A 56409-nucleotide genomic window follows, 5' to 3' on the forward strand; every position below is an offset into this window, starting at 1 on the left:
GTTCCATATCTGATTTCAAGAAGCTTTGCTTCGACAAATCGCGTTTGGTGGCGATGGCGGAGGGGTTCCACACGTACCCATCCCGAACACGACCGTTAAGCCCTCTAGCGCCGATGGTACTTGGACCGCAGGGTCCTGGGAGAGTAGGACGCCGCCAAGCGAAGAACCACTGCCGATGTTATTCGGTGGTGGTTTTTATTTATTTATTTTAGGGGATGCGAAAGCATCTCTTATTTGACTTTGTAAGAATCCTCTGACACACTCTAAGGGGTACTTATATCACATATCAGGCCATGATTTGGATTGATAATAACTCTAATGAATGGGGTGTAGGACAACATGGAAATTCAAAAATTGACGGTAGATGATTTTGAACCGGCGATGGCACTCTCCGAATATGCTTTTCAAGCAGTAATGAGTGAAGAACAAAAAGAAAAACGGCGGAGTCAATTTTCGTCACAGGATATATGGGGTGTATATGAGGATGGGCAGCTAGGAGCCAAACTTCACATTATTCCTTTTCAAACCTATATTCATGGTAGATCGTTCGAGATGGGCGGTATTGCGGGTGTAGCCACCTGGCCAGAGTATAGACGCAAAGGCTGGGTAGCGGGTCTACTAAAGCATGCGTTGGAAGAAATGAATCGCAACAAACAAAGTATATCGTTCTTGCATCCATTCTCTTTTGGTTTCTATCGAAAGTATGGATGGGAGACGTATGTTGAATTTAAACGGTATAAAGTACCTACAGCTCATTTGCCTCTGAAAAAAGCGACACCTGGAACAATTCGGCGTGGGGATCCGGGCCTCAGCATATTAAAGGAAGTATACAGTGCTTATGCTGAACGCTATAACGGAACTCTGGTTCGGGATGATGCAAGGTGGGAGAATTCAGTTCTGGTTAATGGAAGCAGCCAGAAGGCTGTATATTACGATGAAGCTAATGCAGCACAAGGTTATCTTTTATATGAGGTTAAGGAAAATAAGTTTACCATTAAAGAGATCATCTATCTGAACGAAGAGGCTAGGCAAGGACTGTGGACCTTCATTGCTAACCATGATTCCATGATCCAGGAAGTTACGTTGCAGGCACCTGCCAGTGATACGCTTGCTTTCCAATTGGATAACCCGCGGATTCAGCAGGAGATCGTACCTTATTTTATGGCGCGTATCGTTAGTGTGGAGCAGTTTATATCCCAGTATCCATTTGCAAGCCAGGACTCACCGGTGCAGATTGTTCTACAGGTAGAGGATTCCCACGCTCCGTGGAATGAAGGAGTATGGCAATTAAACGTAGCAATGAATGGAACAGCGTCCATATGGAAAACTTCGGAGCCAGTTACTGATGATCAGACTATTAAGGTAGATATTCAAGCCCTTACTGCGGTGCTGATGGGATATCGCAGACCAACGGAAATGGCACGAATGGGAAGAATTCACGGACCGAACACAGCAATCAAGGCTTTGGAACAAGCGATTCCTGAACGGGAAACCTATTTACTCGATTTCTTTTGATGACTACTCCCACTGCTCGATTTATCTGGATTAGCTTATATAGAAATACGGCGTGATTGAAAGACAAATGGACTTCTCCAGCAATTTTGGAGAGGTTTTTTTGTGTCTGGGGAATATTTCGTGTAAAATCGTAAAAAATGAATAGTGACCCCACTTGGCAAACCCACAAAATATGCTATAATGTATATAAAGTCAAAGAAAGTCAAAGTCAACTAAAGGTTTAATACTTAAGTAGCTTTCTTTCTACAATCTGATGCATGATCGCCAATATACGGGATTCATTACATCGGAGGATCAAGGGAATATTAAAGGACCTTCGTGCTTCCTTCGCTCTCCTGTTGATACCTGTGGAAGCAAGATTCGCTGTTTTCCTTATTGGTTAAATGGGTAGAGAAGGTGTACTCTGTGGGGGCGTGTGGGTCCTTATTGACTTAACGTTTCAGACAGTGGAGGATGATTGGATGCGTAATATCTCTGATATTATCGAACGATATCTGAAGAGTATTTTGCATGAAAGTCCCGAAGGAATGGTTGAAATTCAGCGTAATGATCTGGCAGATCAATTCTCATGTGTACCTTCCCAGATCAATTATGTCATCAGCACACGTTTTACACTCGAGAAGGGATACCTGGTAGAGAGTAAACGCGGTGGTGGTGGTTATGTTCGCATACAGCGCATTGAATTACCAGCCCATTCAGCTCTGCATAATCATTTGCACCATAGTATTGGTGATGAGATCGGGCAGACAGCTGCCGAAGGTCTGATTTATCAATTGGAAGAAGCACGTTTCTTGAGCAAGCGTGAAGCTGGGTTGATGCGAGCTGCTGTATCTAGAGAGGTTATATTGGTCAAACTTCCTTACCGGGATCAAATTCGTGCCAGAATGTTAAAGGCGATGTTAATATCTTTGCTCGGTAAATGAAAACTATCGGGGTCAAAGGAGGTACATCATTATGCTGTGCCAAGAATGCAATAAACGTCCGGCGACACTACATTTTACGAAGATCGTAAATGGAGAGAAGACGGAATTCCATATTTGTGAGTCATGTGCCCGTGAAAAAGGGGAAATGATTCCTGGAACAGCAGGTGGGTTTTCCATTCACAACTTGTTGTCCGGGTTGCTTGATTTTGATCCAGCCGGCAAAAGTGGATCGGCAGGAACACCACCTGCAAAAGCACTTCAGTGTGAAGAGTGTGGTATGACGTACGCACAATTCAGCAAGATAGGCCGATTTGGCTGCAGTTCATGTTATAAATATTTTGACAGTCGTTTGGACCCTTTGTTCAAGCGGGTTCATGGTAGTACGTCCCATGTAGGTAAAGTACCTGCACGAGCTGGTGGTCGCATTAAGGTGAAACGGCAAATCGCTGATCTGAAGCGTGAGCTCCAGGAGAGCATCGCCCAAGAGGAATTTGAAGAGGCAGCTCAGATCCGTGACCAGATCAGAGGACTTGAAAAAGGAATAGCTCAGGAGTAAAGTTTGTCATGAGTAGGAGGGATGCGTAATGCCTAATCTGCGCTTTACAGAGAAGGCGCTCAGCGACTGGATGCGCAGTGATGCGGCTGATTCCGAAATCGTCATTAGCAGCCGTGTCCGGATTGCGCGCAACCTTCAGCATGTTCCGTTTCCGATGCTGGCTTCTAATGAGCAATCGGAAGAGGTGCTGAATAAGCTGAGCGAAGTACTTCAATACGATGACGTTCATGCCTTTGGGGATTTTCATACTTTGGATCTGATCGATATTGACGAACTCGACAAACGGGTGCTGGTGGAGAAACATCTCATCAGTCCAAGTCTTGCGAATGAATCCAGGAATGGTGCGGTTATTCTCAGTGAGGATGAGTCTGTCAGTATTATGATTAATGAAGAGGATCATCTTCGTATCCAGTGCCTCTATCCGGGGTTCCAGGTGAAAGAAGCCTGGGAGAAAGCTTCCGCAATAGATGATGCTTTTGAAGCGCACGTGGATTATGCTTTTGATGATCGCAGAGGATACTTAACCAGCTGTCCTACTAATGTAGGTACAGGTGTCAGAGCATCTGTCATGATGCACCTGCCTGCCCTGGTGATGACGCAGCAGATTGGCCGTATTTTAACCGCAGTTTCCCAAGTGGGATTGACTGTAAGAGGGATATACGGTGAAGGCAGCGAAGCTATGGGTAACCTGTTCCAGATCTCGAATCAGATTACACTGGGACAGACTGAACAGGAAGTCATTGAGAACCTACATGGTGTGGTGTTACAGATGATTGGTCATGAACGTACAGCCAGAGAACGGTTAATTACCGACTCCAGACTTCGAATTACGGATCGTGTCATGCGTTCTTACGGCATATTGTCTCATGCAGCTATTGTAGATTCCAAGGAAGCTGCACAGCGCTTATCGGATGTACGCCTTGGCGTGGATCTCGGCTTGTTGGATGGACTGTCTATCACGGTAATGAATGAGTTGAATGTGATGACACAGCCGGGATTTTTGCAGAAAACATATGGGGAAGATATGCGCACAGATGAGCGTGACATCTATCGTGCTCAGTTGATTCGTGATACGATCAACGCAGCTAAGCAGTCCTAGCTTGCCTGATATTGTATTGAATTATGGTTTCATGCCGCATTGCGGCTTTTATATAATAAGGCATGTACGAATGCCGAATGACTTTATTCGCAGCACGGCTGCAAACAAAAATGATATGAAGAATACGACGGGGATGGTTTGAAACCCTCGTTTTATCCAAAACCATGGAGGTGCAGGAGATATGATGTTTGGAAGATTTACGGAACGGGCCCAAAAGGTGCTCGCACTCGCGCAGGAAGAAGCTGTCCGTCTCGGTCATAATAACATCGGTACTGAGCATATTTTGCTCGGCCTCATTCGTGAAGGCGAAGGCATCGCAGCCAAAGCACTGATCGGCCTGGGACTCGGATTGGAAAAAATTCAGGATGAAGTAGAAACGCTGATTGGCCGCGGCCAAGAGCAACCTACCAACATTGCATATACGCCACGTGCGAAAAAAGTAATTGAACTGTCTATGGATGAAGCTCGTAAATTGGGCCATACCTATGTAGGTACAGAGCATATCCTGCTCGGATTGATTCGTGAAGGCGAGGGTGTTGCAGCACGTGTGCTCAATAACCTGGGGATCAGCCTGAACAAAGCACGTCAACAAGTGTTACAGTTGCTTGGCAGCAGTGAAGCTGTATCCAGCCATAATGGAACACCTGCCAATGTCAGCACACCAACACTGGACAGTCTGGCACGTGACCTCACGGCATACGCCAGAGAGAATAACCTTGACCCGGTCATTGGGCGTAGCAAAGAAATTGAGCGTGTCATTCAGGTGCTCAGCCGTCGTACCAAGAACAACCCGGTATTGATCGGGGAACCAGGTGTAGGTAAAACAGCGATTGCTGAAGGACTTGCACAAAAAATCATTGCGAATGAGATTCCGGAAACATTGCGCGACAAACGTGTAATGACCCTGGATATGGGTTCAGTAGTCGCTGGAACCAAATATCGTGGTGAGTTTGAAGATCGTCTGAAAAAAATCATGGATGAGATTCGCCAAGCAGGTAACATCGTCCTGTTTATCGACGAATTGCATACCTTGATTGGAGCAGGCGGAGCTGAAGGTGCCATCGATGCTTCTAATATTTTGAAACCGGCTCTGGCCCGTGGAGAATTGCAATGTATCGGTGCGACAACACTAGATGAATATCGCAAATACATCGAGAAGGATGCAGCGCTTGAGCGTCGTTTCCAACCGATTACTGTAGATCAACCTTCTCCGGAAGAAGCAATTCAAATCTTGCACGGCTTGCGTGACCGTTATGAGGCGCATCACCGCGTGAAAATTACGGATGAAGCGATTGTGCAGGCGGTTAAGCTGTCTGACCGTTACATCACAGACCGTTTCCTGCCAGACAAAGCGATTGACCTGATTGACGAGGCGGGTTCCAAAGTAAGATTGAATTCTTACACGATCCCACCAAACCTGAAACAACTGGAAAGCCGTCTGGAAGATATCCGCAAGGAAAAAGACGCTGCAGTTCAAAGCCAGGAATTCGAAAAAGCAGCCGCTCTACGTGATACGGAACAAAAAATCCGTGAAGAGCTGGATGTAACGAAGAATCAATGGAAAGAAAAACAAGGTCGCACGGATTCCGAAGTAACACCAGAGGATATCGCACAAGTGGTAGCCAACTGGACAGGAATTCCGGTAAACAAGCTGAAAGAAGAAGAGACACAGCGCCTGATGAATCTGGAATCGATTCTGCATGAACGTGTCATCGGCCAGGATGAGGCTGTGAAGTCGGTCAGTCGTGCGGTTCGTCGTGCACGTGCTGGATTGAAAGATCCAAAACGTCCGATGGGGTCATTTATCTTCCTCGGTCCTACAGGGGTAGGTAAAACAGAACTTGCTCGTGCTCTGGCTGAAGCGATGTTTGGCGATGAAAATGCAGTAATCCGTATTGATATGTCCGAGTATGGTGAGAAGCATTCGACTTCCCGACTCGTCGGAGCGCCTCCAGGATATGTTGGATATGAAGAAGGTGGCCAGCTGACAGAGAAAGTTCGTCGCAAACCATATTCCGTTGTCCTGCTCGATGAAATCGAGAAAGCACATCCGGAAGTATTCAATATCTTGCTGCAAGTACTTGAGGATGGTCGTCTGACGGATTCCAAAGGTCGCGTCGTTGACTTCCGGAATACGCTGATTATCCTGACATCCAACGTGGGTGCTGAAGCGATCAAACGTAACTCTACACTTGGCTTCACAGCAGTTGTGGATGCAGGTGCGGATTATGATAACATGAAGGGTAAAGTCATGGATGAACTGAAGAAAAGCTTCCGTCCAGAGTTCCTTAACCGGATTGATGAAATTATCGTATTCCACTCTCTGGAACAGAAACACATTGCAGAGATTGTTACCCTCATGAGTGAAGAGCTTCGCAAACGACTGCGTGAATACGAGGTTGACTTCGAACTCACCGACAATGCCAAGGATTTCCTTGCCAAAGCCGGCTTCGATCCAGCTTACGGTGCGCGTCCGCTTCGTCGGGCAATCCAGAAGCATATCGAGGACAAATTGTCTGAAGAGTTGCTTACAGGTAACGTAACCAAGGGCGATTCATTACTCATTGACGAAGAGAACGGAGCACTGTCTGTAACGAAAAAAGAAGTGATTGTTCCTTCTAACGAGGAAATCGAAACCAAATAATATGTAGCAAGCTATGGAGTTGAACTCCAGCTTGTCTTGATTCTTAATCCTTCTCGGCTTCGGCCGGGGAGGATTTTTTGCATTTTGGACAGAAGACGGACATGATTGTGTCAGGAACATGTGTAAAGTTTGCGATAATCCTTTACGAAAAATCTCAAACAATGGTAAACTTTTAGTAACCCTGCACGTCAGGGAGTTTGGGCAAAATTCGTCGAATAATGCAAAATGCTGTTATAAAACTAAATTATAGGAGTGCTGAAGTGGCCAAAGTTAAAACCAAGTTTCAATGTACGGAATGCGGCTATGAAGCCCCCAAGTGGTACGGCAAGTGTCCGGGATGTCAGTCATGGAATTCAATGGTGGAAGAAACAGAGACGGTGGTCAAAACACAAGGGAGAAATTCTCCTCTGTTTGACAGTAAAGATAAACCGCTTCCTATCATAGATATAGATAGCGGTCAGGAACCGCGTGTACAGACTGGAATCGGAGAGTTGAACCGGGTATTGGGTGGCGGAATCGTTCCAGGTTCACTCGTTCTGGTGGGTGGAGATCCAGGTATCGGTAAATCAACGTTGATGTTGCAGACGTCCCATGCTTTGACGCACTCGGGTTTACGTGTGTTATATGTTTCCGGTGAGGAATCAGTCAAGCAAACCAAATTGCGGGCAGATCGTCTCGGGGCACTCTCTGCCGAGTTGTATGTGCTGTGTGAAACCAATATGGAACGTGTAGAGGAAGCGGTGGATCAGATCCAGCCGCATTTTCTTGTCATCGACTCCATTCAGACGGTGTATCTTCCCGAAGTTACCAGTGCGCCGGGTAGTGTAGCACAGGTAAGGGAATGTACGTCAAGGTTCATGCGGATTGCCAAAGGTAGAGGCATTGCAACGGTTCTTGTGGGGCATGTTACCAAAGAAGGTGCCATTGCCGGTCCACGTATGTTAGAACATATGGTGGATTGCGTGCTTTATTTTGAAGGAGAACGCCATCATACGTATCGCCTGCTGCGTGCGGTGAAGAACCGTTTTGGTTCCACCAATGAGATTGGTATTTTTGAAATGGGCGAGGATGGACTTCGTGAGGTGGGCAACCCGTCTGAACTGTTTTTGTCGGAACGCCCACTGGGTGTAGCGGGTTCTACGGTAGTTGCCAGTATGGAGGGCACACGTCCTCTGCTCGTGGAATTGCAGGCGTTGATCTCGACCACTCATTTCCCTTCCCCCCGCCGTATGGCAACAGGGGTAGATCTGCATCGATTAAATCTGATCATTGCAGTGCTGGAGAAGCGGATGGGCATGTTTTTACAAACCCAGGATGCATATCTTAACGTGGCTGGTGGAGTAAGGCTGGATGAACCCGCGGTAGATTTGGCGGTTGCGGTCAGCATTGCATCCAGCTTGAGAGATGTACCGACCAAGCCGGATGACGTCATCTTTGGCGAGATTGGTCTCACAGGTGAAGTTCGGGCCGTATCACGAGCCGAACAACGAGTGAAGGAAGCCGCGAAGCTGGGCTTCAAGCGTGTCATTTTACCAGAAAAAAGCTTAAAGGGCTGGAAACATCCTCGCGGGATACAACTGATCGGTGTGAATACCGTGGCAGATGCACTAGCGGTTGCTTTAGATTAGGGGGCATAACAAGATGAAAGATTCGAGCCAACTGGATAATATGAATGAATTATTAAGGCTGATCGCACCAGGTACACCTTTCCGCGAAGGTCTGGAAAATGTGCTGCGCGCCAAGACGGGCGCACTGCTTGTTGTAGGATACAGCCCTGAAGTCATGGAAGTGGTGGATGGGGGATTCTCGATTAACTGTGATTTCTCCCCCAACTATCTGTACGAACTCGCCAAGATGGATGGAGCCATCATTCTTAGCGAAGATCTGAAGCGTATTCTTTACGCCAATACCCAGTTAATTCCCGATTCCTCGATCTCTTCTTCAGAGACGGGGATTCGTCACCGGACGGCGGAGCGTGTAGCGAAGCAAACGGGTAAATTGGTCGTATCCATATCACAGCGCCGGAATATCATTACCTTGTATCAGGGAACACTTCGTTATTCCCTCAAGGAAATCGGGGTTATTTTGACCAAAGCGAATCAAGCGATTCAAACCCTGGAGAAATACAAAGCTGTATTAACACAGTCCCTTACGAATCTGAGTGCTTCTGAATTTGAGGAACTGGTGACGATTCCTGAAGTGGTTAATGTGATTCAGCGTACCGAAATGGTGATGCGGATCAAAACGGAAATCAAACGATACATTCATGAACTCGGGAATGAGGGACGACTCATTTCCATGCAAATGGAAGAGCTTGTGGGTACAACGGAAGAAGAAGCCTGGTTGTTGTACAAAGACTATGCTCGTGACGACAGTGATGACAAAATCCGTGAAATTATCGTGGGACTGAAAAGATTGTCGGACGATGAATTGCTGGATGCACACCACATTGTCCGTCTGCTCGGTTATCCTTCATCAGCGGCCACGTCAGAGGATTCGGTTGCACCTCGCGGATTCCGGGTATTAAATAAGATCCCCCGCCTGCCCAATGTCATTATCCATAACCTGGTGGATCAATTCGAACAATTGCCTCATGTTATTATGGCTACAATTGAAGAACTGGACGAAGTGGACGGTATTGGTGAAGTTCGTGCCCGGACCATTAAGGAAGGCCTCAAACGTTTGCAGGAGCAGATGTTTATCGACAGACAGATGTAAGGGTTTGCCTATATAAGGCTTGAAATGGATGAGGTGAAACAACGATGCTAACCAGATTCATTCCGAATCTCTTTACCCTGGGTAATCTGTTTCTTGGAATGATGGCAATTTTGCTTGCGATTGATGGAAATTACAGTTTGGCTGCCATTATGGTCATTGTAGCGATGCTGCTGGATGGTCTGGATGGCAGAGTGGCACGTGCACTCAATGCCCAAAGCGAATTCGGCAAAGAACTTGATTCCTTGTCTGATATGGTTTCCTTTGGTGCAGCACCAGCCCTGATCATATTTATGGTGTCGTTTCAAGATTCGATGCCGATTCTCGCCTGGATTGCAACAGCGGCTTTTCCGATCTGTGGAGCCATTCGTCTTGCCCGATTTAATGTCCGTCCGGGAATCCCCGGGTACTTCACAGGTTTGCCGATTCCGGCAGCCGGCGGAGTGCTGGCCACATTGTCTTTGTTTAACAAGGATATCGGTCCGGTCAGCATGATGATTGCTACGTTGCTTTTATCGTATCTGATGGTCAGTTCGCTTAAATATCCCAATTTCAAAAAGGTCGGGTTGCCACGCAAGGCAATCTGGATTGCCCCATGGGTTGTGTTATTTGCCATAGCCGTAGCCGTGATTTTCCCGGAGCAGTTATCCAAATTGATCTTTATTCCGTTGGTGTTATACGCCTTGTATGGAATGAAGCATAACGTGCGAACAGCGGCCTCGCGTAGTCGGGCGAAAAAGCGCAAGGATGAGAAATCTTCCCGTCCTTCCGATCGTTAAGTAGCCTTGGTGACAGACAATATACAAAGAAAGCACGTACTCTCCTGAACTGGAGAATGCGTGCTTTTTGTTTGTTCAGATCTATTTACGGTAAAAGAAACCCTTGCGAACGACATACATATCTTCTTACGACAGATTAAACATCCCTAACGTTGAACACTTCTGTGATTCGTGATTTACGACCTCTTCCATGTTAATGTCCAGCAGATTGCAGAGAGCCGACATGTAGAACAGGTTCCGCCCTAGCTCAGAGCTAATGACCTCTCGGCAGTTCTCACACAACTCACCCTCCACATGCGTTTCCAGCAAACCCTTGGTTTGAGCGATGTCGCTCTCCGGGGCATATTTCTGCTTGGTGGCGTGCAGCTCGATGCAGCCGCATTCGGTAATGGCTTTGGACACGGCACGGTTAACAGACGCTCCGGCTTGTCCCGTTTTGGACAGTACATCAATCAGGCTGCGATGACGCAGCAACAGTTCAGAAACTTGATCCTGGAAAGCCTGTAAACTTAGCGTACTCATTTTGCCACTCACCTCGGGATATGAATTGAATTCATTATATGCCAATAATTTACCTACTTTCAACTGACGATTGCAACATTTCCAAAAAGTTCTTCCGGAAGGGATTAGCAATTCAGGAATTGGATCATACTGGATATCAAGATCAAGATACATTGAAGGAGGTGCAGGGACTAATGTGGAAAAAAGGCATTTTAACTTTTACAGGATTGTGCGGTGCATGGTTCGGCTACACGGCATATCATCTGGCAGGAAAATCGGTCCCATGGATGGCGGAGTGGATTCAGTCCGCAGGATTACTGGGAGCTGGTATATCGACGCTGCTGGGAGCTGTAATGTTTATGGCTGTATGTAATATTGGTGGAACATTGATGGCAGACAGGCTGCATAGTGGAATCGATTCATTGGCAAAAGTACCTATGAACGAACTGGCTGCAGGTGCCGCAGGTACCGTTGCTGGGTTGCTGGTGGCCTTGTTGCTCTACCCTGTTGTGGGATGGATGGGAACGGCAGGAGAAGTGCTGCAAGTGGCGCTGACGGTGATTAGTGCTTATTCCGGCTACACCCTTGCCATGGCGAAGAAAGACGATCTGGGGGCCTTCTGGATGTCTGGGCGATGGGGTCATCCCGAGGTGGACGAAGATAGACGGATGGAAGAACATAAAATTCTGGATACCAGTGTTATTATCGATGGGCGTATCGCTGATATATGCAAAACCGGATTTATTGAAGGTACGATTGTAATCCCGGAATTCGTTCTGGAGGAGCTGCAGCATATTGCCGATTCATCGGATCTGCTCAAGCGGAACAGAGGACGGCGTGGACTGGACATTTTGAACAAAATCCAGAAGGAACTCGATGTAAAAGTCCTCATCTACGAAGGGGATTTTGAGGAAATTTCCGAGGTGGACAGCAAACTGGTTAAACTGGCTAAAGTGCTTCAGGGCAAAGTGGTCACCAATGACTTCAACCTGAACAAAGTGTGCGAACTCCAAGGTGTATCTGTGTTGAACATTAATGATCTCGCCAATGCGGTGAAGCCGGTTGTTCTGCCAGGTGAGGAGATCATGGTGCAGATCATCAAGGATGGCAAGGAGCATGGTCAAGGTGTAGCCTATCTGGATGATGGCACGATGATCGTTGTGGAGGGCGGACGCGAGTATATCGGCATGATGATGGAAGTGCTCGTGACCAGTGTGTTGCAGACTTCAGCGGGACGAATGATTTTTGCCAAGCCTAAACTGTTGGAAAAAGCCCAATAAAGCGGTATGATGGGTAGTGTATCGTTGAATGATATTGTATATCTTTGGACGATAAACTGACAGACAAGGCAGGGATTGCGGCATGGATAAAGGGTGGGGCGTTGTCATTGTGGCAGCAGGTCGCGGAACCCGGATGGGGACGACCGAGAGCAAACAGTTTCTGTTGCTGCAGGACAAGCCCGTTTTCATACATACGCTTGAGGTATTTGCTGCGCTGGACGAGATCCGCGAGATGGTGCTGGTCACAGGAGCTGCAGATGTTGAACGCTGCCAGGATTGGGTAAAAGAATACCAACTGGATTCACGTGTCCGTGTTATCCCCGGAGGGAAAGAGAGACAACATTCTGTCCATAAAGGCCTTGAGGCACTTGGGACGGATTGGGTTCTCGTTCACGACGGGGTACGTCCTTTTGTGAACCATGAGCAGATCAAGGGATGCATGGCGGCTGCCACATCCGGTGGTGGAGCAGCTGTACTGGCGGTTCCCGTGAAGGATACGATCAAACAAGTGAATGCGGAGGGAGTCGTTACGGCGACACCAGATCGCAGCAGTCTGTGGAGCATTCAAACCCCGCAGGCTTTTCGTCTTTCTTCCCTGCTCTCCGCCTACGATTCAGCCGAGCAGGACGGATTTCTGGGAACAGATGACGCTATGCTGGCTGAACGTCAGGGTATGTCGGTCAAGGTTGTGGAAGGCAATTATACCAATATCAAATTAACAACGCCGGAAGATTTGCAATACGCTGCGTTTTTGTTGGGGGGAGAGAAGAAGCGATGATACGTGTAGGACAGGGATTTGATGTACATCAGCTGGTAGAGGGACGCCCGTGTATTATTGGCGGAGTAACGATTCCTTATGAAAAAGGACTGCTGGGTCACTCGGACGCAGACGTGCTGTTGCACGCGATTAGTGATGCCATTTTGGGTGCGCTGGCACTTGGGGATATCGGCAAGCACTTCCCGGATACCGATCCGGAATTCAAGGATGCCGACAGCCTGAAATTGCTGGAGCATGTCTGGCAGCTTGTGAAGGATCGCGGATATAAGCTGGGAAATATCGATTCAACGATTATTGCCCAGAAGCCGAAAATGGCTCCTTACATCCCACAGATGGCTGAGGTTATTGCCAAGGCACTGGAAGCGGATGTAACACAGGTGAACGTGAAAGCAACTACGACAGAGCAACTGGGATTCCCGGGACGGGGAGAGGGCATTGCCGCTCAATCCGTTGTTTGCCTGGTTCGTGTGTGATATCATCAATTAATTCGTGACGGAGGGGATCATATGAGCACGGAAATTCGTGTGCGTTACGCGCCGAGCCCAACAGGACACCTGCATATCGGGAATGCCCGTACGGCGCTGTTTAACTATCTATATGCCAAACATAATAACGGTAAATTCATTATTCGTATTGAAGATACGGACGTAAAACGGAATATTGCCGGTGGTGAAGAAAGCCAGCTGAAATACCTGAAATGGCTCGGAATCGAGTGGGATGAAAGCATTGATGTGGGCGGAGAATACGGACCATACCGTCAAACGGAACGTCTGGACCTCTATCGTAAATATACGCAGGAATTGCTGGATAAAGGTCTGGCGTACCCTTGCTTCTGCACGGAAGAAGAATTGGAGCAAGAGCGCGAGGAGCAGTCAGCACGTGGAGAAACGCCGCGTTATTCGGGCAAACACCGTGACCTGACTCCAGAGCAGATTAGTGCGTTTGAAGCGGAAGGTCGCGTAGCGAGTATTCGTTTCCGTGTGCCGGAAGAACGCATATATACGTTTGACGACATGGTTAAAGGTACAATCTCGTTCAACAGCAAGGAATCCGGTGACTTCGTCATTGTGAAAAAAGACGGCATTCCCACTTACAACTATGCTGTTGCTGTGGATGATCACTTGATGAAGATCTCCCACGTCCTGCGTGGGGAAGATCACATCTCGAACACGCCGCGTCAACTGATGATCTATGAAGCGCTTGGCTGGGAGCCACCGCAATTCGGTCATATGACGCTGATCGTGAATGAAAATCACAAAAAGCTGAGTAAACGGGATGAATCCGTAATTCAGTTTATTGAGCAGTATGATCAGCTCGGCTATTTGCCTGAAGCGATGTTTAACTTCATTTCCCTGCTCGGCTGGTCGCCGGAAGGGGAGGAAGAGATCTTCTCGCAAGAGCAACTGATCTCCATTTTTGATACGAAACGTCTGTCCAAGAGCCCGGCGGTATTTGACACGCACAAGCTGGCTCACTTGAACAACCACTATATCAAAAATGCTGACCCGGAACGGATTGCCGAAATGGCCATTCCGCATCTGCAAAAGGCTGGACTTATTTCTTCCGAGCTGTCTGCTGAACAAAAAGAATGGGCTTATACGCTGATACACCTGTACCAGGAGCAGATGAATTCTGCCTCCGATATTGTCGAATTGTCCGAAGTGTTCTTCCGTTCGGAGATTGAGCTGGAAAGTGAAGGTGCCGCGGTTCTCGCTGAAGAGCAAGTGCCGACCGTACTGAAGGCATTTGCGGATAAAGTGCAGGCAAGTGATGAGTTCACGCCAAGCAAAATGGCTGCATTGATCAAAGAAGTACAGAAAGAAACGGGCTTTAAGGGCAAACAGCTCTTTATGCCAATTCGTGTAGCCTTGACTGGACAGACGCATGGACGGGATCTGAATCAAACGATCGTGCTTCTGGGTCGTGATACGGTGATCGAACGATTGCTCGCGCAAGTAAAATAAGATTATTCGAGGGCATTCCGTTTAATCGGAATCTGAACACAGTCCTATGATGTATGGATTACGTAGGAGGCTGTTGTCAGTCTGAGGCCTTTTCGCTATAATAACAACACAACGAATAATTGATATGATTTATCTAATAGAACAGCAAAGATCGGGAGGAGTAGACTGACCCGGACAGATTCAGAGAGGATGGTCCCGCAGCAAAGAAAGATTTCTTTGGTTGCGGTGGCTGTGAACCATCCACTGTCCATCAGTCGAAATGCGCCCGTGAGCTGCACAGCCGAATCCAGCCCCGCCTTTGTCGATCATGACATGGGAAAACGTTAGGATAGGTTGTGACGATTGGTTTCCGTTACCAAACCGCTTGAGGGCTCATTCTATTTAAGAATGGACCGAGCAGAGTGGGACCGCGATAAACGCCTCTGCAGCTAAATGCTGCAGGGGCGTTTTTTGTTTAGGCGAGTGTGCAGTACACTACCAAGGAACGCGCCGTCCGGTAAGCCGGAGGACGGGAACCTGAACAAGAGGGGAACGAGCATGTTCAAGAAGATCAGATCAGATATCCAGGCGGTGTTTGAAAACGATCCGGCGGCCCGAGGTTGGTTTGAAGTGGTACTAACCTACTCAGGGCTGCATGCGATATGGGCACACCGGATGGCTCATTTTTTATACAAGCGAAGATGGTTCTCGGTGGCCAGGTTCATTTCGCAGGTTAGCCGTTTTATGACAGGGATTGAGATACATCCTGGAGCTACGATCGGGAATCGGTTGTTTATTGACCATGGAATGGGCGTCGTTATTGGAGAAACATGTGAGATTGGCGATGATGTTGTTATCTATCAGGGGGTTACGCTTGGCGGAACAGGGAAAGAAAAAGGAAAGAGACATCCGACCATTGGTAATAATGTGGTTATCTCATCTGGAGCAAAGGTGCTGGGTTCATTTAGCGTGGGGGATCAAAGCAACATTGGAGCGAACTCCGTTGTGCTTAAGGAGGTCCCTTCCAATAGTACCGTGGTAGGTATACCGGGCAGAATTGTTAAACAGGATGGCCGACGGGTAGATCGCCTCAGTCAACAATTACCCGATCCGGTCGTTGACTCCTTGCGTAGTATGCAAAAAGAACTTGAACGATTGCAAGAAGAAGTACGTACACTGCAGAATGCCCGCGCAAATGAGACTGTGGATGATACGTGATACAATAAATAAAGGCAGGCAGTATAGGATGAAAGGATAAGTGACCATGACGCTTCAGATTTATAATACGATGAGTCGTACAAAAGAAGAATTTGTTCCCCAAGAGCCAGGGAAAGTAAAAATGTATGTCTGCGGACCAACGGTATATGACTATATTCATATTGGGAATGCACGCCCGGTTATCTTTTTCGACACGGTACGTGGATACCTGGAACAGACAGGACATGATGTAAACTATGTGGTGAACTTCACGGATGTGGACGATAAGCTGATTCGCAAAGCAGAACAACTTGGAACGGACGTTCCTCATGTCGCGGAGAAGTTTATTGCAGCCTATTATGAAGACCTTGAGGGATTGGGTATTCCTAAGGCAAGCAGCAACCCGAGAGTAACGGAAAACATGCCGCTCATTATTGATTTTATCCGTGAGTTGGTTGAAAAAGGTTTCGCATACGAAAATGGCGGTGATGTCTATTACCGTACAGGCAAATTCAGCGAGTATGGCAAGCTCTCGAAACAAAATTTACAGGAGCTGCAATTCGGAATCCGTGTAGGTGTGGACGAGCGCAAAGAGCATCCCGAAGATTTCGTGCTGTGGAAGGCTGCAAAACCTGGTGAGATCTATTGGTCCAGTCCTTGGGGCGATGGTCGACCAGGCTGGCATATTGAGTGCTCTGCCATGGCTAGGGAGTACCTTGGGGATACACTGGACATTCACGGGGGTGGACAGGATCTGCAGTTCCCGCACCATGAGTGCGAATGCGCCCAATCCGAGGTATTAACAGGTAAACCACTTGCGAACTACTGGATGCATAACGGATTCATCCGGATTGATAACGAGAAGATGTCGAAATCCCTCGGTAATGGTGTTCTTGTTAAAGATTTGCGGAATCAATATAAACGCGAAGCGATTCGTTATTTTATGTTATCTACCCACTATCGTAACCCGTTGAACTTCACGGATGATACGATGGAGCAGGCACAGAACAGTGTGGACCGGATTGCGAATGCTGTAGGTAACCTGAACCATCGTCTGAACGCAGTAACCGTAGATCAGGATATCACAGCAGAGTTTGCGGCAAGACTCGACCAAATTCGTCAGCAGTATCACGAGAAGATGCAGGATGATTTCAATACTCCTGATGCGATTACTGCTATGTTTGAGTGGGCAGGGGAAGCCAACCAACTGTTGCAGCAAGAAGTTGTCAATGCGGCAGACATTCGTGCGCTCCTCGAATTGTTCAGTGAATTGAATGCTGTGCTGCGCATCTACACGGATGCAGAGCCAGAACTTCTGGATGAGGAAGTAGAACATCTGATTGAAGAGCGTGTAGAAGCGCGCAAGTCCAAAAACTGGGCAAGAGCGGATGAAATTCGCGATGAGTTGTCTGCACGTGGCATTCTGCTTGAAGATACGGCGCAGGGCATGAGATGGCGGCGCAAATGAGCGAAGGACATCCAAATACACCAAAACAACAGGATCAGGTCACGGAGGGAGGGTGGTTTCCGTATCCTCCATCCAGACCTGCGAGGTTGATTCCACCTATTGCACTGGCCTATATTGGTGATGCGGTATATGAGGTAGCTGTTCGTCAATATCTATTGTCGAAAGCCAACATGCGTCCCAATCATCTGCACCGTAGTGCAACCGGGTTGGTATCAGCGAAGGCGCAGAGCCGCATACTTACAACGATTGAGGCTGAACTGACAGAGGAAGAACGTGATATCGTCCGGCAAGGGCGGAATGCCAAGTCGGGTAGTGTACCCAAAAATGCAGATGTGTTGGAGTACAGACATGCCACGGCTTTTGAATGTCTCATTGGTTATCTCTACAGCAGTGGTCATCATGATCGCATGATTGAACTGATCGGGCTTGGCATTGAGCATGCGGAACAACAATCGCCATCGCCGACAAAAAAATAGAAATTTCAACAAAACAACGCATTACAGAGAGGATCGAACAACGATGGAAGAAGAATGGATCGCCGGTAAACACTCCGTGACGGAGGCGCTGCGTTCAGGCCGAACCATTAATAAAATATGGATTGCCGATACAGCACAGAAACATCTGACTCAACCTATTATCTCGGAAGCTAAAAAACTAGGTATTGTCATTCAACACGTGGACAAGCGTAAGCTGGATCAAACGGTACCAGGCATTCAGCATCAGGGGGTAGTTGCACAAGCTGCACCTTACGCTTATGTGGAGGTAGAAGACATTCTTGCCGCAGCGAAAGCGAGGAATGAGCATCCTTTCCTGATTCTGCTGGATGAGATCGAAGATCCTCATAACCTAGGCTCAATTTTGCGGACAGCCGACTGCACGGGGGCGCATGGCGTCATTGTACCCAAACGTCGTTCGGCAGCGGTAACTGTAACGGTATCCAAAACGTCAGCAGGCGCCGTGGAGTATGTGCCAGTGGCTCGTGTAAGTAATCTTGGTCAGACCATCGATCGCCTCAAAGAGGAAGGTGTATGGGTTGTAGGGACAGATGTCACGGCTCATGAAGGTGTCTTTGGTAATGGAGTCTTCACTGGCCCTGTGGCATTGGTAATCGGAAATGAGAACAAGGGAATGGGACGACTTATTCGTGAGAAATGCGACGTACTGATCAAATTACCGATGCAAGGTCAGATTAATTCCCTGAATGCTTCCGTGGCAGCGGGTGTTGTCATGTATGAAGTGCTCCGCTCGCGTCAAGCGCAGGAATAGAAGGTATGGCTGATTCCCGTGATGTGCTTCTTGTAGACGGGTACAACATGATTGGCGACTGGCCGGAATTAACCAGACTGGCGGAAAGTGGGCTCGAAGAGGCGCGTAACAGGCTCCTCTTTCGTCTTGCGGACTACCAGGCATTCTCCGGCCGGAGAGTCATTGTTGTGTTTGACGCCTACCTCGTGCCTGGACTCGGTAAATCCTTTACTCAGAGCAAAGTGCAGATTTATTTTACAAAGGAAAAAGAGACGGCAGACGAATGCATTGAGAGACTCGTTCGGGAACTAAGCATGCGAAGACGCCAAATCTATGTGGCTACGAGCGATATGGTAGAGCAACATGTCATTTTCGGACAGGGAGCGCTACGCGTATCTGCAAGGGAATTGCTAATTGAAGTTGAACAGAACGAAAAAGAATTAAAAAAACGACTGGAAGAAGATCAGGCAAAGACCACGCGTAACACACTCGGGGGCAAGTTGAGTCCAGATGTATTGAAAGAGTTTGAGCGGTGGCGCCGGGAATAACAGCTCGGTTTTACAAAAATTAGAATATTGAAACTCTTGACATTTATGTTATTGATGTTCTTTTTTAGGCAGAGCGTGGTTGACGGTGTGAGGTACCATCATATATACTGATCCTATATTTCATAGAGTAGAGTAACGGGGTACCTTGCGTTGCAGCCGGAGGGATTGTCTGTGAGTGTCGACCTCAAAGATATCATGTTATCTAAGTATGATTACCAAAGTGACGAAGACATTGTCGAAGCTTTCCGTGAAGGCGAAAGCGAAGCGTTAGAGTTTTTGATTAACAAATATCGTAACTTTGTACGCGCCAAGGCTAGATCTTATTTTCTGATTGGGGCAGACCGGGAAGATATTATTCAAGAAGGAATGATTGGCCTCTATAAATCCATTCGAGATTTCAAAGGGGACAAGCTGGCTTCGTTTAAGGCTTTTGCTGAACTCTGTATTACAAGACAGATTATCACGGCGATTAAGACAGCAACACGTCAGAAGCATATTCCGCTTAATTCTTATGTATCCCTGGACAAGCCTATTTATGACGAAGAGTCTGATCGTACGTTACTCGATGTGATTTGTGGAACCCAGGTCAGTGATCCGGAAGAATTGATCATCAATCAGGAAGAGTTTGTGGGCCTGGAAGATAAAATGTCCGAGATTCTGAGTGATCTGGAGCGTAAAGTATTGATGTTGTATCTGGACGGGAGATCTTATCAAGAGATTGCAGTTGATTTGGACAGACATGTGAAGTCCATTGATAATGCACTTCAGCGCGTTAAGCGCAAACTTGAAAAGTACCTGGAAGTTCGAGATAATTAAACACATGTTGTCGTTGAAGGAAAAGGCTCGGTGTTTGAGTCTTTTTTTACTGTCTCAAGTTTATAAAATCAAAGAATGTTTATACTAGTAATCGCTCGGTCCATGTAGGAGAAGAGAAAAACAGAGATGCGAAACGAATGTACGTGGTACGGAAGTAATACCCAATGAATGAAAGGCTATTCTTTCATTGACATGGTTATACCCTTGTGATAAAGTGTTTTAGGTAGGCCTAAATTTATGGCTTTTTTTCAGGATCAATTTAGAGACTCTGCTTGAATGTGGAAGTCTTCGGGAGGTGTACATCATGCGGGTAATTATTACTTTGGCTTGTACTAACTGCAAACAAAGAAATTACACTACGACAAAAAACAAGCGTAATCACCCCGACCGCATGGAGATGAAGAAATTTTGCAAGTTTTGTAACGAGCAGACTTCTCATCGCGAAACCAGATAGTTTTTGGAGGTGTCGGCGTGAAACGAAGTTTCAAATCTCTGATTTCCTTTTTCTCAGAAAGCTGGGCTGAACTTAAAAAAGTTCGCTGGCCTAATCGTAAAGAGCTGACCAACTACACATTGATCGTACTTGGTACTGTTGTGGTTATGACGCTGTTTTTTTGGGTCATTGACATTGGCATCTCCTTTGTGATCGAAGCGATTATTTAAGAAGGGTTCCGGTGGCTTGATATGGAAAAAAGATGGTACGTCGTTCATACCTATTCAGGGTATGAGAACAAGGTCAAGGCCAATTTGGAAAAACGCGTCGAGTCTATGGGCATGGAAGACAAGATATTCCGCGTTCTTGTTCCTATGGAAGAAGAAGTGGTAAACAAGGACGGTAAGAAAAAAACCGTTATGCGTAAAGTTTACCCTGGTTATGTCTTGGTGGAAATGGTACAGACGGATGACTCTTGGTATGTTGTTCGCAACACACCAGGTGTTACAGGATTTGTCGGTTCGACAGGTTCTGGGTCCAAACCAACTGCTTTGTTGCCTGAAGAAGTGGAACAAATTCTGAAGCACATGGGTATGGTTGAACCTAAGCCGAAAATTGAGTTCGATATTAAGGAATCCGTACGTATTAAAGTCGGTCCTTTTGCGAATTTCGTAGGCTCCGTGGAAGAAATTTTGGTAGACAAAAGCAAGTTGAAAGTGCACGTGAACATGTTTGGACGGGAAACACCGCTTGAGTTGGAATATACGCAAGTGGAGAAGATATAGTTTCTTCAAGTTTCTTGTGGGAGGGCTGCAAGGCCCGTTAACCACTATTTTGCAAGGAGGTGTCAATCATGGCAAAAAAGGTAATTAAAATGGTAAAACTGCAGATTCCAGCAGGTAAAGCAAATCCAGCGCCACCAGTAGGTCCAGCTTTGGGTCAAGCAGGTGTCAACATCATGGCATTCTGTAAAGAATTCAACGCTCGTACAGCTGATCAAGCAGGATTGATTATTCCAGTTGAAATTTCTGTATTCGAGGACCGTTCCTTTACTTTCATCACTAAAACTCCACCAGCAGCAGTTCTGTTGAAAGTGGCAGCTAAAGTTGAAAAAGGATCCGGCGAACCGAACAAGAAAAAAGTTGCTACTGTTAAACGTGATGCGGTTCGTCAAATCGCAGAAACAAAAATGCCTGACCTGAATGCAGCAGACGTTGAGTCCGCTATGCGTATGGTCGAAGGTACTGCCCGCAGCATGGGTATCACCATCGAAGACTAATTTTCATAAGAAACATGGCTTCGTAAAACCGGTCGATTCGCGACCGGTTGATGTGGGAGGTATATCCGCTAACACCACAAAGGAGGAATAAAACATGGCTAAACACGGTAAAAAATACCTGGAAGCTGCTAAGCTGATTGACAGCGAAGCAACTTACGAGCCTTCAGAAGCTGTAGAGCTTGTGAAAAAGGCAGCTACTGCAAAATTCGATGAAACAATCGAAGCAGCAGTTCGTTTGGGTGTAGACCCTCGTAAGCAAGACCAGGCTGTACGTGGTGTTGTTGTCTTGCCACACGGCACAGGTAAAACACAACGCGTATTGGTATTTGCAAAAGGTGACAAAGCGAAAGAAGCGGAAGCGGCTGGCGCGGACTATGTTGGTGATGCAGACATGATCAACAAAATCCAACAAGGCTGGTTCGAATTCGACGTCTGCGTAGCGACACCAGATATGATGAGTGAAGTAGGTAAATTGGGCCGACTGCTCGGCGGTAAAGGTCTGATGCCTAACCCTAAAGCCGGAACGGTAACTTTCGATGTAACTAAGGCTGTTCAAGAAATTAAAGCCGGTAAAATCGAATATCGTCTGGATCGTGCAGGTCAAATTCATGCACCGATTGGTAAAGCTTCTTTCTCTTCTGAGCAACTTAATGAGAACTTCAAAGCTCTCATGGAAGCTCTGAATCGTGCTAAACCAGCGGCAGCAAAAGGTGTTTATCTGAAGAATGTTAGTCTTTCTTCCACGATGGGCCCTGGCGCACGCGTGAACGCAGCAGCTTTTAGATAATATCTATTGACAGGCTTGTCCTGTTTTGATAAGATATAAAAGTTGTGAGTCCGAGTGACTGACCGTTGACATTTGAATATGCTTGCCGTAGACAGTAGGTGCCATTTGGCTTAATTTCCTGCCGAGGTGTGATTATAGAACTTAGAACGATGCAAATCGGTTGTGAGTATATATCAAGCCTTCGTGATTCTACGGAGGCTTTTCTTAATGGGATAAATTTGATCAGGAGGTGTACAGATTGGCAAACGCAAAAGTGATTCAAGCAAAACAAGAGTCCGTTGATGCAGTAACAGCAAAATTGCGCGAGAGCGTTACAACTGTTGTTGTTGACTATCGCGGATTGAACGTTGCCCAAGTAACTGAGTTGCGTAAGCAACTTCGTGAAGCAGGGATCGAATTCCAAGTGCTGAAAAACTCGTTGCTTCGCCGTGCAGCTGCAGCAGCAGAACTGACAGAACTCGATAGTGTTCTTACAGGTCCTACTGCAATTGCATTCAGCGTAGATGACGTTGTGGCTCCAGCTAAAATTCTGAACGACTTCGCGAAAAAGAACGATGCTCTGGAATTGAAAGGTGCAGTCGTAGAAGGTCGCGTAATCGGAGTAGAAGAAGTTAAGGCATTGGCAGAACTGCCATCCCGCGATGGACTCCTCTCCATGCTCCTCAGCGTGCTTCAAGCGCCAGTGCGCAACTTCGCGCTTGCGGTTAAAGCAGTTGCAGAAAAAGAAGAACAAGGCGCGTAAGCAACTTGATCTGAACGCTGCTTAGGCGGCAATTGAATTAAAAAAAATAATATTATATATGGAGGTTCACTCATGAGTAAAGAGCAAATCTTGGAAGCAATCAAAGGCATGACTGTACTGGAATTGAACGATCTTGTTAAAGCAATCGAAGAAGAATTCGGCGTAACTGCTGCAGCTCCAGTAGCTGCTGCAGGTGCAGTAGCTTCTGCTGAAGCTGAGCAATCCGAGTTCGACGTAATCTTGACTAACGCTGGTGCTTCCAAAATCAACGTTATCAAAGCAGTTCGCGAAATCACAGGTCTTGGCCTGAAAGAAGCAAAAGAACTGGTTGACAACGCTCCAAAAGCATTGAAAGAAAAAGTTGCTAAAGAAGAAGCAGAAGCGGTTAAAGCTAAGCTTGAAGAAGCAGGCGCTACAATCGAAGTTAAATAATTTAGCTTTTATAAGCTAGATGAACAAAACAACAAACCCCTTGACTTATATCAAGGGGTTTGTTGCTGTAATTGTAAATGGAAAGTGAGTGAGGGCATGTCCAATCATTATTATTCGGACAAACCGCAAGTAGCACATGATCGTAGAGCAACTGAAGCGGTTCTTCGCGGTTTCAGTCTGCGATTCGTGACGGACGCCGGTGTGTTTTCCAAAAACGGAATCGATTATGGCAGCAGAGTATTGATTGATGCGATAGAGTTGCCATCAGGGGCTCATGTTCTCGATGTGGGTTGTGGATACGGACCGATGGGTCTTACAGCAGCCAAACTTGTACCGGATGGGCATGTCACCATGATCGATATCAACGAGAGAGCCGTTGAACTTTCCAGGGAAAATGCAAAAGCGAACGGAATTAACAATGTTACCGTACTGCAAAGTAATCTACTGGCTGAAGTAAAAAAGCAAGATTTTGACGTTATCTTAACCAATCCGCCTATACGGGCTGGGAAAGAGACAGTTCATACTATTTTCGAACAGGCACATCGCCATCTGAAAGTAGGCGGTTCGTTGTGGATTGTCATTCAGAAAAAACAAGGGGCCCCATCAGCAAAAGCGAAATTGGAATCTTTGTTTGGAAGAGTGGAAGAAGTGACGAAGGATAAAGGCTACCGGATTTTCAAAGCGATGAAATCGGAAGAGGGTTCTACTAAAAGCTGAATCCGAGTTTGTAAAGTAAGCAGGGGATCATTTTTTTTGCAATAGGACTATTGACTTGAAATTCAGGCCGTGGTATTATTGTAAAATGTCAGTATTAAGATGCCCTACTTGGCTTTAGCTAACTAAAAATGTCAACCTTTTTTTACGCCGAACGGGCTTATTATGCCTACGTTTGGCGTATAATATGTACATTTTGGGCAAACTGGGGATAAGAATGTTTTGGAAAGACATCCGCCGATCAAAGTTGCTCTTTTTTCGAACGACATTTCGAGTAAGGGCTTTTCTTTATTTGTGGATGCATTGCTTTGCTCTGTATGTGTACCATTATAAGGTTACAAACAGAGGTTCGCAACGAAATTTTTAAAGTGAGTAGACATTGAGGGGTGAGTTTAAGTTGGCAGGACATCTTGTTCAATATGGTCGACGCACTCGGCGCAGTTATGCACGAATTAACGAGATACTCGAAGTTCCTAACCTGATTGAAATCCAACAAAAATCTTATGATTGGTTTTTGGAGGAAGGGTTGCGCGAAATGTTCCAGGATATCTCGCCGATCCAGGATTTTACAGGTAACTTGATTTTGGAATTTATCGATTACAGTCTCGGTGAACCGAAGTATACAGTAGACGACGCGAAAGAGCGTGACGTTACTTATGCAGCACCGCTTCGGGTCAAAGTCCGGCTCATTAATAAGGAAACCGGCGAAGTCAAAGAGCAGGAAGTATTCATGGGAGATTTCCCGCTGATGACCAACACGGGCACATTTATTATTAATGGTGCGGAACGGGTTATTGTCAGCCAGTTGGTTCGCTCTCCTAGCGTTTACTTCAGTACCAAAGTAGATAAAAACGCCAAAAAAACGTATACCGCTACAGTTATTCCTAACCGCGGCGCTTGGTTGGAACTGGAGATGGACGCGAAGGATGTTGTTTACGTCCGGATCGACCGTACACGTAAAATACCGGTTACGGTTCTCCTGCGTTCACTTGGTTTTGGCACAGATGCTGAGATTCTGGATCTGCTCGGTAATGACGAATATATCCGCAATACACTGGACAAAGACAACACGGATTCCACGGAGAAAGCACTCATTGAGATCTATGAGCGTCTTCGTCCGGGCGAGCCACCAACGTTGGATAATGCGAAAAGCTTGCTCGTAGCACGTTTCTTTGATCCAAAACGTTATGACCTGGCTAATGTAGGTCGTTACAAAATGAATAAAAAACTTCACATCAAAAACCGTTTGTTTAACCAGCGCTTGGCTGAGTCACTTGTTGACGCTGAAACAGGTGAAATCATTGCTGAAGCAGGTCAAATGGTTGATCGTCGTTTGTTGGATGAAATCATGCCGTATCTGGAGAAAAGCGTTGGATTCCGCACCTATCACGTGGGTAACGGCGTTTTGGATGCCAATGATATCCCTATGCAAACGATTGATGTGTTCTCACCAACTGAAGATGGTAAAGTGGTCAAACTGATTGCCAATGCAAACATTGACAAGTCCGTTAAAAACGTGACACCGGCGGATATCATTTCGTCCATCAGTTACTTCCTTAACCTTCTGCAGGGAATTGGTAGCACGGATGATATCGATCATCTGGGTAACCGTCGTTTGCGTTCAGTGGGTGAACTCCTGCAGAACCAGTTCCGTATCGGATTGTCCCGTATGGAGCGTGTGGTTCGTGAGAGAATGTCCATTCAGGATGCCAACGTCATTACACCACAGGCATTGATCAACATACGTCCTGTTATTGCATCAATTAAAGAGTTCTTTGGTAGCTCTCAGTTGTCACAGTTTATGGATCAAACGAACCCACTGGGTGAGTTGACACATAAACGTCGTTTGTCCGCACTCGGACCCGGTGGTTTGACGCGTGAGCGCGCAGGTATGGAAGTGCGTGACGTCCATCCATCCCACTATGGTCGTATGTGTCCAATCGAGACTCCAGAGGGACCAAACATCGGTTTGATCAACTCCTTGTCTACGTTCGCCCGTGTGAATGAATATGGCTTCATTGAAGCTCCATATCGTTGGGTTGATCCGAAGACAGGTATTGTGACCGAGCAAATTGATTACCTGACAGCGGACGAAGAGGACAACTATGTCATCGCGCAAGCGAATGCGAAGTTGAACGAAGACGGTACATTTGAAGAAGAAGCGATCATTGTACGTTACAACAAACAGTCGGATAACATCCTTACGATGCCGAGTGAACGAGTTGACTACATGGACGTATCTCCTAAACAGGTTGTCTCCGTCGCTACAGCGCTTATCCCGTTCCTTGAGAACGATGACTCCAACCGTGCACTCATGGGATCTAACATGCAGCGGCAGGCGGTTCCACTCTTGATTCCTAAAGCACCACTTGTAGGAACAGGTATGGAGCACAAAGCTGCAAAAGACTCTGGTGTATGTATTGTCTCCGATTATGACGGAATTATTGAACGTTCTTCTGCGAACGAGATTTGGCTCCGTCGTGTTGAAGAAGTGGATGGTCAGGAAGTCAAAGGCGATATCGTTAAATATAAATTACACAAATTTATGCGTTCGAACCAAGGAACATGCATTAACCAGCGTCCGATTGTCAAAAGAGGTGCTGCTGTCAAAGCTGGCGATATCCTCGCTGACGGTCCTTCAACGGAAATGGGTGAATTGGCTCTGGGACGTAACGTCGTTGTTGCCTTCATGACTTGGGAAGGTTACAACTACGAGGATGCGATCTTGCTGAGTGAAAAACTCGTTAAGGAAGATGTATACACATCCATCCATATCGAGGAGTATGAGTCAGAAGCACGTGATACCAAGCTCGGACCTGAAGAGATCACACGTGATATCCCTAACGTTGGGGAAGAAGCGTTGCGTAACTTGGATGAGCGCGGTATTATCCGAATCGGTGCTGAGATCAGTGCTGGCGACATTCTGGTTGGTAAAGTAACACCTAAGGGTGTAACAGAGCTGACAGCAGAAGAACGTCTCTTGCATGCAATCTTTGGTGAGAAAGCACGTGAAGTACGTGATACTTCCTTGCGTGTACCACACGGTACTGACGGTATCGTAGTAGACGTGAAAGTATTTACCCGTGAAAACGGTGATGAACTGCCTCCAGGCGTTAACCAACTCGTTCGTGTATATATCGCTCAAAAACGGAAAATTTCCGAGGGTGATAAAATGGCCGGACGTCACGGTAACAAAGGGGTCGTGGCCCGCATCTTGCCGGAAGAAGATATGCCTTTCCTGCCAGACGGTACACCGGTTCAGATCGTTCTTAACCCACTGGGCGTACCTTCCCGGATGAATATCGGTCAAGTACTTGAGGTTCACTTGGGTATGGCAGCGATGCAACTGGGTATTCACGTAGCAACTCCTGTATTCGACGGAGCGAAGGAGTATGACGTCTTCGATACGATGGAAGAAGCAGGGATGCAACGTAATGGTAAAACTGTTCTGTATGATGGTCGTACAGGTGAAGAGTTCGAACGTGAAGTTACCGTTGGTGTCATGCACATGATCAAATTGGCACACATGGTTGATGATAAAATCCATGCCCGTTCCACGGGTCCTTACTCACTTGTTACGCAACAGCCATTGGGTGGTAAAGCCCAATTTGGTGGACAGCGTTTCGGGGAGATGGAAGTATGGGCGCTTGAGGCGTACGGTGCTGCTTATACGCTGCAAGAAATCTTGACTGTTAAATCCGATGATGTTGTTGGTCGGGTTAAAACATATGAATCCATCGTCAAAGGCGAGAATGTTCCGGAACCAGGTGTTCCTGAATCATTCAAAGTATTGATCAAAGAGCTGCAAAGCTTGGGTATGGACGTTAAGATTTTGAGTGAAGATGAGCAAGAGATTGAAATGAGAGAAATGGACGATGAAGATGACGCTGCGAGCGATAAGCTCAGCCTCAACCTTGAGGGTACAGAGGTCGGAGCGGAATAAACCGCTTCGAGCGCATGATGACCGGCGTTTTTCATCAGGCTCGCGTCTTGCTCCGGCTTCGGCCGGAGAGGGCGTAACCTAGATTACAGGAATTGGTTAAGGAGGGTTGCTCCTTGTTGGACGTCAACAATTTCGAATACATGAAGATCGGGCTTGCTTCCCCAGAGAAAATTCGTTCTTGGTCCCGCGGAGAAGTGAAAAAACCGGAAACGATCAACTATCGTACGTTGAAACCGGAAAAAGAAGGGCTGTTCTGCGAAAAGATTTTTGGCCCTACAAAAGACTGGGAATGTCATTGCGGTAAATACAAACGCGTTCGTTATAAAGGCGTTGTCTGTGATCGTTGTGGCGTTGAAGTAACACGTGCGAAAGTACGTCGCGAACGGATGGGCCATATTGAGCTCGCTGCTCCGGTATCGCATATCTGGTACTTCAAAGGTATTCCGAGCCGTATGGGTCTTGCTCTGGATATGTCTCCAAGATCTCTTGAAGAGATTATTTATTTTGCATCATATGTTGTAACGGATCCAGGAGAAACTCCACTGGAGAAAAAACAGCTGTTGTCCGAGAAGGAATACCGCAGCTACCGTGAAAAATACGGTTATGGTTTCCAGGCTGGCATGGGCGCAGAAGCGGTTAAAAAACTGCTTCAAGATCTTGACATAGACAAAGAGCTCGAGTTCCTGAAAGAAGAGCTCCGGACTGCGCAAGGACAACGTCGTAATCGTGCAATCAAACGTCTGGAAGTTATCGAAGCATTCCGTAACTCTGGCAACAAGCCAGAGTGGATGATCATGGATGTACTTCCTGTTATCCCACCGGAACTTCGTCCAATGGTACAGTTGGACGGTGGACGTTTTGCAACGTCTGACCTGAATGACTTGTATCGCCGTGTAATCAACCGGAATAACCGTCTGAAACGTCTGCTTGATCTGGGCGCGCCAGATATTATCGTGCAAAATGAAAAACGGATGTTGCAGGAAGCTGTTGACGCATTGATCGATAATGGTCGTCGCGGTCGCCCGGTAACGGGTCCTGGTAACCGTCCATTGAAATCCCTCAGCCACATGCTGAAAGGTAAACAAGGACGTTTCCGTCAGAACTTGCTCGGTAAACGGGTTGACTACTCTGGTCGTTCCGTTATCGTTGTTGGACCTTATCTGAAAATGTATCAGTGTGGTCTGCCAAAAGATATGGCACTTGAATTGTTCAAGCCTTTCGTTATGAAAGAGCTTGTAAATAAAGGGCTTGCCCACAACATCAAGAGCGCGAAACGTAAAGTTGAGCGTGTAAGTCCTGAAGTATGGGATGTTCTTGAAGAAGTAATCAAGGAGCATCCGGTTCTGTTGAACCGTGCCCCTACGCTTCACAGACTCGGTATTCAAGCGTTTGAACCGATTCTCGTTGAAGGTAAAGCAATTCGTCTTCACCCACTCGTATGTACGGCCTACAATGCCGACTTTGACGGTGACCAAATGGCCGTGCACGTTCCGTTGTCCGCTGAAGCTCAAGCGGAAGCACGTATTCTGATGCTTGCATCAGGTAACATTTTGAACCCGAAAGACGGTAAACCGGTTGTTACGCCTTCCCAGGATATGGTGCTTGGTTCTTATTACCTCACTATGGACAACAAGGAAGAAAAGGGCACAGGTATGATCCTGCGTACAGTTAACGAAGCTGTATCGGCATACCAACGTGGTACTGCTGGTCTGCATGCTCGTGTAGCTATTCCGGTTAAGGCGCTTGGTAAAACAAGCTTCACGGAAGAGCAACAAGAGGGAATGTTGCTGACAACCATCGGTAAAATTATCTTTAATGAAATTTTCCCAGCAAGCTTCCCGTATATCAATGACGCGACTCGTGCAAACCTGTACCAAGGTACTGCAGATCACTCATTTGTATATGAAAAAGGTGCTGATCTCAGAGAAGCTATCATGAATGCTCCTCTGGCTGGTGGTGTCGGCAAAGAATACCTCGGCTCCATCATCGCACGTTGTTTCGAAATTTATCACACAACGGAAACAGCCGTTATTCTGGATAAAATCAAACAACTTGGATTCACATATTCTACTCGTGCCGGTATCACGGTTGCGGTATCTGATGTTATCGTTCCGCCTGAGAAATTTGAAATTCTTAGACAGTCTGAGGATAAAGCACAAATCGTTACGAATCAGTACCGTCGTGGTCTGATTACGAATGAAGAGCGCTATGACCGTATCATTGATATCTGGTCAAAATCCAAAGATGACATCACTGAGATTCTGATGAAGTCCATGGATCGTTACAACTCGATCATGATGATGGTAGACTCCAAAGCACGGGGTAACAAATCGCAAATCACCCAATTGGGCGGTATGCGTGGTCTGATGGCCAACCCGTCTGGTCGAATCATCGAACTCCCAATCAAATCGAACTTCCGTGAAGGTCTGACAGTACTCGAGTACTTTATCTCCACTCACGGAGCGCGTAAAGGTTTGGCGGATACAGCCCTACGTACAGCCGATTCAGGTTACCTGACTCGTCGTCTCGTAGACGTAGCCCAAGACGTAATCGTGCGTGATGATGATTGTGGTACAGATAAAGGCTTTACGGTAAGTCGTATCCAGGATGGTAAAGAGGTTATCGAAGATCTCTACGACCGTATTGAAGGCAGATACTGCTTCGAGACAGTTCGTCATCCGGAAACCAAAGAGATCATTGCAGGTCGCAATGAATTGATTGACTCCGACAAAGCAGAAGCGATTATCAAAGCGGGAATCACCAAATTGCAAATCCGCTCCGTACTCAGCTGCCGTGCAAGTCATGGTGTCTGCAAGAAGTGTTACGGTCGTAACCTTGCGACAGGTAAACACGTGGAGATTGGTGAAGCAGTTGGTATTATTGCAGCACAATCCATTGGTGAGCCAGGAACACAGCTTACAATGCGTACGTTCCATACCGGCGGTGTAGCCGGAGACGATATTACGCAAGGTTTGCCACGTATCCAAGAGTTGTTTGAAGCCCGTAATCCTAAGGGTCAAGCAACAATCAGTGAGATTGATGGTGTGGTTAAAGAGATTCGCGAAGCGAAAGATCGTCGTGAAATCGAAATTCAAGGTGAAGCGGAGTCAAAAGTGTACTCTGTTACCTACGGTTCCCGTGTGCGCGTAAGCGAAGGCATGGAAATTGAAGCTGGTGACGAGTTGACAGACGGTTCCATCGATCCAAAAGAAATGCTGCGCATTAAAGGCGTACGTGGTGTACAAAACTACATTTTGCAGGAAGTACAGCGCGTATACCGTAACCAAGGCGTAGAAATCAATGACAAACACGTTGAAGTTATGATCCGTCAAATGCTGCGTAAAATCCGCATCGTAGATGCAGGGGATACAACGCTGTTGCCAGGATCGTTCGTTGATACGCATGAGTACGAAAGAGCTAACAAAATTGCGATTCTTAGTGATAAAGAGCCAGCGGTTGCTAAACCAATCCTGCTCGGTATTACAAAAGCATCTCTGGAAACAGACTCGTTCCTCTCAGCGGCTTCGTTCCAAGAAACTACACGTGTACTGACAGATGCAGCGATCAAAGGTAAAGTCGATCAGTTGCTCGGTCTGAAGGAAAATGTAATCATCGGTAAATTGATCCCTGCAGGTACAGGTATGCACCGTTACCGCAGCATCAAGTTTGCTGAGCCAGAAGATGGCCAATCTTCAGTAGAAGAACTCGAGCCAGTTTCAGTTGATTAAATAGATTTCTTCTCATTTTGAGGGGATGAAAGTTTTTGTACGTCAGGAGGCGGACGCTTGTATAGTGCAGGCGGACGAATCCTGATGTACGTAAACTTTTATAAAATCTTTTAGGATTAGCATTGACAATGCTTGCGCTAGATGCTAATATATCAAAGGTGCGTGAGCAGCTGATTGTACATGGTTCTATTCGGAGGAATGCACAATGTCTAATGAAAAAGCCTTGCAAGATGCTCATGTCAAAATAGGTACCAAACAGACCATGCGGATGGTGCAGACAGGTATGGCTTCCGAAGTCTATGTCGCAGAAGATAGTGATCCGCAGCTCACTTCCAAAATCATTGCTTTGTGTGAACAACACAATGTGAAGTGCACGAAAGTGGATACAATGAAAAATCTCGGCAAAGCTTGCGGGATTGGAGTGGGAGCAGCCATGGCTGCTGTCGTAAAATGATAGTGTAAGGAACGTTTTTGTCCGAGAACTTTTAGGGATTCTCCAAGGCAAAAACTTTTCATTTGTCTTTTTATGAACCGCCTGGGTCTGTGGACTTAGCGTAAAGAGGTTTATAAAGAAACATGAATATTTGAGGAAGGGGGTGGCAATCAAATGCCAACTATCAATCAACTGGTTCGTAAAGGACGTCAAGCTAAAGTTGAGAAGTCAAAATCTCCAGCTTTGCAAAAAGGATTCAACGCTTTGAAACGTGAATCTACTAACATCAGTGCCCCACAAAAACGTGGTGTCTGCACTCGTGTAGGTACAATGACTCCACGTAAACCAAACTCTGCACTTCGTAAGTATGCCCGTGTTCGTTTGACGAACCGTCTCGAGGTTACTGCTTATATCCCGGGAATCGGACATAACCTTCAAGAGCACAGTGTGGTATTGATCCGCGGAGGTAAAGTTAAAGACCTTGCAGGGGTTCGTTATCACATCGTTCGTGGAGCTCTCGATACTGCAGGCGTAAACAACCGTATGCAAGCTCGTTCGAAATACGGTGCAAAACGTCCAAAAGCTAAAAAAGCCTAAACCATTATAAGCAGAGAACCTGAAAGCCTTCTGGCTTAGGTCTGGAAGGTACAGGGTCTGCTGAACAAGAAAGAAAGGGGGATATCCATGCCACGCAAAGGTCCAGTTACGAAAAGAGACGTGTTGCCAGATCCGGTATACAACTCCAAGTTGGTTACTCGTTTGATCAATCGCATCATGCTCGACGGAAAACGCGGTGTTGCTCAAAGCATTCTGTATAATGCGTTCAAGTTGATTCAAGAACGTACGGGTAATGACCCGATGGAAGTATTTGAAGCAGCAATCAAGAATATCATGCCAGTCCTGGAAGTTAAAGCTCGCCGTGTCGGCGGTGCCAACTACCAAGTACCAATCGAGGTAAAACCAGAGAGACGTACTGCTCTGGGACTACGTTGGCTCGTGAACTACTCCCGCAACCGCGGTGAGAAAACAATGGAAGAGCGTTTGGCGGCTGAGATCATCGACGCTTCCAACAACACAGGCGCTTCCGTTAAAAAACGTGAAGATACGCACAAAATGGCTGAAGCGAACAAAGCGTTTGCTCACTACCGTTGGTAGGATTCAGTTCACAATAAAAAACTTCTATTTTGAAGGGAGACCCATTTCATGGCTAGAGAGTTCTCCTTAAAAAATACACGTAATATCGGGATCATGGCTCATATTGATGCGGGTAAAACCACGACAACTGAGCGGATCTTGTTCTACACAGGACGTACGCACAAAATCGGTGAAGTACACGAAGGCGCTGCGACAATGGACTGGATGGAACAGGAACAGGAGCGCGGAATTACGATTACTTCCGCTGCGACTACCGCTGCTTGGAAAGGCCACCGCGTTAATATTATTGATACCCCGGGACACGTTGACTTCACTGTTGAAGTTGAACGTTCCCTTCGTGTATTGGACGGAGCAGTTGGTGTATTCAGTGCGAAAGAAGGCGTTGAGCCTCAGTCTGAAACTGTATGGAGACAGGCTGACAAGTACGGCGTACCTCGTATCGCATATGTAAACAAAATGGATATCATCGGTGCTGACTTCCTGAACGTTGTATCCGACATGCGTGATCGCCTTCAAGCGAACGCTGTTGCGATTCAACTTCCAATTGGCGCTGAAAATGATTTCAAAGGTATCATCGATATCGTTGCACAAAGAGCTCATATGTACAAAGATGATCTTGGACAAGATATCGAAGAAACCGACATTCCTGCAGAATTTGCAGATCAAGTTGAAGAACTTCGCAACGAGTTGATTGAGCGCGTTGCTGAATTGGATGAAGATTTGACAATGAAATACCTGGAAGGCGAAGAGATCACTATTGAAGAGATCAAAGGCGCTCTCCGTAAAGGTGTTGTAGATGTTAAGATCTTCCCAGTTATCTGTGGATCCTCATATCGTAACAAAGGTGTTCAACTGATGTTGGATGCTGTTATCGACTACTTGCCAGCTCCAACAGATGTACCATCAATTACGGGTCATCTTGAAGATGGAACTGAAGCAGTTCGTAAGTCCTCTGATGAAGAGCCTTTCTCCGCATTGGCATTCAAAATCATGACTGACCCTTACGTAGGTAAATTGACATTCTTCCGCGTATACTCCGGTGTTCTTCAATCCGGTTCGTATGTATTGAATGCCACTAAAAACAAACGTGAGCGTATCGGTCGTATCCTTCAAATGCATGCGAACAGCCGTCAAGAAATCACTGAAGTTTACTCCGGTGACATTGCAGCTGCCGTAGGTTTGAAAGATACGGGCACAGGTGATACACTATGTGATGAGAAAAATCCGGTTATCCTGGAGTCAATGAACTTCCCTGATCCGGTTATCGAAATCGCCGTTGAACCTAAAACCAAAGCTGACCAAGATAAAATGGGTGTTGCTCTCGGTAAGTTGACTGAAGAGGATCCAACTCTTCGTGCTCATACTGACGAAGAAACAGGTCAAACAATCTTGGCAGGTATGGGTGAGCTTCACCTTGATATCATCATCGACCGTATGCGTCGTGAGTTCAAGGTTGAAACTACTGTGGGTAAACCACAAGTGGCTTACCGTGAAACATTCCGTGCTCCAGCGCGCGTTGAAGGTAAATTCGTACGTCAATCCGGTGGTCGTGGTCAATACGGTCACGTATGGGTTGAATTCGAACCTCTCGAGCCGGGTACAGGCAGCCAGTTCGAAAGTAAGGTTGTCGGTGGTTCCGTTCCAAGAGAATACATTCAACCTGCACTGTCAGGGATTGAAGAGCAAATGAAAAACGGCGTTATCGCGGGCTTCCCGCTTGTTGACGTTAAGGCTACAATCGTAGACGGATCTTACCATGATGTCGATTCCAATGAGATGGCATTTAAAATTGCCGGATCTATGGCGCTTAAAGCGGCTAAAGACAAGTGTAAACCAGTTCTGCTTGAGCCTATCATGAAAGTAGAAGTAACAGTTCCAGAAGAGTACATGGGTGACGTAATGGGTATGTTGAACTCCCGTCGTGGCCGCATCGAAGGTATGGATTCCCGTAGTGGAGCTCAAATCATCCGTGCTAAGGTACCTTTGTCTGAAATGTTTGGTTACTCTACAACTCTTCGTTCCGGTACTCAAGGACGCGGCGTGTTCTCCATGGAACTCTCTCACTATGAAGAAGTTCCTAAGAGCATCGCTGAAGAAATCGTTGCCAAAACAAAAGGCACCGAGTAGTTTTCTCACACTGGATGCAAGTGCATAAGAATTCATTTCGGAGCACTTCATTCAGTGAAAACATAAAATTATAATTTTAAGGAGGCCACGTTCAAATGGCAAAGGCTAAATACGAACGTAATAAACCCCACGTTAACATCGGTACTATCGGTCACGTCGATCATGGTAAAACAACTCTGACTGCTGCAATCACAACTGTATTGTCCAAAACTTACGGTGGTGCTGCTGTAGCATTCGACCAAATCGACAAAGCTCCAGAAGAGCGCGAGCGCGGTATCACTATCTCCACAGCACACGTTGAGTACGAAACTGACACTCGTCACTACGCTCACGTAGATTGCCCAGGTCACGCCGACTATGTTAAAAACATGATCACTGGCGCGGCACAAATGGACGGAGCTATCTTGGTAGTATCCGCAGCTGACGGCCCAATGCCACAAACTCGTGAGCATATCTTGCTCTCCCGTCAAGTAGGCGTACCTTACATTGTTGTATTCCTGAACAAATGTGACATGGTTGAAGACGAAGAGTTGTTGGAATTGGTTGAGATGGAAGTTCGCGACCTTCTTAACGAATATGAGTTCCCAGGTGACGATACTCCAATCACTCGTGGATCTGCTCGTGAAGCACTGGCTAACCCAGATGGCGAATGGGCTCAAAAAATCGTTGAGATGTTCAAAGAGATCGACACTTACATCCCACTGCCTGAGCGTCAAACTGACAAGCCTTTCTTGATGCCTGTCGAGGACGTATTCTCCATCACTGGTCGTGGTACTGTTGCTACTGGCCGTGTAGAGCGTGGTACTGTTAAAGTCGGCGAAGAGATCGAAATCGTTGGTATCACTGAAGAAACTAAAAAATCTGTTGTAACAGGCGTTGAGATGTTCCGCAAATTGCTGGATTCCGCTCAAGCTGGTGACAACATCGGAGCACTTCTTCGTGGTGTTGACCGTAACAACATCGAGCGTGGCCAAGTTTTGGCTAAACCGGGTTCTGTTAAGCCTCACACAGAATTCACAGCTCAAATCTACGTTTTGACTAAAGAAGAGGGCGGACGTCACAAACCATTCTTCACTGGTTACCGTCCACAGTTCTACTTCCGTACAACTGACGTAACAGGCATCATCAACTTGCCTGAAGGTACTGAAATGGTAATGCCTGGTGACAACATCACGGTTACTGTTTCCCTGATCTCCCCAATCGCGATTGAAGAAGGAACTAAGTTCTCCATTCGTGAAGGCGGACGTACAGTAGGTGCCGGTTCCGTAGCATCGATCCAAAAATAATTCGGCTTAACGCTGAATAAAGCATATGCAACAGTGTACTGGAACGAGTAACATTGTATTGTAACGAAGCTTCGGAAGAGTTCTTTATCCGACATCGGATAAAGAACTCTTTTATTATGTGTAAAGTTTCGGAACCTGCGTCATACAAAATGAACATCATTTACGAGTTTAGAAGGATTGGCAAGGCAGCCTGGATATTAAAGATAAACACTGCAATAAACGAAGTCATTTCATTAGAAAAGATAAGTTTAAATGTTTTTCTTAAATATGCTTGCAATACGCCTATCTTTTCTATATAATAATGAATGTTGTTCTGTGACGTTGCGATGATGTGAGAGGTTACTGGCACACCCGGCCCCTTTGCCATGGGGCAGTGGCTAGAAAATTTTCACGGAGTATGTCCGATAAAAAATTGGGCGATAGAAGGAGGGACTAAAATGGCAAAGCAAAAAATTCGTATTCGTTTGAAAGCTTACGACCACAGAATTCTTGATCAATCCGCGGAGAAAATTGTTGAAACAGCAAAACGTTCGGGTGCAGGTGTATCCGGTCCGATTCCGCTTCCTACTGAAAAACAAATCATTACTATTCTTCGTGCGGTGCACAAGTACAAGGATTCTCGGGAACAATTCGAACAACGCACACATAAGCGTTTGATCGACATCGTTAACCCGACTCCACAAACTGTGGATGCCTTGATGCGCTTGGATCTGCCGTCCGGTGTAGATATCGAAATTAAATTGTAATACAAGCTACAACAAAGACCATGTATAGAGGAAAAGAGGTGTCAACATGAAAGCAATCTTAGGAAAAAAACTCGGAATGACTCAAGTATTTACTCCTGAAGGTAACGTTGTTCCAGTAACGGTTATCGAAGCAGGCCCTTGTGTTGTTTTGCAAAAGAAAGACATTGAGAACGATGGCTACGAAGCAATTCAAATCGGTTACTCCGATAAGAAAGAGAAAAATGCTAACAAGCCAGAAGCAGGTCACGCCAAAAAAGCGAACACTGCCCCTAAGCGCTACGTTCGTGAAGTTCGCGGTATCAACATCGCTGAATATGAAGTTGGCCAAGAACTGAAAGCTGACATTTTCGCTGAAGGCGAATTCGTTGACGTAACGGGTGTTTCTAAAGGTAAAGGTTTTGCCGGCGTAATCAAACGTTGGGGACAAAGCACTGGACCTATGTCACACGGTTCGCGTTATCACCGTGGCCCGGGTTCGATGGGTTCGATCCAAGCTAACCGCGTTCCTAAAGGCAAACGCCTGCCAGGACACATGGGACATGATACAGTTACAGTACAACGTCTTGAAGTAGTTAAAGTAGACGCTGAGCGTAACGTGTTGCTCGTGAAAGGTTCCATTCCTGGACCGAAAAACAGTCTCATTAAAGTTAAAGAAACGGTGAAAAAATAACCACTGAAGAAAGGAGGAACACAAAATGCCAAAAGTATCAGTTTACAATGTAGATGGTAGCCAAGTAGGCGAAGTTGAATTGAACGATGCGGTTTTCGGAATTGAGCCGAACCAACACGTTCTGTACGATGCAGTTCTTATGCAACGCGCTTCCCTTCGTCAAGGTACCCACAAAGTAAAAGGACGTTCTGAAGTACGTGGCGGCGGACGTAAGCCTTGGAAACAAAAAGGTACAGGTCGCGCTCGTCAAGGTTCAATTCGTTCACCACAATGGAAAGGCGGCGGTATCGTATTTGGTCCAACACCACGGAGCTATGCGTATAAACTGCCTAAGAAAGTTCGTCGTTTGGCGATCAAATCAGCCCTTTCATCTAAAGTGCTTGACAATGACATTATCGTTTTGGACGCTCTCACATTGAGTGCGCCTAAAACTAAAGAATTCGCAGCCATCTTGAACAACTTGAAAGTTGGACGCAAAGCTTTGATCGTAGCTCCTAGCTATGATGATAATGTAGCTCTTTCCGCACGGAATATTCCAGGCGTGAAATTCGTAGCTGCTGACGGCATTAATGTTCTTGACGTGCTTTCGCACGACAAATTGATCATTACGAAAGAAGCAGTTCAGAAGGTAGAGGAGGTGCTCGCGTAATGAAGGATCCTCGTGATATTGTAAAACGTCCGATTATTACGGAACGTACTGCTGACATGATGAACGACTTGAAATATGTATTTGAAGTCGATATCCGTGCAAACAAAACCGAGATCAAAAAGGCAGTAGAAGCTATTTTCAACGTAAAAGTGAAAAACGTGAACACGCTTCGTGTTCCAGCTAAGCCAAAACGGTACGGACGTTATTCCGGATATACTAGCGAATGGAAAAAAGCGTTTGTAACGCTGACAAAAGACAGCAAAACGCTTGAGTTCTTTGAAACTGTATAATTGAATTTTTGAAGTAAGGAGGGAAACCCAGTGCCAATCAAAAAGTATAAACCAACATCCCCGGCAAGACGGAATATGTCCGTTTCTACATTTGAGGAAATCACCACAAATCAGCCGGAGAAATCGTTGTTGGCCCCGTTGAGCAAACAAGCAGGCCGCAACAACCAAGGTAAAATTACAGTTCGTCACCATGGTGGTGGACACAAACGTAAATACCGTATCATCGACTTCAAACGTACTAAAGATGGAATACCGGGCCGCGTTGCTACGATTGAGTATGACCCGAACCGTACATCTAACATCGCTCTGATTCATTATGCTGATGGTGAGAAACGTTATATCATCGCTCCTAAAGGTTTGAAAGTTGGAGATCAAGTATTCTCCGGACCTGAATCAGACATCAAAATTGGTAACGCACTGCCACTCGAAAACATTCCAGTAGGTACCGTTATCCACAACATCGAGTTGAAACCAGGTAAAGGCGGACAATTGGTTCGTGCTGCTGGTACAGAAGCTCAACTGCTTGGTAAAGAAGAAAAATACGTTTCCGTTCGTCTCTCTTCCGGAGAAGTTCGTCGTATTTTGAAAGTTTGCCGCGCGACAATCGGATCCGTTGGTAACCAAGACCACGAGCTCATCAAAATCGGTAAAGCCGGTCGTAGCCGTTGGTTGGGTAAACGTCCTGAGGTTCGTGGTGTAGTAATGAACCCTAACGATCACCCACACGGTGGTGGTGAAGGTCGTGCTCCAATCGGACGTAAATCGCCAATGTCACCATGGGGTAAACCTACTCTTGGTTACAAAACGCGTAAGAAAAATAAAGCTTCTGATAAATACATCATTCGCCGCCGCACGAAGTAATACACACTGTGCATAACTTCGTGAGGCATCTGCGGATGCATAATAGCTACGTTTGAAGGGAGGATCTCCACATGGGTCGCAGTTTGAAAAAAGGGCCATTCATTGATGGCTACATGCTCAAAAAGGTAGAAGAGATGGAAGCTTCAGGTAAGAAGAACGTTATCAAAACCTGGTCCCGTCGTTCTACAATTTTCCCACAATTCATCGGACACACATTTGGCGTTTACGATGGTCGTAAACACGTGCCAGTGTATGTAACTGAGGACATGGTCGGACACAAACTGGGTGAGTTCGCTCCAACCCGTACGTACAAAGGCCATACTGATGATGATAAGAAAACAAGAAGATAAATGAACATCTTTAATGTTTGAGAGGAGGTTACACAATGGAAGCAAAAGCACATGCTAAGTTTATCCGGATTGCTCCTCGTAAAGTTCAACTCGTTGTTGACTTGATTCGCGGCAAGCAAGTAGGTGAGGCGGTTGCCATTCTCCGTCACACTCCGAAATCCGCTTCTCCTATCGTTGAGAAGTTGCTTAACTCCGCTATTGCGAATGCGGAACATAACTATTCTTTGGATGTTAATAACTTGGTTATCTCGCAAGCTTACGTGAACCAAGGACCGACAATGAAACGTTTCCGCCCTCGTGCAATGGGACGTGCAAGTCGTATTAACAAACGTACTAGCCACATTACTTTGGTGGTATCTGAGAAGTAGAAGGAGGGGAAATGTGTGGGCCAAAAGGTAAATCCAGTCGGACTCCGTGTCGGAATTATCCGTGACTGGGAATCTAAGTGGTATGCAGGCAAAGACTTCGGTGATCTTTTGATGGAAGACGTGAGAATTCGTGAATTCCTGAAAAATAAATTGAAAGACTCCGCTTTATCTCGTGTGGAAATTGAGAGAGCGGCTAACCGCGTAAACGTAACGATTCACACTGCTAAACCAGGTATGGTTATTGGTAAGGGTGGTTCGGAAGTTGAAAATCTTCGTAATCAAATTACGAAAATTGCTGGCGGTAAAAAAGTACACATCAACATTTCTGAAATTAAGAACCAAGACTTGGACGCTATTCTTGTAGCTGAAAGCATTGCACAACAATTGGAACGTCGTGTTTCTTTCCGTCGTGCTCTGAAACAAGCAATTCAAAGAACTATGCGCTCCGGTGCTAAAGGTATCAAAACTCAAGTAGGCGGACGTCTTGGCGGTGCTGAGATCGCACGTTCTGAAGGCTACAGCGAAGGAACTGTTCCACTGCACACACTGCGTGCTGACATTGACTATGGTACAGCAGAGGCTCATACTACTTACGGACGTATCGGCGTAAAAGTATGGATCTATCGTGGAGAGGTTCTTCCTACGGCTAAGAAACAAGCTGCTAAGGAAGGAGGCAACTAATCATGTTGGTACCAAAACGCGTAAAACACCGTAAGCAACAACGTGGACATATGAAAGGCCAAGCTAAAGGCGGAACGACTCTGAACTTTGGCGAATACGGTCTGCAAGCTACGGAACCGGCTTGGATTACGAACCGTCAGATCGAAGCGGCTCGTATTGCGATGACTCGTTACATCAAACGTGGTGGTAAAGTTTGGATCAAAATCTTCCCAGACAAACCAATCACTCAAAAGCCTCTCGAGGTTCGGATGGGTAGCGGTAAAGGTAACGTAGAAAAATGGGTTGCAGTAGTGAAACCAGGTAAGATCATGTTTGAACTTGCTGGTGTACCGGAGGAAATTGCTCGCGAAGCAATGCGTCTTGCCGCTCACAAACTGCCAATCAAAACGAAGTTCGTGAAACGTGAAGAATTGGGTGGTGAAGCAAATGAAAGCTAGTGAATTTCGCAACCTAACCTCTGCTGAAATCGAGCAAAAGATTGCCGGATTTAAAGAAGAACTCTTTAACCTCCGCTTTCAATTAGCTACCGGTCAGCTGGATAACCCGACTCGCATCCGTGATGTGCGGAAAGAAATAGCTCGTGCTAAAACCATTATCCGTGAGAGAGAATTGGGAATCGGTTAATTAGGGATAGGATGTACAGTCCGTCCGTAATCAGGAAGGAGGCCAACAATGAGCGAAGAACGTAACGCACGTAAAGTGCAAACTGGTAAAGTGGTCAGCGATAAAATGGACAAAACGATTGTTGTTGCTGTAGAAACTTACAAAAAACACAACTTGTACCATAAGCGCATTAAGGTTACTAAAAAATTCAAAGCACATGACGAAGAAAACACTGCGAAAATCGGTGACACGGTGAAAATCATGGAGACTCGTCCGCTTTCGAAAGATAAACGCTGGAGACTTACTGAAATCGTAGAAAAAGCGGTTATCATCTAATGCTCAGCAGCACTGCTGAAAGGAGGAATACTAAATGATTCAACCATTTACACGTTTGACTGTGGCTGACAACTCCGGTGCGAAGGAACTGATGTGTATCCGCGTACTCGGCGGTACGGGACGTCGTACAGCTCAAATCGGTGATCTGATCGTTTGTTCTGTTAAACAAGCAACACCAGGCGGCGTTGTCAAAAAAGGTGATGTAGTTAGAGCGGTTGTCGTTCGTACGAAACGTTCTGTACGTCGTAAAGACGGTTCCTACATCGGTTTTGATGAAAATGCAGCGGTTGTTGTAAAAGACGACAGAAGCCCACGTGGAACACGTATTTTCGGACCAGTTGCTCGCGAACTTCGCGATAAAGACTTCATGAAAATCGTTTCCTTGGCTCCAGAAGTTATCTAAAGCTTAATCTCGTGATGTTAGAAACAGGAGGTGTACGAAATGCCAAGAGTGAAAAAAGTTCTGGAATCCCATAACAACAAACTTCACGTTAAAAAGGAAGATACGGTTATGGTGATCAGCGGTAAAGACAAAGGTAAAAAAGGCCGTGTCATCGCTGCTTATCCTCGTGAGAACCGCGTCCTTGTGGAAGGTGTTAACATGGTGAAAAAACACCAGAAGCCTAACCAGCAAAATCCGCAAGGCGGCATTATCGAGAAGGAAGCTCCGATTCACGTTTCCAACGTAATGCACATCGATCCGAAGAGCGGAAAAGTAACCCGTGTAGGTTACAAAGTTTTGGATAACGGAAAGAAAGTGCGCGTTGCTAAACGTTCCGGAGAAATTATCGACTAATTGAACCGAATGAGAAAGGAGGGCTATGATTCATGGCATCAAGAATGAAAGAACGTTACCTGCAAGAAATCGCTCCTGCTTTGATGCAGAAGTTTAACTATACAACGGTAATGCAAGTGCCGAAAATCGAGAAAATCGTTATCAACATGGGTGTGGGCGACGCTGTCCAAAACTCCAAAGTGTTGGATTCCGCAGTAAACGATTTGCAACTGATCGCAGGTCAAAAACCTGTAATCACTCGTGCAAAAAAATCAATCGCAGGATTCAAACTGCGTGAGAATATGCCTATCGGTGTGAAAGTAACATTGCGCGGCGAGCGTATGTACTTCTTCCTCGATAAACTGTTCAACGTTACGCTTCCTCGTGTCCGCGACTTCCGCGGTGTATCGAGCAAAGCTTTCGACGGACGTGGTAACTACACACTGGGTCTGAAAGAGCAATTGATCTTCCCAGAGATCGAGTATGATAAAGTTGATAAAGTCCGCGGTATGGATATTGTCATCGTAACAACGGCGAAAACAGACGAAGAGTCCCGCGAATTGCTCACGCAAATGGGAATGCCTTTCGTTAAGTAATGTTGGCATAACGTTTCCGGGTGTCTGGAAAGACTCCCTTTTCTCCGAAATTATTTAGGAGGTGTCAGGCTAAGTGGCAAAAACTTCGATGAAAGTTAAACAACAACGTACTCCAAAGTTTAAAGTACGTGCATATACACGCTGTGAGCGTTGCGGACGTCCACATTCGGTCCTGCAAAAGTTCAAAATTTGCAGAATTTGCTTCCGTGAATTAGCTTATAAAGGCCAGATCCCTGGCGTGAAAAAAGCAAGCTGGTAAAAAGTCCTGAACGGGAAGGAGGTTAACTCACAATGACTATGTCTGATCCAATTGCAGATATGCTTACTCGTATTCGTAACGCGAACACTGTTCGTCATGAAACGGTAGAAATGCCTGCTTCGACAATGAAAAAACAAATCGCCGATATCCTGAAGCGTGAAGGTTTCATCCGTGACGCTGAAGTTATCGATGATAACAAACAAGGGATTATCCGTGTTTTCCTGAAATACGGTCAAAATAACGAGCGCGTTATCACTGGTCTGAAAAGAATCAGTAAACCTGGTCTTCGTGTTTACACGAAAAGCAACGAAGTACCTCGTGTACTTGGTGGCCTGGGAATCGCGATCATCTCGACATCTAAAGGTATCATGACGGACAAAGAAGCTCGTCAATCGAAATCCGGCGGAGAAGTCGTTTGCTACGTTTGGTAATATAACGTCACAAGATAGGAGGTGCAACATATGTCTCGTATTGGTCGCAAACCAATCACAGTACCAAGTGGTGTAGACATCACCCTGGACAACACCGTTATTACGGTAAAAGGACCAAAAGGAACTTTGACTCGTGAGCTTCATAAAGACATGAAGGTTACAGTTGAAAATAACGAAATCACAGTTGTGCGTCCTTCCGATAACAAAACTCACCGTTCTTTGCACGGCACAACGCGTAGCGTTGTAAACAATATGGTGAGCGGCGTTACTGAAGGATTCGCGAAATCTCTGGAATTGGTTGGGGTCGGATATCGTGCAAGCAAATCCGGAGATAAAATCGTTCTGAACGTTGGTTACTCTCACCCGGTTGAAATTACACCGGAAGCGGGAATCGAATTCGAAGTACCTTCGAATACGAAAATCATCGTTCGCGGAATCGACAAAGAGCGCGTAGGTGCTTACGCTGCTAAAATCCGTTCCGTACGTGAACCTGAGCCGTACAAAGGTAAAGGTATCAAATATGAAGGCGAGCGTATCATCCGTAAGGAAGGTAAAGCCGGTAAGAAGAAATAAGATTTCTCTTACCGCCTTTGCGCGGCTTTCGGCTTGCTTGCTTCGTGTGTTTCTAATATACCCCGTGGCTTCTGCTTTGAAGCCAGCGAGGTAACCTGAAAGGAGTGAATCTTTGAGATGATTACGAAACCAGATAAAAATAAGGCTCGTCTGAAAAGACACCTTCGTGTTCGTAAGAAAATCCAAGGAACGGCAGCACGTCCTCGTTTGAACGTATTCCGTTCTGGTAAACATATGTATGCTCAAATCATCGATGATGTTGCTGGTGTAACAATCGCTTCCGCGTCTACCGTAGACAAAGAATTGAGCACTGACATCAAAAATGGTGCATCTGTTGAATCAGCTCGTAAAGTTGGCGAACTCGTTGCTAAACGTGCGAAAGACAAAGGTGTTTCCAACATCGTATTTGACCGTAGCGGATATCTGTACCATGGTCGTATCGCAGCTTTGGCTGAAGCGGCTCGTGAAGCAGGACTTGAGTTTTAAGATATTTTTCAAAAGGAGGTTAACGACTTGCGTGTAGATCCGAATACTTTGGAACTGACTGAAAGAGTTGTAAATATTAATCGCGTAGCTAAAGTAGTAAAAGGCGGACGCCGTTTCAGCTTTAGCGCACTGGTTGTAGTCGGCGACGGCAACGGCTGGGTTGGAGCTGGTATCGGTAAAGCGGGCGAAGTACCTGATGCAATTCGCAAAGGTATTGAAGACGCTAAGAAAAACCTTGTACACGTTCCACTCGTAGGAACATCGATTCCTCACTTGGTAACAGGTAAGTTCGGCGCAGGACGCGTGCTGTTGAAACCAGCATCTGAAGGTACTGGTGTTATCGCTGGTGGTCCTGTACGTGCGGTTCTCGAACTTGCTGGTGTAGGTGACATTTTGACAAAATCTCTGGGTTCTTCGAATTCCATGAACATGGTCAATGCGACTTTGGAAGGTTTGTCCCGTTTGAAGCGTGCTGAAGACGTGGCTAAACTGCGCGGAAAATCCGTCGAAGAGCTTCTGGGTTAAGGAGGGAATTCTCATGGCTAAATTAGAAATTACCCTCGTCCGCAGTTTGATCGGACGTCCGGAGACGCAAAGAACAACTGTGAAAACATTGGGTTTGCGCAAAATCAATAGCAAAGTGGTTCAAAACGATAATCCTGCCATCCGTGGTATGATTAACAAAGTAAACCACTTGGTTGCTGTTAAAGAAGTAGAAGCTTAAAAACGGGTTAATCCCACAAATCTTTAAGGAGGTGCAACGAACGATGAAGTTACATGAGCTTTCACCATCTCCTGGATCCCGCAAAGAACGTAAACGTGTTGGTCGCGGTCCAAGTAGTGGTACAGGTAAAACATCAGGTCGCGGTCACAAAGGACAAAATTCTCGTTCTGGCGGTGGAGTTCGTCCAGGCTTCGAAGGTGGACAAAATCCATTGTATCGTCGCTTGCCAAAACGTGGTTTTGTAAACCCAACTCGCAAAGAATATGCAGTTGTGAATACTGAAGACCTGAACAGTTTTGCAGCGGGTACTGAAGTAACTCCAGAATTCTTGATGACGAATGGCGTAGTTAAAAACGCTAAATCCGGAATCAAAATCCTGGGTAACGGTGATGTCACTGTGAAGCTGACTGTTAAAGCTAACAAGTTTTCTCAATCTGCTATTGAGAAAATTGAAGCTGCTGGCGGTACAACTGAGGTGATTTAATGTTCAAGACCCTAAAGAATATCTGGCGGGTTGAAGATCTGCGCAAAAGGGTATTATTTACCCTTTTTGTACTGATCATTTACCGCATCGGCTCCTTTGTCCCCGTGCCGGGAGTTAACAAAGATGTGTTCGAAGCGACAAATTCTGCGGGTAAAGAAGTTTTTGGACTTCTCAATACGTTCTCGGGTGGAGCGCTCTTCCAGTTCTCGATATTTGCGCTCGGGATCGTGCCTTACATCACTGCGTCTATCATAGTACAGTTGCTTTCCATGGACGTTATTCCTAAATTAGCGGAATGGGCAAAGCAAGGTGAACAAGGTAAGAAGAAATCTGCACAGTTGACCCGTTATTTAACCATCGGGCTGGCATTGATTCAAGCGTTTGGTACGTCGATCGGATTCAACCGCTTGTACAATACAGAGATGGTGCCTAACGCTACATTTGCAGATTATATCTTGATCGCGATTGTACTTACGGCCGGTACTTCATTCCTGATGTGGCTTGGTGAGCAAATCACCGAGAAGGGCATAGGAAACGGGATTTCGATCTTGATCTTTGCAGGTATCCTATCTACGGTGCCTAACATTATCAAACAAACGATCGAATCTGACTTCATCCAACCTGACCAACTGTTTATGAATATTCTTAAAGGTGTAATCATCGCAATCGTTATTGTGTTGATCATCATAGGGGTCATTTACATTCAGCAGGCGATTCGGAAAATTCCGGTACAGTATGCTAAACGTGTCGTAGGTAACAAAATGTACGGTGGACAGAATACACATATCCCGCTGAAAATTAATGCAGCAGGTGTTATCCCTGTCATCTTTGCTTCATCGCTGTTGATGTTCCCAACGATCATCGCCAACTTCTGGGCAGATCGCCTCTGGGCACAGTGGATCGGACAGAATCTGACTACACACAAACCTCTGGGTATGTTGCTGTATGTCGTGATGATCTTCGGTTTCACATTCTTCTATACTTTCGTACAGATGAATCCACAGCAGATGGCTGATAATATGAAAAAGAACGGCGGTTACATCCCAGGCATTCGCCCGGGTAAAGCAACCGAGAAATATCTGACCCGTGTCATGACTCGTTTGACAATGGCCGGAGCCATCTTCTTGGCAGTCATTTCCGTTCTGCCTGTATTCTTAGGGGCACTTTCTGGTTTGCCTCAATCTGCGCAAATTGGAGGAACATCCCTCCTGATCGTTATCGGTGTTGCGCTGGATACGATGAAGCAAATCGAAAGCCAATTGATCAAACGCCACTACAAAGGTTTTATCAATAAATAGGCAATAGGTACCGGTCGAGTGAAGATTTACTTGCCGGCACCTATTGTGCTGTTTGTTGATGTAGGGTAGTCTTGGAGGGAGTGACATAACGTGAACATCCTATTCATGGGCCCTCCGGGGGCAGGAAAAGGAACGCAAGCAGACGTCATCGTGAAAGAGTTCGGTATTCCCCATATTTCAACAGGCGATGCATTTCGTCTCGCGATCAAACAGGGAACTCCCATTGGCATGAAAGCCAAGGAATATATGGATCAAGGATTGCTTGTACCAGATGATGTAACCATTGGCATCGTTGAAGAACGTTTGCAGCAGCCTGACTGCAGAGAAGGTTTCCTCTTGGACGGATTTCCAAGAACTCTTTCGCAAGCAGAAGCGCTCGATGGCATTCTGGATCGATTGAACTCAGGTCTCGATCATGTAATCAACCTGAAAGTGGATCGCAACAAATTGCTCGCTCGTTTGACGGGTCGTCGAATTTGTAAAAACTGTGGTTCCACTTATCATGTGGTATTCAATCCGCCTAAGCAGGAAGGTATTTGTGATAAATGCGCTGGTGAGTTGTATCAACGCTCTGATGATAATGAAGAGAGTGTAGGTACACGACTGGACGAGTATATCAACAAAACAGCACCACTCCTCACGTTCTATGAGACTAAAGGTCTTCTTCGTCAAATGAACGGAGAACAGGATATCGATCAAGTTTCTCAAGAAATCGTGTCCTTACTGAGAGGTTAATTGATGATCATTGGTAAGTCCGAAACGGAACTGGGCTTGATGAGGGAAGCAGGGAGAATTGTTGCGGAAACGCATCGTCTCTTGGCAGAGCATATCGCTCCCGGTATTACGACTGGAGAACTTGACCATATGGCTGATCAATATATCCGCAGTCAAGGAGCTGTGCCGTCTTTCAAAGGTTATAACGGTTTCCCTGCCAGTGTGTGCGCTTCAGTCAATGAAGAGTTGGTACATGGATTTCCCGGCAAACGCAAGTTGAACGAGGGCGATATCGTTACGTTTGACATTGGCGCGCAGTACCAGGGGTATCATGGAGATTCCGCCTGGACTTATCCGGTCGGCCGTATTTCCGAAGAAGCCCGTCGTCTTCTGGACGTTACTGAGGCTTCGTTATACGCAGGTCTGGCGCTGGTAAAACCGGACGTTCGCTTGTTTACAATATCTCATGCGATTCAGAAATATATTGAAGATGAAGGGTTCTCCGTAGTTCGTGAATATGTCGGTCACGGCATAGGCGCAGATCTGCACGAAGAACCACAGATACCGAACTATGGTCTTCCCGATCGGGGACCACGGCTTAAAGCGGGCATGGTGCTGGCCATAGAGCCGATGGTTAACGTAGGTAGACGGTATGTGAAAACGTTGGAAGATAACTGGACTGTCGTCACGGTTGATGGTAAGTTATGTGCACACTTTGAACACACCGTAGCAGTTACACCAGATGGTATGGAAATTTTCACGAAACTGAATGCGTAGGTGATGAGGCATGAACAGTCAGTCTAATCCGCAGCTCGGTCAACTTGTGAAGATCCGTAAAGGCCGCAATGCGGACCAAGCCGCAGTAATTGTTGCTATAGCGGACGGTAAGTTCGTATATATTGCGGATGGAGACAAACGTAAGTTTGATCAACCCAAGAAGAAGAATCTTCTTCATCTTGAGCTCCAGCCCATGATTAGCAGCGAGGTTGTGAACAGTTTAAACGAGAGTGGTCGGGTGACAAATGGAAAGCTCCGTTACGCGGTTCATTCATTTCTGGAATCCACCAACATTCAAGCTGAAGAGAAAGGAGACTGACTAATGGCCAAGGAAGATGTCATTGAAGTGGAAGGTACGGTTCTTGAACCGCTACCGAATGCAACATTCAAGGTTGAGCTTGAGAACGGTCATCAAATTCTCGCTCACGTTTCCGGAAAACTACGGATGCACTTTATTCGTATCCTGACTGGAGACAAAGTAGTTGTTCAGTTGTCGCCTTATGATTTAACAAAAGGTCGCATAACTTACCGTAAATAGTAGTAGACAGTTGCAATGAACTGTGAAGCTTATGAGCGGGTTTTGCCCGGCAAAACTTGCGAAAGCTTCGAAGCCGGTTTTACAATAGTAGAACAAGGTCAATGCTTACGAAGAGGGTTTTGCTAAGCAAAACTTTGAGGAGGTAATTCACATGAAGGTAAGACCTTCGGTCAAGCCGATTTGCGAAAAATGCAAAGTCATTCGCCGCAAAGGGAATGTTATGGTTATCTGTGAAAATCCGAAACACAAACAAAAACAAGGTTAAAGAAGGGGGTGTAGCGTAAAATGGCACGTATATCTGGTGTGGATTTGCCACGTGATAAGCGCGTTGAGATCGCCTTGACTTATATTTTCGGAATCGGTAAAACGACTTCCCAGAAAATTCTGAGCACAACAGGCATCAATCCGGACACTCGTGTTCGTGATTTGACGGAAGATGAAGTCAGCAAATTGCGTGAAAGTATCGATAAAGAGGTCAAAGTAGAAGGTGACCTGCGTCGAGAAATCTCTTTGAATATTAAACGTTTGACGGAGATCGGTTGTTACCGTGGAGTTCGTCATCGTCGTGGTCTGCCTGTTCGTGGACAACGTACGAAAACGAATGCTCGTACTCGTAAAGGTCCTCGTCGTACAGTAGCGAACAAGAAGAAATAATAAGGGGGGATAAGAGAAAATGGCTAAACCGAAAAAAGTCGTACGTACTAAACGTCGTGACCGTAAGAATATTGAATCTGGCGTGGCGCATATCCGTTCCACTTTCAATAACACTATCGTTACTATTACGGATCCTCACGGAAATGCAATTTCGTGGGCAAGCTCAGGCGGCCTCGGATTCAGAGGTTCCCGTAAATCGACTCCGTTTGCTGCACAAATGGCTGCTGAGACTGCTGCCAAAGCTGCAATGGAACATGGGATGAAAGCCGTTGAGGTTATGGTTAAAGGACCTGGCGCAGGCCGTGAAGCAGCGATCCGCTCTTTGCAAGCTGCTGGTCTTGAAGTTAACCTGATCAAAGACGTAACTCCAGTCCCGCATAACGGATGCCGTCCTCCAAAACGTCGTCGTGTCTAATGAGATTTGCCCCTGCGTGTGGTATATTTCCGGCACAATCTGCTAATAATGGTTGTTTAGGCATACTACTACATGTTTTCGCAAGAGAAGGTAAATGTTTCATAGAGGACCGACGTTTTGAAGGAGGGGTATTGCAGTGATTGAAATCGAAAAGCCGAAAATTGAGACGGTAGACGTCAACGATGATGGCACCTATGGGAAATTCGTAGTAGAACCGCTTGAGCGCGGATACGGTACGACGCTTGGAAACTCGCTTCGCCGAATCTTGCTCTCGTCACTGCCGGGTGCGGCAGTGTCTTCGGTTCAAATCGATGGCGTTCTGCATGAATTTGCTACAGTTCCTGGCGTAATGGAAGATGTTACGGAGGTTATTCTTAACCTGAAAGCTTTGTCGCTTAAGATTCATTCGGATGAGGAGAAAGTGCTCGAGATTGATGCTGAAGGCGAAGGAGCAATTACGGCTGGAGATATCCGTGCTGACTCCGATGTGGAAATCCTTAACCCGGATTTGCACATTGCTACGCTCGGACCAGGTTCGAGACTTCACATGCGTATTTTTGCCAATCGCGGTCGCGGCTACGTCCAGGCAGATCGGAATAAACGCGATGACCAGCCGATCGGCGTCATCCCAGTCGATTCCATCTTCACCCCGATCAGTCGCGTTAACTACGCTGTGGAAAATACGCGTGTCGGTCAAGTGACCAACTATGACAAGCTCACGTTGGAAGTTTGGACTGATGGAAGTATTCGTCCTGAAGAGGCTGTAAGCCTTGGCGCTAAAATTTTGACTGAGCATTTGATGCTCTTCGTGGGTCTTACAGACGAAGCGAAAGATGCAGAGATCATGGTCGAAAAAGAAGAAGACAAAAAAGAAAAAGTACTCGAAATGACGATCGAAGAGCTGGATCTCTCTGTTCGTTCCTACAACTGCCTCAAACGTGCCGGTATTAATACCGTGCAAGAGCTGACTACGAAAACGGAAGAAGACATGATGAAAGTCCGTAACCTCGGACGCAAGTCTTTGGAAGAAGTTCAAGAGAAGCTTGAGGAACTTGGTTTGGGACTCCGTACAGAAGAATAGACAGCCGAGTGCTTGAAGTGAAGGAGGGAAAACAATGGCATACCAAAAGTTGGGCCGTAATTCCAGCGCACGTAAAGCTTTGTTCCGTGACCTGGTAACCGACCTGTTCTTATACGAACGCATTCAGACAACTGAAGCGAAAGCAAAAGAGGTTCGCTCTATTGCTGAAAAACTGATCACTAAAGCGAAAAAGGGAGATCTTCATGCCCGTCGCCAAGTGGCAGCTTATGTTCGCCGCGAATCTATCGATGGTGAGCAAGATGCAATCCAAAAACTGTTTAGCGAATTGTCCGGTCGTTACGCTGAGCGTCCAGGTGGATACACTCGTATCCTGAAACTGGGACCTCGTCGTGGTGACGCAGCGCCAATGGTTTACTTGGAACTGGTAGACCGCGCGTAAAACAGATGAGATGAGGAAAGGGGACAGAATCAACGATTCTGGATTAACCCTTTTTTTCTCTTCATTTCGGAATTCGTGCTGTAATAGAAGCTCCGTAAGGGGCTTCTTTTGCTGTTCGGGATAGGGATATGTATAGTATGGAACAAAGGTGTGGTATTAATGCGGAACTTATGTATGACGTTAACTTATGATGGCACTGCCTATTACGGCTTTCAAGTACAGCCGGGTGGGAATACCATTCAGGATCATCTTGAAGATGCGATTCGTGCTTTAACCGGTGAGAAGGTTAAAATTACAGGTTCAGGCCGAACAGATGCAGGTGTTCACGCTCGCAGACAGATCTTCAATTTTCCTACGGAATCCCAGATCCCGATTGAACGTTGGTGTATTGCGCTCAACTCCAGATTACCCTCCGATATTGTCGTTATTGATGCGATTGAAGTTTCGGCTGATTTTCATTCTCGCTATGCAGCGAAAAAGAAAACATATCGATATACAGTCAATGCGAATCAATTTCCGGATGTATTCAACAGAAGACTGCAGTATCATCATCATGCGAAGCTTGATATTATGGCAATGCAGGAGGGCTTACGGCATTTCATAGGGACGTATGATTTTACCTCTTTTGCTTCACGCAAGTCTCAGAAAGAGAATCATGTCCGTTCGGTATACGAAGCATGGATTGAAGTGGACCGATCAATGTGCAGAGACCATCCGCGTGATCAGGGTGTCATTCACATATATGTGAGTGGTAACGGCTTTTTGCAGCATATGGTTCGTATCATTGTAGGCACACTGCTGGAGATCGGAGAGGGCAAACGGAAAGCCTCTGAGGTACCGAATATGATTGCTGCATGTAATCGATCTGCTGCAGGACCTACTGCAGTTAGCTGCGGTTTAATGCTCTGGGATCTTGAATATACAAAAGATTAAATTTGGTGAGTGAAAAGCTTAATTAACACTTGCGATTTAATCGCCTATCATGTAATATAAAAGTTGTGTTTTCTTAATGGCTTTCCCACAGCCCCAATTAAGAGGTTCACATCAAATTTACAATCCATCAACACCTAAAGTTATAACTTAACGAACGAAGATAAATGAAAATGATGATTTTGAACATTTTAAGGAGGAACTTTTCATGCGTACTACGTACATGGCGAAGCCTAACGAAGTTGAGCGCCAATGGCACATCATTGATGCTGAAGGCAAAACCCTCGGACGTTTGGCGAGCGAAGCAGCTGCTTTGATTCGCGGCAAACACAAGCCACAATTCACTCCACATGTGGACACTGGCGATTTCGTTGTTATCATCAATGCTGAGAAAATCGTATTGACTGGTAAGAAAATGCAAGGTAAAAAATACTACCGTCACTCAATGCACCCAGGTGGTTTGAAAGTAACTACAGCTGAAGAGATGGTTAAAAACAAACCTGAGCGTATGTTGGAATTGGCTGTTCGCGGTATGCTTCCTAAAACTCGCATGGGCGAGAAAATGAAGTTGAGACTTAAAGCGTACAGAGGCACTGAGCATCCACATGCAGCACAAAAACCAGAAGTTTACGAACTTCGCGGTTAATTAAAAGGAGGACAGTTTCATGGCACAAGTACAATACTATGGGACAGGTCGTCGTAAACATTCGGTAGCACGTGTTCGCCTTGTACCGGGTGAAGGACGCATTGTCATCAATAAACGTGATATTAATGAATACTTCGGTTTGGAAACACTCAAACTGATCGTAAAACAACCACTGAACTTGACAGAAACGCTCAACAACTATGACGTTCTTGTTATTGCTCATGGTGGCGGAATTTCCGGTCAAGCCGGCGCAATCCGCCATGGTATCTCCCGCGCTCTGCTCAAAGCAGATCCGGAATACCGTGCATCCCTGAAAAAAGCAGGATTCCTGACTCGTGACCCACGTATGAAAGAGCGTAAAAAATACGGTCTTAAAGCGGCTCGTCGCGCACCTCAGTTCTCCAAACGTTAATATTAAAAGCCTTTGGCCTCGGCCAAAGGCTTTTTTATATATTCATGAAGATTCCGCCTATATATATCCGCTTGTACGATAACTCTTATATCTCTCCGCATGTTTTTACATTGTCGCTTCATATGTGTTAAGTAGCTATGCTCTATGCATGTTAAGTATCCACATTAATGTTCCTCAATAAAGTTTTTCATATGTGTGTTAATACTTCTTAATGAACCTGTTTAGATCGTACATCTGCTCTTTCCCATCGTTTCCCACACGTTCTATAACAACTCCTTATAAAATTATCCATCAGCGCTCACACAAAATTTCTTGAATGTATTCGGTTTACTGTTTTGTACTGATTTCTTTACTGTAAGTCTCATCAGTAATTCTTATGGAAACGATAAAAGTCCCTTACATATCATTTGTTATATGTTGTCACTCTGATCCCATTATAACTTCTTCTTCGCTTTTGTTATTTTTAATCGATGAGTGATTTTTTGATGCTTTTCGTGGCGATATAAACTCTCCAAACCCAGCAGCAGCAAAGCTTTCCGAGGCTAAGATATGTATTTTAACTTGCCCAATGACTTGGACCAACATCATTGTTTTTATCTCATGAAGAGAGATATGGATAAATTAAACCAAATTATTGTGTAAGAGCAATGATCAACGAAGGGCAGAAACTGATTTATTTTACCATATGGAAGGCATTGACATACACAATGAAAGATTTATACTAAACATAATTCATATTAGATTAGTCGGCTTTAGGTTTCATTGAAATGCAGAATGGGGGAAACACAGATGAACTTGTTGGAGAAAGAAGAATTGGCACGGACGAAGGCTGAGGAACTGGAGCATGCTAGTCCAGAGGATATTATTCGGTATGCTATTGAAACATTTCCTAATATCACTTTTGCATGTAGCTTTGGTGCGGAAGATGTTGTACTTGTAGATATGTTGCAGAAGATCAGCCCATCGACAGATATTTTTTATTTGGATACTGATTTCCACTTCAAAGAAACATACGAAACACGTGATAAGATGCAAGAGAACTACAACCTTGAATTTGTACGCGTGTCACCTAAGATTACTCCGGAAGAACAGGCAGCTCAACACGGTGAAGAGTTGTGGAAGTCTGATCCAAATGCGTGCTGTAACATTCGCAAAGTCGAACCGTTAACACGAATTCTTTCTCAGTATGATGCATGGATTACAGGTATTCGTAGAGATCAAGCACCAACTCGTGCAAACTCCAAGAAGGTTGAATATGATTCTAAATTTGGCCTGATGAAGTTTAATCCGATTGCGCATTGGACGACAGAGGATGTATGGCAATATATTCGTGATAATAACGTTGTGTATAATCCTCTTCATGATCAGAACTACCCGAGTATTGGCTGTGAGCATTGCACACGTCAGGTTATGCCTGGTGAGGACCCTCGTGCTGGACGCTGGTCTGGTAATGATAAAACGGAATGTGGCCTTCATAAATAATAGATACACAAGGAACTGACAAGATGACATCGATTCTGTCACATGGAGGTACGCTGGTTCAGCGTATTGTACAAGGAAAAGAACGAGAGCAATTGTTGCAAGACAGTAGAAACT

The 56409-nt window shown here is 45.9% G+C and carries 69 protein-coding genes, 1 rRNA gene, 1 pseudogene and 1 other annotated feature (1 of these 72 only partly in view); of the genes and pseudogenes, 70 read left to right on the top strand and 1 reads right to left on the bottom strand.

Annotation, left to right across the window (positions count from 1 at the left end):
• Positions 1-43: 43 nt before the first annotated feature.
• The 9 genes from rrf to pssA all read left to right on the top strand — a co-directional run bounded on the left by rrf (position 44) and on the right by pssA (position 10231).
• Positions 44-160, top strand: a 5S ribosomal RNA gene (rrf, locus tag AB4111_RS29940).
• A 179-nt stretch (positions 161-339) separates the two neighbouring features.
• Positions 340-1515 carry a GNAT family N-acetyltransferase gene (locus AB4111_RS29945; protein WP_442034930.1) on the top strand — a complete coding sequence of 392 codons (1176 nt, stop codon included), beginning with the start codon at positions 340-342 and terminating at the stop codon, positions 1513-1515.
• Positions 1516-1976: 461 nt separating this feature from the next.
• On the top strand, positions 1977-2438 hold the full coding sequence (locus tag AB4111_RS29950) for a CtsR family transcriptional regulator (RefSeq protein ID WP_253441191.1): 462 nt from the start codon (positions 1977-1979) through the stop codon (positions 2436-2438).
• A 31-nt stretch (positions 2439-2469) separates the two neighbouring features.
• A complete protein-coding gene (locus AB4111_RS29955; RefSeq protein WP_253441190.1) occupies positions 2470-2994 on the top strand; it encodes a UvrB/UvrC motif-containing protein in 525 nt (174 codons plus the stop codon).
• Positions 2995-3022: 28 nt separating this feature from the next.
• Entirely contained in the window at positions 3023-4093 is a 1071-nt protein-coding gene (locus AB4111_RS29960) for a protein arginine kinase (protein ID WP_442034933.1), read from the top strand.
• A 181-nt stretch (positions 4094-4274) separates the two neighbouring features.
• On the top strand, positions 4275-6737 hold the full coding sequence (locus tag AB4111_RS29965) for an ATP-dependent Clp protease ATP-binding subunit (protein WP_442034934.1): 2463 nt from the start codon (positions 4275-4277) through the stop codon (positions 6735-6737).
• A gap of 260 nt (positions 6738-6997) precedes the next feature.
• Entirely contained in the window at positions 6998-8365 is a 1368-nt protein-coding gene (gene radA / locus AB4111_RS29970) for a DNA repair protein RadA (RefSeq protein WP_036671578.1), read from the top strand.
• A 13-nt stretch (positions 8366-8378) separates the two neighbouring features.
• Complete coding sequence (gene disA, locus AB4111_RS29975; protein WP_062836168.1) at positions 8379-9455, top strand: DNA integrity scanning diadenylate cyclase DisA; 1077 nt, start codon at positions 8379-8381, stop codon at positions 9453-9455.
• A gap of 44 nt (positions 9456-9499) precedes the next feature.
• Positions 9500-10231 (top strand): CDP-diacylglycerol--serine O-phosphatidyltransferase, encoded by a 732-nt coding sequence (gene pssA / locus AB4111_RS29980; RefSeq protein ID WP_017692048.1) that lies wholly within the window; start codon positions 9500-9502, stop codon positions 10229-10231.
• Between the two features lie 126 nt (positions 10232-10357).
• Here the strand turns inward: pssA and AB4111_RS29985 are convergent, their stop codons facing one another.
• Positions 10358-10753, bottom strand: coding sequence for a hypothetical protein (locus AB4111_RS29985; protein WP_017692049.1), 396 nt, complete (start codon positions 10751-10753; stop codon positions 10358-10360).
• A 173-nt stretch (positions 10754-10926) separates the two neighbouring features.
• On the opposite strand from AB4111_RS29985, the gene AB4111_RS29990 reads away from it, so the two are divergent.
• The 61 genes and pseudogenes from AB4111_RS29990 to sat form a co-directional block, all read left to right on the top strand.
• Positions 10927-12012, top strand: coding sequence for a PIN/TRAM domain-containing protein (locus AB4111_RS29990; protein WP_047841132.1), 1086 nt, complete (start codon positions 10927-10929; stop codon positions 12010-12012).
• An 82-nt stretch (positions 12013-12094) separates the two neighbouring features.
• The gene (ispD, locus tag AB4111_RS29995; protein ID WP_442034936.1) at positions 12095-12790 is read left to right on the top strand and encodes a 2-C-methyl-D-erythritol 4-phosphate cytidylyltransferase; all 696 of its coding nucleotides are present in this window, start codon (positions 12095-12097) and stop codon (positions 12788-12790) included.
• Positions 12787-13263 (top strand): 2-C-methyl-D-erythritol 2,4-cyclodiphosphate synthase, encoded by a 477-nt coding sequence (gene ispF, locus AB4111_RS30000; RefSeq protein ID WP_017692052.1) that lies wholly within the window; start codon positions 12787-12789, stop codon positions 13261-13263. The genes ispD and ispF overlap by 4 nt, the downstream gene beginning before the upstream one ends.
• 33 nt (positions 13264-13296) lie before the next feature.
• A complete protein-coding gene (gene gltX, locus AB4111_RS30005; protein ID WP_442034938.1) occupies positions 13297-14754 on the top strand; it encodes a glutamate--tRNA ligase in 1458 nt (485 codons plus the stop codon).
• Between the two features lie 537 nt (positions 14755-15291).
• Positions 15292-15951 (top strand): serine O-acetyltransferase, encoded by a 660-nt coding sequence (gene cysE / locus AB4111_RS30010; protein ID WP_442034940.1) that lies wholly within the window; start codon positions 15292-15294, stop codon positions 15949-15951.
• Positions 15952-15997: 46 nt separating this feature from the next.
• A complete protein-coding gene (cysS, locus tag AB4111_RS30015) occupies positions 15998-17398 on the top strand; it encodes a cysteine--tRNA ligase (protein WP_442034942.1) in 1401 nt (466 codons plus the stop codon).
• Entirely contained in the window at positions 17395-17874 is a 480-nt protein-coding gene (locus AB4111_RS30020; RefSeq protein ID WP_442034944.1) for a Mini-ribonuclease 3, read from the top strand. Before cysS ends, AB4111_RS30020 begins: the two co-directional genes overlap by 4 nt.
• A gap of 43 nt (positions 17875-17917) precedes the next feature.
• Positions 17918-18664 (top strand): 23S rRNA (guanosine(2251)-2'-O)-methyltransferase RlmB, encoded by a 747-nt coding sequence (rlmB, locus tag AB4111_RS30025; protein WP_442034946.1) that lies wholly within the window; start codon positions 17918-17920, stop codon positions 18662-18664.
• A gap of 5 nt (positions 18665-18669) precedes the next feature.
• Positions 18670-19191 carry an NYN domain-containing protein gene (locus AB4111_RS30030; protein ID WP_062836174.1) on the top strand — a complete coding sequence of 174 codons (522 nt, stop codon included), beginning with the start codon at positions 18670-18672 and terminating at the stop codon, positions 19189-19191.
• A gap of 171 nt (positions 19192-19362) precedes the next feature.
• Positions 19363-20007, top strand: a complete 645-nt coding sequence (gene sigH, locus AB4111_RS30035) for an RNA polymerase sporulation sigma factor SigH (protein ID WP_017692059.1) — start codon at positions 19363-19365, stop codon at positions 20005-20007.
• Between the two features lie 304 nt (positions 20008-20311).
• A complete protein-coding gene (gene rpmG, locus AB4111_RS30040; RefSeq protein WP_072735843.1) occupies positions 20312-20461 on the top strand; it encodes a 50S ribosomal protein L33 in 150 nt (49 codons plus the stop codon).
• Between the two features lie 17 nt (positions 20462-20478).
• A complete protein-coding gene (gene secE, locus AB4111_RS30045) occupies positions 20479-20670 on the top strand; it encodes a preprotein translocase subunit SecE (protein ID WP_017692060.1) in 192 nt (63 codons plus the stop codon).
• Positions 20671-20691: 21 nt separating this feature from the next.
• Positions 20692-21225: a transcription termination/antitermination protein NusG gene (gene nusG / locus AB4111_RS30050; protein ID WP_024633599.1), complete on the top strand. Its 534-nt coding sequence runs from the start codon at positions 20692-20694 to the stop codon at positions 21223-21225.
• Positions 21226-21293: 68 nt separating this feature from the next.
• Entirely contained in the window at positions 21294-21719 is a 426-nt protein-coding gene (gene rplK, locus AB4111_RS30055) for a 50S ribosomal protein L11 (protein ID WP_017692062.1), read from the top strand.
• A 94-nt stretch (positions 21720-21813) separates the two neighbouring features.
• Positions 21814-22506, top strand: a complete 693-nt coding sequence (gene rplA, locus AB4111_RS30060) for a 50S ribosomal protein L1 (protein ID WP_017692063.1) — start codon at positions 21814-21816, stop codon at positions 22504-22506.
• 67 nt (positions 22507-22573) lie between these two features.
• Positions 22574-22721: a sequence feature (ribosomal protein L10 leader region), on the top strand.
• Positions 22722-22744: 23 nt separating this feature from the next.
• Positions 22745-23248, top strand: a complete 504-nt coding sequence (gene rplJ, locus AB4111_RS30065; protein ID WP_017692064.1) for a 50S ribosomal protein L10 — start codon at positions 22745-22747, stop codon at positions 23246-23248.
• 72 nt (positions 23249-23320) lie between these two features.
• The gene (rplL, locus tag AB4111_RS30070; protein ID WP_062836176.1) at positions 23321-23680 is read left to right on the top strand and encodes a 50S ribosomal protein L7/L12; all 360 of its coding nucleotides are present in this window, start codon (positions 23321-23323) and stop codon (positions 23678-23680) included.
• Positions 23681-23776: 96 nt separating this feature from the next.
• Complete coding sequence (locus AB4111_RS30075) at positions 23777-24397, top strand: class I SAM-dependent methyltransferase (RefSeq protein WP_124118844.1); 621 nt, start codon at positions 23777-23779, stop codon at positions 24395-24397.
• Between the two features lie 394 nt (positions 24398-24791).
• Positions 24792-28337: a DNA-directed RNA polymerase subunit beta gene (gene rpoB, locus AB4111_RS30080; protein ID WP_091039164.1), complete on the top strand. Its 3546-nt coding sequence runs from the start codon at positions 24792-24794 to the stop codon at positions 28335-28337.
• A gap of 113 nt (positions 28338-28450) precedes the next feature.
• Entirely contained in the window at positions 28451-32065 is a 3615-nt protein-coding gene (rpoC, locus tag AB4111_RS30085) for a DNA-directed RNA polymerase subunit beta' (RefSeq protein ID WP_442034952.1), read from the top strand.
• A gap of 205 nt (positions 32066-32270) precedes the next feature.
• Entirely contained in the window at positions 32271-32519 is a 249-nt protein-coding gene (locus AB4111_RS30090; RefSeq protein WP_017692069.1) for a ribosomal L7Ae/L30e/S12e/Gadd45 family protein, read from the top strand.
• A 153-nt stretch (positions 32520-32672) separates the two neighbouring features.
• Positions 32673-33095 carry a 30S ribosomal protein S12 gene (gene rpsL / locus AB4111_RS30095; RefSeq protein WP_017692070.1) on the top strand — a complete coding sequence of 141 codons (423 nt, stop codon included), beginning with the start codon at positions 32673-32675 and terminating at the stop codon, positions 33093-33095.
• 87 nt (positions 33096-33182) lie between these two features.
• Positions 33183-33653 (top strand): 30S ribosomal protein S7, encoded by a 471-nt coding sequence (gene rpsG / locus AB4111_RS30100; RefSeq protein ID WP_018753997.1) that lies wholly within the window; start codon positions 33183-33185, stop codon positions 33651-33653.
• Positions 33654-33701: 48 nt separating this feature from the next.
• Complete coding sequence (gene fusA, locus AB4111_RS30105; RefSeq protein WP_442034955.1) at positions 33702-35780, top strand: elongation factor G; 2079 nt, start codon at positions 33702-33704, stop codon at positions 35778-35780.
• A 95-nt stretch (positions 35781-35875) separates the two neighbouring features.
• Positions 35876-37066: an elongation factor Tu gene (gene tuf / locus AB4111_RS30110; protein WP_062836181.1), complete on the top strand. Its 1191-nt coding sequence runs from the start codon at positions 35876-35878 to the stop codon at positions 37064-37066.
• A gap of 437 nt (positions 37067-37503) precedes the next feature.
• Complete coding sequence (rpsJ, locus tag AB4111_RS30115) at positions 37504-37812, top strand: 30S ribosomal protein S10 (RefSeq protein ID WP_017692074.1); 309 nt, start codon at positions 37504-37506, stop codon at positions 37810-37812.
• 46 nt (positions 37813-37858) lie between these two features.
• Positions 37859-38482, top strand: coding sequence for a 50S ribosomal protein L3 (rplC, locus tag AB4111_RS30120; protein ID WP_253441174.1), 624 nt, complete (start codon positions 37859-37861; stop codon positions 38480-38482).
• Between the two features lie 25 nt (positions 38483-38507).
• The gene (gene rplD, locus AB4111_RS30125; protein ID WP_442034959.1) at positions 38508-39131 is read left to right on the top strand and encodes a 50S ribosomal protein L4; all 624 of its coding nucleotides are present in this window, start codon (positions 38508-38510) and stop codon (positions 39129-39131) included.
• Positions 39131-39421: a 50S ribosomal protein L23 gene (rplW, locus tag AB4111_RS30130; protein ID WP_017692077.1), complete on the top strand. Its 291-nt coding sequence runs from the start codon at positions 39131-39133 to the stop codon at positions 39419-39421. The genes rplD and rplW overlap by 1 nt, the downstream gene beginning before the upstream one ends.
• A 30-nt stretch (positions 39422-39451) precedes the next feature.
• Complete coding sequence (rplB, locus tag AB4111_RS30135; protein ID WP_017692078.1) at positions 39452-40282, top strand: 50S ribosomal protein L2; 831 nt, start codon at positions 39452-39454, stop codon at positions 40280-40282.
• Positions 40283-40353: 71 nt separating this feature from the next.
• Positions 40354-40632 carry a 30S ribosomal protein S19 gene (gene rpsS, locus AB4111_RS30140; RefSeq protein ID WP_062836183.1) on the top strand — a complete coding sequence of 93 codons (279 nt, stop codon included), beginning with the start codon at positions 40354-40356 and terminating at the stop codon, positions 40630-40632.
• A 35-nt stretch (positions 40633-40667) separates the two neighbouring features.
• Positions 40668-41000, top strand: a complete 333-nt coding sequence (gene rplV, locus AB4111_RS30145; RefSeq protein ID WP_024633583.1) for a 50S ribosomal protein L22 — start codon at positions 40668-40670, stop codon at positions 40998-41000.
• A 15-nt stretch (positions 41001-41015) separates the two neighbouring features.
• Entirely contained in the window at positions 41016-41681 is a 666-nt protein-coding gene (gene rpsC / locus AB4111_RS30150) for a 30S ribosomal protein S3 (RefSeq protein WP_145326569.1), read from the top strand.
• A 2-nt stretch (positions 41682-41683) separates the two neighbouring features.
• Positions 41684-42118: a 50S ribosomal protein L16 gene (gene rplP / locus AB4111_RS30155; protein ID WP_017692082.1), complete on the top strand. Its 435-nt coding sequence runs from the start codon at positions 41684-41686 to the stop codon at positions 42116-42118.
• Complete coding sequence (rpmC, locus tag AB4111_RS30160; protein WP_017692083.1) at positions 42108-42305, top strand: 50S ribosomal protein L29; 198 nt, start codon at positions 42108-42110, stop codon at positions 42303-42305. The genes rplP and rpmC overlap by 11 nt, the downstream gene beginning before the upstream one ends.
• A gap of 48 nt (positions 42306-42353) precedes the next feature.
• Positions 42354-42620: a 30S ribosomal protein S17 gene (gene rpsQ / locus AB4111_RS30165; protein ID WP_017692084.1), complete on the top strand. Its 267-nt coding sequence runs from the start codon at positions 42354-42356 to the stop codon at positions 42618-42620.
• Positions 42621-42654: 34 nt separating this feature from the next.
• Positions 42655-43023 carry a 50S ribosomal protein L14 gene (gene rplN, locus AB4111_RS30170; RefSeq protein WP_017692085.1) on the top strand — a complete coding sequence of 123 codons (369 nt, stop codon included), beginning with the start codon at positions 42655-42657 and terminating at the stop codon, positions 43021-43023.
• A 39-nt stretch (positions 43024-43062) separates the two neighbouring features.
• On the top strand, positions 43063-43416 hold the full coding sequence (gene rplX / locus AB4111_RS30175) for a 50S ribosomal protein L24 (RefSeq protein WP_017692086.1): 354 nt from the start codon (positions 43063-43065) through the stop codon (positions 43414-43416).
• A gap of 32 nt (positions 43417-43448) precedes the next feature.
• A complete protein-coding gene (gene rplE, locus AB4111_RS30180; RefSeq protein ID WP_253441169.1) occupies positions 43449-43991 on the top strand; it encodes a 50S ribosomal protein L5 in 543 nt (180 codons plus the stop codon).
• Positions 43992-44064: 73 nt separating this feature from the next.
• Positions 44065-44250 carry a type Z 30S ribosomal protein S14 gene (locus tag AB4111_RS30185; protein WP_013312154.1) on the top strand — a complete coding sequence of 62 codons (186 nt, stop codon included), beginning with the start codon at positions 44065-44067 and terminating at the stop codon, positions 44248-44250.
• Between the two features lie 32 nt (positions 44251-44282).
• Entirely contained in the window at positions 44283-44681 is a 399-nt protein-coding gene (rpsH, locus tag AB4111_RS30190) for a 30S ribosomal protein S8 (protein ID WP_017692088.1), read from the top strand.
• A 30-nt stretch (positions 44682-44711) separates the two neighbouring features.
• Positions 44712-45254 (top strand): 50S ribosomal protein L6, encoded by a 543-nt coding sequence (gene rplF / locus AB4111_RS30195; protein WP_017692089.1) that lies wholly within the window; start codon positions 44712-44714, stop codon positions 45252-45254.
• A gap of 117 nt (positions 45255-45371) precedes the next feature.
• Entirely contained in the window at positions 45372-45740 is a 369-nt protein-coding gene (gene rplR, locus AB4111_RS30200; RefSeq protein WP_017692090.1) for a 50S ribosomal protein L18, read from the top strand.
• Between the two features lie 27 nt (positions 45741-45767).
• The gene (gene rpsE / locus AB4111_RS30205) at positions 45768-46265 is read left to right on the top strand and encodes a 30S ribosomal protein S5 (RefSeq protein WP_017692091.1); all 498 of its coding nucleotides are present in this window, start codon (positions 45768-45770) and stop codon (positions 46263-46265) included.
• A gap of 13 nt (positions 46266-46278) precedes the next feature.
• Positions 46279-46464: a 50S ribosomal protein L30 gene (rpmD, locus tag AB4111_RS30210; protein WP_442034966.1), complete on the top strand. Its 186-nt coding sequence runs from the start codon at positions 46279-46281 to the stop codon at positions 46462-46464.
• Positions 46465-46507: 43 nt separating this feature from the next.
• Positions 46508-46948 (top strand): 50S ribosomal protein L15, encoded by a 441-nt coding sequence (rplO, locus tag AB4111_RS30215; protein ID WP_091020538.1) that lies wholly within the window; start codon positions 46508-46510, stop codon positions 46946-46948.
• Entirely contained in the window at positions 46948-48246 is a 1299-nt protein-coding gene (secY, locus tag AB4111_RS30220; protein ID WP_047841120.1) for a preprotein translocase subunit SecY, read from the top strand. The genes rplO and secY overlap by 1 nt, the downstream gene beginning before the upstream one ends.
• A gap of 90 nt (positions 48247-48336) precedes the next feature.
• The gene (locus AB4111_RS30225; RefSeq protein WP_036607188.1) at positions 48337-48981 is read left to right on the top strand and encodes an adenylate kinase; all 645 of its coding nucleotides are present in this window, start codon (positions 48337-48339) and stop codon (positions 48979-48981) included.
• Positions 48982-48984: 3 nt separating this feature from the next.
• A complete protein-coding gene (gene map, locus AB4111_RS30230) occupies positions 48985-49737 on the top strand; it encodes a type I methionyl aminopeptidase (RefSeq protein WP_036607191.1) in 753 nt (250 codons plus the stop codon).
• A 10-nt stretch (positions 49738-49747) separates the two neighbouring features.
• Complete coding sequence (locus AB4111_RS30235; protein ID WP_036607194.1) at positions 49748-50056, top strand: KOW domain-containing RNA-binding protein; 309 nt, start codon at positions 49748-49750, stop codon at positions 50054-50056.
• Positions 50057-50059: 3 nt separating this feature from the next.
• A complete protein-coding gene (gene infA, locus AB4111_RS30240; RefSeq protein ID WP_017692098.1) occupies positions 50060-50275 on the top strand; it encodes a translation initiation factor IF-1 in 216 nt (71 codons plus the stop codon).
• Between the two features lie 151 nt (positions 50276-50426).
• On the top strand, positions 50427-50540 hold the full coding sequence (gene rpmJ, locus AB4111_RS30245) for a 50S ribosomal protein L36 (RefSeq protein ID WP_003333770.1): 114 nt from the start codon (positions 50427-50429) through the stop codon (positions 50538-50540).
• A 20-nt stretch (positions 50541-50560) separates the two neighbouring features.
• Entirely contained in the window at positions 50561-50929 is a 369-nt protein-coding gene (rpsM, locus tag AB4111_RS30250) for a 30S ribosomal protein S13 (RefSeq protein ID WP_036607200.1), read from the top strand.
• 19 nt (positions 50930-50948) lie between these two features.
• Positions 50949-51344, top strand: a complete 396-nt coding sequence (gene rpsK / locus AB4111_RS30255) for a 30S ribosomal protein S11 (RefSeq protein WP_017692100.1) — start codon at positions 50949-50951, stop codon at positions 51342-51344.
• 136 nt (positions 51345-51480) lie between these two features.
• Positions 51481-52425: a DNA-directed RNA polymerase subunit alpha gene (locus tag AB4111_RS30260; RefSeq protein ID WP_017692101.1), complete on the top strand. Its 945-nt coding sequence runs from the start codon at positions 51481-51483 to the stop codon at positions 52423-52425.
• 34 nt (positions 52426-52459) lie between these two features.
• Positions 52460-52825 (top strand): 50S ribosomal protein L17, encoded by a 366-nt coding sequence (rplQ, locus tag AB4111_RS30265; RefSeq protein WP_442034972.1) that lies wholly within the window; start codon positions 52460-52462, stop codon positions 52823-52825.
• A 159-nt stretch (positions 52826-52984) separates the two neighbouring features.
• Positions 52985-53758 carry a tRNA pseudouridine(38-40) synthase TruA gene (gene truA / locus AB4111_RS30270; protein ID WP_442034974.1) on the top strand — a complete coding sequence of 258 codons (774 nt, stop codon included), beginning with the start codon at positions 52985-52987 and terminating at the stop codon, positions 53756-53758.
• Positions 53759-53963: 205 nt separating this feature from the next.
• Positions 53964-54401 (top strand): 50S ribosomal protein L13, encoded by a 438-nt coding sequence (rplM, locus tag AB4111_RS30275; RefSeq protein ID WP_024633564.1) that lies wholly within the window; start codon positions 53964-53966, stop codon positions 54399-54401.
• A 19-nt stretch (positions 54402-54420) separates the two neighbouring features.
• Positions 54421-54813: a 30S ribosomal protein S9 gene (gene rpsI, locus AB4111_RS30280; RefSeq protein WP_017692105.1), complete on the top strand. Its 393-nt coding sequence runs from the start codon at positions 54421-54423 to the stop codon at positions 54811-54813.
• 789 nt (positions 54814-55602) lie between these two features.
• Complete coding sequence (locus AB4111_RS30285) at positions 55603-56295, top strand: phosphoadenylyl-sulfate reductase (protein ID WP_091039173.1); 693 nt, start codon at positions 55603-55605, stop codon at positions 56293-56295.
• A gap of 23 nt (positions 56296-56318) precedes the next feature.
• Positions 56319-56409, top strand: a pseudogene (gene sat / locus AB4111_RS30290) (sulfate adenylyltransferase); it runs 1079 nt beyond the window's last position.

The sequence above is a fragment of the Paenibacillus sp. 2KB_22 genome, assembly GCF_052115745.1.
Lineage (GTDB): Bacteria > Bacillota > Bacilli > Paenibacillales > Paenibacillaceae > Paenibacillus.

Bases quoted from the DNA above. Each gene is read 5' to 3' on its own strand.
- rlmB (WP_442034946.1), top strand. From the start codon at position 17,918: ATGGAAGAAGAATGGATCGCCGGTAAACACTCCGTGACGGAGGCGCTG.
- truA (WP_442034974.1), top strand. From the start codon at position 52,985: ATGCGGAACTTATGTATGACGTTAACTTATGATGGCACTGCCTATTAC.
- AB4111_RS29955 (WP_253441190.1), top strand. From the start codon at position 2,470: ATGCTGTGCCAAGAATGCAATAAACGTCCGGCGACACTACATTTTACG.
- gltX (WP_442034938.1), top strand. From the start codon at position 13,297: ATGAGCACGGAAATTCGTGTGCGTTACGCGCCGAGCCCAACAGGACAC.
- rplO (WP_091020538.1), top strand. From the start codon at position 46,508: ATGAAGTTACATGAGCTTTCACCATCTCCTGGATCCCGCAAAGAACGT.
- rplA (WP_017692063.1), top strand. From the start codon at position 21,814: ATGGCTAAACACGGTAAAAAATACCTGGAAGCTGCTAAGCTGATTGAC.
- rpsI (WP_017692105.1), top strand. From the start codon at position 54,421: ATGGCACAAGTACAATACTATGGGACAGGTCGTCGTAAACATTCGGTA.
- rpsJ (WP_017692074.1), top strand. From the start codon at position 37,504: ATGGCAAAGCAAAAAATTCGTATTCGTTTGAAAGCTTACGACCACAGA.
- rplV (WP_024633583.1), top strand. From the start codon at position 40,668: ATGGAAGCAAAAGCACATGCTAAGTTTATCCGGATTGCTCCTCGTAAA.
- rpmD (WP_442034966.1), top strand. From the start codon at position 46,279: ATGGCTAAATTAGAAATTACCCTCGTCCGCAGTTTGATCGGACGTCCG.
- AB4111_RS30090 (WP_017692069.1), top strand. From the start codon at position 32,271: ATGTCTAATGAAAAAGCCTTGCAAGATGCTCATGTCAAAATAGGTACC.
- AB4111_RS30030 (WP_062836174.1), top strand. From the start codon at position 18,670: ATGGCTGATTCCCGTGATGTGCTTCTTGTAGACGGGTACAACATGATT.
- rplM (WP_024633564.1), top strand. From the start codon at position 53,964: ATGCGTACTACGTACATGGCGAAGCCTAACGAAGTTGAGCGCCAATGG.
- rpsH (WP_017692088.1), top strand. From the start codon at position 44,283: ATGACTATGTCTGATCCAATTGCAGATATGCTTACTCGTATTCGTAAC.
- AB4111_RS29985 (WP_017692049.1), bottom strand. From the start codon at position 10,753: ATGAGTACGCTAAGTTTACAGGCTTTCCAGGATCAAGTTTCTGAACTG.
- rpmC (WP_017692083.1), top strand. From the start codon at position 42,108: ATGAAAGCTAGTGAATTTCGCAACCTAACCTCTGCTGAAATCGAGCAA.
- map (WP_036607191.1), top strand. From the start codon at position 48,985: ATGATCATTGGTAAGTCCGAAACGGAACTGGGCTTGATGAGGGAAGCA.
- rpsM (WP_036607200.1), top strand. From the start codon at position 50,561: ATGGCACGTATATCTGGTGTGGATTTGCCACGTGATAAGCGCGTTGAG.
- rplE (WP_253441169.1), top strand. From the start codon at position 43,449: ATGGCATCAAGAATGAAAGAACGTTACCTGCAAGAAATCGCTCCTGCT.
- rplF (WP_017692089.1), top strand. From the start codon at position 44,712: ATGTCTCGTATTGGTCGCAAACCAATCACAGTACCAAGTGGTGTAGAC.
- rplW (WP_017692077.1), top strand. From the start codon at position 39,131: ATGAAGGATCCTCGTGATATTGTAAAACGTCCGATTATTACGGAACGT.
- AB4111_RS30075 (WP_124118844.1), top strand. From the start codon at position 23,777: ATGTCCAATCATTATTATTCGGACAAACCGCAAGTAGCACATGATCGT.
- AB4111_RS29990 (WP_047841132.1), top strand. From the start codon at position 10,927: ATGTGGAAAAAAGGCATTTTAACTTTTACAGGATTGTGCGGTGCATGG.
- AB4111_RS30020 (WP_442034944.1), top strand. From the start codon at position 17,395: ATGAGCGAAGGACATCCAAATACACCAAAACAACAGGATCAGGTCACG.
- rplC (WP_253441174.1), top strand. From the start codon at position 37,859: ATGAAAGCAATCTTAGGAAAAAAACTCGGAATGACTCAAGTATTTACT.
- fusA (WP_442034955.1), top strand. From the start codon at position 33,702: ATGGCTAGAGAGTTCTCCTTAAAAAATACACGTAATATCGGGATCATG.
- pssA (WP_017692048.1), top strand. From the start codon at position 9,500: ATGCTAACCAGATTCATTCCGAATCTCTTTACCCTGGGTAATCTGTTT.
- AB4111_RS29965 (WP_442034934.1), top strand. From the start codon at position 4,275: ATGATGTTTGGAAGATTTACGGAACGGGCCCAAAAGGTGCTCGCACTC.
- ispD (WP_442034936.1), top strand. From the start codon at position 12,095: ATGGATAAAGGGTGGGGCGTTGTCATTGTGGCAGCAGGTCGCGGAACC.
- rpmG (WP_072735843.1), top strand. From the start codon at position 20,312: ATGCGGGTAATTATTACTTTGGCTTGTACTAACTGCAAACAAAGAAAT.
- rplQ (WP_442034972.1), top strand. From the start codon at position 52,460: ATGGCATACCAAAAGTTGGGCCGTAATTCCAGCGCACGTAAAGCTTTG.
- AB4111_RS30235 (WP_036607194.1), top strand. From the start codon at position 49,748: ATGAACAGTCAGTCTAATCCGCAGCTCGGTCAACTTGTGAAGATCCGT.
- rpsG (WP_018753997.1), top strand. From the start codon at position 33,183: ATGCCACGCAAAGGTCCAGTTACGAAAAGAGACGTGTTGCCAGATCCG.
- AB4111_RS30285 (WP_091039173.1), top strand. From the start codon at position 55,603: ATGAACTTGTTGGAGAAAGAAGAATTGGCACGGACGAAGGCTGAGGAA.
- rplK (WP_017692062.1), top strand. From the start codon at position 21,294: ATGGCAAAAAAGGTAATTAAAATGGTAAAACTGCAGATTCCAGCAGGT.
- rpmJ (WP_003333770.1), top strand. From the start codon at position 50,427: ATGAAGGTAAGACCTTCGGTCAAGCCGATTTGCGAAAAATGCAAAGTC.
- rpsK (WP_017692100.1), top strand. From the start codon at position 50,949: ATGGCTAAACCGAAAAAAGTCGTACGTACTAAACGTCGTGACCGTAAG.
- disA (WP_062836168.1), top strand. From the start codon at position 8,379: ATGAAAGATTCGAGCCAACTGGATAATATGAATGAATTATTAAGGCTG.
- AB4111_RS29950 (WP_253441191.1), top strand. From the start codon at position 1,977: ATGCGTAATATCTCTGATATTATCGAACGATATCTGAAGAGTATTTTG.
- rplN (WP_017692085.1), top strand. From the start codon at position 42,655: ATGATTCAACCATTTACACGTTTGACTGTGGCTGACAACTCCGGTGCG.
- secY (WP_047841120.1), top strand. From the start codon at position 46,948: ATGTTCAAGACCCTAAAGAATATCTGGCGGGTTGAAGATCTGCGCAAA.
- rpsS (WP_062836183.1), top strand. From the start codon at position 40,354: ATGGGTCGCAGTTTGAAAAAAGGGCCATTCATTGATGGCTACATGCTC.
- ispF (WP_017692052.1), top strand. From the start codon at position 12,787: ATGATACGTGTAGGACAGGGATTTGATGTACATCAGCTGGTAGAGGGA.
- AB4111_RS29945 (WP_442034930.1), top strand. From the start codon at position 340: ATGGAAATTCAAAAATTGACGGTAGATGATTTTGAACCGGCGATGGCA.
- rpsQ (WP_017692084.1), top strand. From the start codon at position 42,354: ATGAGCGAAGAACGTAACGCACGTAAAGTGCAAACTGGTAAAGTGGTC.
- rplX (WP_017692086.1), top strand. From the start codon at position 43,063: ATGCCAAGAGTGAAAAAAGTTCTGGAATCCCATAACAACAAACTTCAC.
- rplD (WP_442034959.1), top strand. From the start codon at position 38,508: ATGCCAAAAGTATCAGTTTACAATGTAGATGGTAGCCAAGTAGGCGAA.
- rplP (WP_017692082.1), top strand. From the start codon at position 41,684: ATGTTGGTACCAAAACGCGTAAAACACCGTAAGCAACAACGTGGACAT.
- tuf (WP_062836181.1), top strand. From the start codon at position 35,876: ATGGCAAAGGCTAAATACGAACGTAATAAACCCCACGTTAACATCGGT.
- cysE (WP_442034940.1), top strand. From the start codon at position 15,292: ATGTTCAAGAAGATCAGATCAGATATCCAGGCGGTGTTTGAAAACGAT.
- infA (WP_017692098.1), top strand. From the start codon at position 50,060: ATGGCCAAGGAAGATGTCATTGAAGTGGAAGGTACGGTTCTTGAACCG.
- cysS (WP_442034942.1), top strand. From the start codon at position 15,998: ATGACGCTTCAGATTTATAATACGATGAGTCGTACAAAAGAAGAATTT.
- rplR (WP_017692090.1), top strand. From the start codon at position 45,372: ATGATTACGAAACCAGATAAAAATAAGGCTCGTCTGAAAAGACACCTT.
- AB4111_RS29960 (WP_442034933.1), top strand. From the start codon at position 3,023: ATGCCTAATCTGCGCTTTACAGAGAAGGCGCTCAGCGACTGGATGCGC.
- rplL (WP_062836176.1), top strand. From the start codon at position 23,321: ATGAGTAAAGAGCAAATCTTGGAAGCAATCAAAGGCATGACTGTACTG.
- nusG (WP_024633599.1), top strand. From the start codon at position 20,692: ATGGAAAAAAGATGGTACGTCGTTCATACCTATTCAGGGTATGAGAAC.
- rpsL (WP_017692070.1), top strand. From the start codon at position 32,673: ATGCCAACTATCAATCAACTGGTTCGTAAAGGACGTCAAGCTAAAGTT.